We start from the raw sequence: 51,763 nt of genomic DNA, 5'->3' as shown, positions 1-51,763 counted from the left end.
GGGGCGTTGGGGCCGTTTCCGTTCTCGTCGACGAAGCTCTCGTCGGGCTGGCCGAAATAGGCCTCGTCGTCCGGCTCCAGCTGCCACTCGGGCAGCGTCACTTCGGTATCGAACGTCTCAGTCGGCCGCTGGGCCACCGCCACCTTCATGAACGCGGCGAACGCCTGCGCCGGGGCGCGCCCGCCTTGCAGGCCGGGGATCGGCTTGGCATCGTCACGGCCCATCCACACGCCGGTGGTGAGGCCGCTGGCGAAGCCGACGAACCAGCCGTCCTTGTTCGAGGAGGTGGTGCCGGTCTTGCCCGCCACCGGGCGGCCGATCTGCGCGGCGCGGCCGGTGCCGGTGTTGACCGCCGTCTGCAACAGGTCGGTCATCTGCGCGGCGACATAGGGCGCCACCAGCACGCGCGAGGTATCGACCTGATGCTCGTACAGCAGGTCTCCCTTCGCATTCGTCACCTTGGTGATGCCGTAGGGCGTCACGGCGATGCCCTTCTGCGCCACGGCGGCGAAGGCGCGGGTCATGTCGATCAGCCGTACGTCGCTGGTGCCCAGCACCATCGAGGGATGGGTATCCACCGGCGTGGTGATGCCGAACCGGCGGGCCATGTCGGCCACCGTATCGAAGCCCACCTCGGCGCCCAGCTTGGCCGCGACCGTATTGATCGAAAAGGCGAAGGCGGAGCGGATGTCCATCTGGCCGTTGAACCGGCCGCTGCTGTTGCGCGGGCGCCAGCCGGCGATGTCGATCGGCTCGTCCACCACACGGTCCTCGGGCTTGTGCCCGGCCTCCAGCGCGGCGAGATAAACGAACAGCTTGAAGGCGGACCCCGGCTGCCGCACCGCCTGCGTGGCGCGGTTGTAGATCGAATTGACGTAATCCTTGCCGCCCACCATCGCGCGCACCTCGCCGCCGCGATCCAGCGCCACCAGCGCGCCCTGCGTGCCGGGCGGGGTGTTCTGGCGGATGGCGTTGTCGGCGGCGCGCTGCATCGTCAGATCCAGCGTGGTCCACACCTCGATCGGCTCGCTCGTCTCGTCCACCAGCGTGTCGAGCTGCGCCAGCGCCCAGTCGGTGAAGTAGCGCACGCTGTTCTGCTTCGGCTCGGGCGCCAGCTTCACGTCAGAGGGGTCGGCGGTGGACTCCTCGTCGGCGGAAACCTTGCCCTGCGCGCGCATCAGCGCGATCACCACCTTGGCCCGGCCCACGGCGGCGGCGGCATCGGCGGTGGGGGAATAGTTGCTCGGCGCCTTCACCAGCCCGGCGATGATCGCGGCCTCGCCCAGCGTGAAGCGATCGGCGGAATGGCCGAAGAACTTGCGCGAGGCGGCATCGATGCCATAGGCGCCGCCGCCGAAATAGACGCGGTTGAGGTACAGCTCCAGAATCTGCTGCTTGGAGAATTTGCGCTCCATCGCCAGCGCCAGGATGATCTCGCGGAACTTGCGGGCGAACGTGCGCGTGTTCGAGAGGAAGATGTTGCGGGTCAGTTGCTGGGTGATCGTCGATCCGCCCTGCGCCCACCGCCCGCGCTCCACCCGCACCATGCCCGATCGCGCGATGCCGATCGGATCGACGCCGGGGTGCATGTAGAACCGGCGATCCTCGGTGGCGATCATCGCATCGACCATCACGTCGGGGATGCGGGCGAACGGAATCCAGTCGCCGTAACTCGGCCCCATCGAAACGATGACGGTGCCGTCTGCCGCGTGCACGCGCACCATCTGCCCGTTGGGCGACGACTTCAACTCGTCATAGCCGGGCAGCGAGGCCATCGCGATGACGACGGCGATCACCAGCGCCACGATCGCCGCCAGCGTGCCGAACACGCCGATCTTGAACAGCCGCACGAGGGTGCGTCGGACGGGGCCGGTTGCGGGACGGGAGCGCTTGGATGCCATGGAAGAAGCGCCCGATTATAGCGAATGGGGAGGCGCGACAAGCGGCCTCCCACTCACCCCGTCGCGGGCATCGCCCGGCCGGTGCGGCCTTCGCTCAGTCCCCGTCGCGCGGACGGAAATCGAGCGAGGCGCTGTTCATGCAGTAGCGCAGGCCCTCCGGCCCCGGTCCATCGGGAAAGACGTGGCCGAGATGGCCGTCGCACCTGGCGCAGCGCACCTCGGTGCGACGCATGCCGTGGCTCACGTCGCTGTGCTCGTCCACCGCACCGTCGGCCAGCGGAGCGGTGAAGCTGGGCCAGCCGCTGCCCGATTCGAACTTGCGGTCGCTGTCGAACAGCGGTTCGCCGCAGCCGGCGCAGCGATAGATGCCGTCCTCGTGGTTGTCGACATAGCGGCCGGTGAAGGCACGCTCGGTGCCGGCCTCGCGCAGCACATGATATTGCTCGGGGGAAAGGCGCTTCCGCCATTCCTGCTCGGTGAGGGTGAGTCTGTCCATGCCACGATAGTTGGGTATCGCAGCGGCGCCGGTCAACCGCCCGCGCCCCGCTCGATCCGGGTGAGGCTGGCGGTAAGCGCGGCGAGACCGGGCAAGCGGGCGAGCAGCGGGAGGAGCGTGCCGAACGGCCCCTCGCCGACCGCGCGGATCGTGCCGGCCACGCGCAGCGGCGAGGCGGACTGGCGGGCGAACGCGCGCTGGTAGGCGGGCGCGCCGGCCGGCCCCTCGGCGGTGAAACGGGCGGCGGCCGCCATACCGCTGGCCAGCGCGATGGCCACGCCGTCCCCGGCCAGCGAGGCGATCACCGCCGCCTGATCGCCGAGGCGGAACAGGCCGGCCACGGTTTCCCGCGCGCGCCAGCCATAAGGCACGCCGGCGATCGCCTGCCATTCGGGTTTGTCGCGCGCGGCGGCGATGCGGTCGACCAGCCGGGGGGCATCGCGGGCGAGGTCGTCCAGCAGCGCCGCCGGCCCCGCGCCCAGCCGCGACCGCTTGACCGACAGGCACAGGTTGATCGAGCCGTCTTCCTGCACCAGCAGCCCGGCATAGCCGCGATCGTAGAGGTGCAGCTCGATCATGCCGGCCAGATCGGTGGCGAGCCGGGGGCTAGGCACCAGCCGGGCGCGCAGGCCGACCGCCGGGTCGTCACCCGCCGCCTCGCGCGGGCGGCTGAGGCCGCGCAGCTCGTGCTTGCCGGTGGCGAGGAACAGCGCCTCGGCCGTGAGGGTGGCCCCGTCGCCGGTGCGGAGGGTGCCGGGCGATGCCTCGCGCACCGTCACCCCGCGCTCCACGGCGGTGCCGGCAGCCTGCGCCTGCGCGAGCAGCGCGGCGTCGAGCGTGATGCGGGAAAGCCCGGCGGCGACGCGGGGCAGGGCGGCCTCCGTCACCCGCGATCCCGCCACCACCCGCAGCCGCGTGATCGGCCGTGCGCCGAGGGCGGCGGGATCGAGGCCGAGTCGCTTCAACGCGGCCAGCGCATCCCAGCCGAGGAAGCCGCCGCACACCACGTCATGCGGGTCGCGGCTGCGCTCGATCAGCAGGGCGGGGGTGCCGGCGCGGGCCAGCCCGATCGCGGCGGCCGACCCGGCCGGCCCGCCGCCGATTATCAGGGGCCGGCTCACCGGAGGCGTTCAACGCACAGGCGGAACGGGAAGCGCCGGACCACGGCCGCCCCCTCGATCCCCGCCGCCGCCAGCATCACCCGCCAGTCCGCCGGGCGGAACGCGCGCTCGATCGACAGGCGGCCATCGGCGCGCACGATCGGATGCCAGCGCATCAGCCCGGCCAGCAGCGGATAACCCGCATAAGCGAAGCGATGGCGATGCAGATCGTTGACCATCCAGCCGACCGCCGCCTCGCGCTCCATGAAGCGAAGGAAGGCGTCGATCTCGGCCTCGTCCATATGATGCGTCACGAGGCTGCTGACGATGCAGTCCCACCCCTCGCTCGCGAGGTCGGCATAGTCGCCGGTGCGATAGTCGATCGGCATGGCGGCGGGCGTTGCGGCACGCGCGGCCGGGGCACTGTTGGGGTTGAGGTCGATCCCGACGAGATCCGCCGCGATACCATGCTGCGCGGCGAGACGGGCGATGCTGCGCAGCATATCGCCCTGACCGTAGCCGACGTCGAGCAAACGCAGCCGCCTGCGTCCCGCCAGCGCGCGCCGGACGAAACCGAGCGTGGGGCGGGCGGCCAGGGTCAGCCGGTTCACCTTCGCCAGGTCGGCGAGGACGGCGGCATAGTCGGCGGCGGGCAGGTCCGCCTCGTCCATCTGCTCGCTTTGCCGCGAGCGGTCGGCGAGCGGCATCATCCGATGTGCCGGAAGCGGAAACCCTCGGCGGCCAGCCCCGGCCCGAACGCCACGGCGACCCCGTTGTCCACGCGTGCCCCGGCCAGCATGTCCGCCAGCACGAACATCAGCGTGGCGGACGACATGTTGCCGAACCGCGCCAGCACCGACCGCGATGCCGACAGCGCCGTCTCGTCCAGCCCGAGCGCGGCCTGCACCGCATCGAGGATCGAGCGCCCCCCGGCGTGGACCGCCCAGCCGTCCACCGCCGCCGGATCGCCGAACAGCCGCGTCACCAGGGCCGAATCGCGCAACGCCTCGCCGATCCGGCCCGGCACCTCGCCGGACAGGTGCATGGCAAAACCCTGATCGCCGATTCGCCAGCGGATCAGCTCGTCCGAGGCGGGCAGCGTGGCGGCGAACGGGGCGGACAGCGCCAGCCCCGGGGCATCGGCGCTGACGATCGCCGCCGCCGCCCCGTCGCCGAACTGCAGCATCGCCAGCAGCGGTTCCAGCGCGGCATCGGGCTGGAGGTGGAGGGTGGACAGCTCCACCGTGACCACCAGCACCCGCGCGGCCGGTTCGGAGCGGACGATGTGGTGCGCGGTGCGCAGCGCGGTCACGGCCGCATAGCAGCCCATGAAGCCGATCAGCGTGCGCTCCACCCCGCCGTCCAGCCCCAGCCGGGCGGCGATGATCTGGTCGATCCCCGGCGCGACGAAGCCGGTGCAGCTGGCCACCACAAGATGCGTGATGGCTCCGAGCGGCCCCAGCCTGCCGATCGCGGCGAGCGCGAGCGCAGGCGCATGATCGGCATAGAGCGCCATCCGCGCCGCCGTGGAGGGGAGGGGGGCAACCTGATAGAAGCCGCCTTCCGCCACCGGCGATCCCCCCGCCGGCGTGGGCGGCAGCACGGACCAGCGCCCGCCGATGCCCGATCGCGCCGCCATGCGCGCAAACAGCGCCCGTTCGCGCCGGTCGGCCAGGCGATCCGTCGCCCAGCCGACGAAGGCGGCATGGATGTCATGATCGGGGACGGCGGTGCCGATGGCGTTGATGGTAGCGGTCGGTCTGTCCACGCGTTCCTGTCCGTCCGCCGCCGAAAGGGGGACGGTGTGCATGATGACGTCAATCGCTCGCGAGGCAAATGTTTCCCTTCGGTGGCGTCAGATACGGCGGGGCGGGCGACGTCGGGCGGTGTAGGCGCGGGCGCCGGGCGGCACCGTCGGCGGATCGCCGTCGCGCCGGCCGAACAGGCCGCAGCCGGGCGCGGGGCGCGGGCCGGCATGGACCGGGCCGGCATCCGGATCGCCGAAGATGCGCCCGGGCCGACCCGGGACGGGCGGGGCCGAGGTGGAGCAGGCGGCGGAGGCGGTCATGCTCATGGCGATCCTCAGCACGGAAGAAGGGTGCCGGCGGGCGATGGCGTCGCGTGACATCGCCCTGCCGACGCAACCGGGATAGGCCCCGGCCCGTGATCGCAGGCGTGGGTCTATCGTGAAAAGATCGTGAATCCGCTATCCCGAGGCCATGTCCGTCGCCGAACCCGATTCACGGTCGCGTGATCCGGCCTTCCTGATTCGCCTCTACGGCGATTGTCGGGTCGTCGATTGCGCCACGGGGGCGGATGCCACGCCGAAAAGCCGCAAGGCGCGCGCGCTGCTCGCCTATCTCGCGCTCGTACCGGATCATTGCGCCGGGCGGGAGCGGCTGACCGGCCTGCTGTGGAGCGATCGCGGCGAGGAGCAGGCGCGCGCCAGCCTGCGCCAGACGCTGGCCGAACTGCGTGGGGGAGCGATAGGCCTGGCGCTGGCGATCACCCGGCGCGACGTGTCGCTGGTGGCGTCGGTGGTGGACAACGACATCGCCCGCGTCGTCTCCGCCGCGCAAGGCGGCGATCTGGCGCGGCTGTACGATCCGCTCAATCGCCTCGGCGCCACCCTGCTCGGCGATCTGGAGGGCACCGATCGCTGTTTCGACGACTGGCTGCTGGTGGAGCGGCCGCGCCAGCAGGGGCGGATCGTGCAGGCGGTGCTGGCCGCCGCCGCCGGCGTCACCACGCCGGGCACGCTGCCGCTGCGCCGCGCGATCCTCACCACCGCGCAGGCGCTGGATACGGGCGACGAGGAGATCGCCCGCTGCGGCATGGCGATGGACCATGAGGCGGGCGACCTTGCCGCGCTGCACCGCCGCTACCGCCAGCTCGATGCCGGGCTGAAGCGCGATTACGACGCGCCGCCCTCGCCCGAGACGCAGCGGCTGTTCCGCCAGCTCACCGCCGTCGGCCCGGTCAACCCGGTCGCGCCGCCGCCTGTGACAGAAACCCCGTCGCTGCCCGGCACCCCGATCGCGGTCGGCCCCGGCACGCGGCGGATCGAGCCGCCGATCCTCGTCATCTCGCCGTTCGCGGTGATGGGCGACGGCAGTGACGAGACGCTGCTCGCGCGGATCTGCCACGACGACCTGCAGACAGCGCTCGGCGGGTTTCGCGACCTCCGCGTGCTCTCGATCGCCGAATCGGGGGCGGGCCGGCTCGATGCCGCCTGCGCCGCCTCGATCGCCAGCTATGCACTGTCCGGATCGGTGCGCGGGCAGGGGCGGGATTGCCGGATCAACCTGCGGCTCACCGCGATCGAAAGCGGGCTGCTGGTGTGGACGCGCCAGTTGCCGGTCGGGCAGACCAGCCTGGGGGCCGCGATCGACGATCTGGTCGCGCGGATCGCCGGCGCCATCCTGCCGGTGGTGGAACGCGACGTCTCGCGCGTGCTGGGCGAGGCGCACGATACCGATCCCGCCGCCTATGCGCTCTATTTCGGCGGCCGGGCCAGACTTCTCACCGCCGCCTCGCTGGACGAGGTGCGCGCCGCCGCCGACCTGTTCGAGCGCGCGATCGAGGCCGACCCGTCGCTGACCAACGCCTATATCGAGCTGGCGCGGCTGTATAATACGGACTTCGTGCAGCGCATGGCCGGGCACGATCCCGCGCCGATGCGCGCCCGCGCGTTCGAGCTGAGCCTGAAGGCCGCGTCGCTCGATCCGGACAGCGGCCATGTCCATTCCCGCCTCGCCTGGTGCTACCTCAGGCGCGGCGACGTGGCACTGGCCGAGCAACGCTTCGCCGCCGCGCTGGAGGCCGGGCCGTATCACGCCGACGGGCTGGACGAGGCGGGCTTCGGACTCGTCCACCTCGGCGCGTTCGATCGGGCGGGGGCGCTGCTGGCACGCGCGTTCGAGCTGAACCCGTTTCCGCCGGACGAGTATTTCTCCGACATGGCCGTGCTGCTGGCGTTGCGCCACGAGCATCTGCGCGCCGAGGAGCAGTTCGAGATCTCGCGCAATCCCTCGATCCATTATCTCGCCATCCGCGTCGCCAATCTGGCGCTGCTGGGGCGGGGCGATCAGGCGCACGCGTTGGGGCATACGCTGCGCGCGCGGTTCGCACCGCTGTGGCGGGCGGCCGGCAACCCGGGGGATGCCGATCTGGTCGAGGGCATGTTCCGCTTCCTGCCGTTCCATCGCGCCGAGGATCGCGACACGCTGGTGCATGGTCTGCGCGCGGCCGGGTTCGCCTGCTGAGCCGGGGGCCTCGCGGGCGCGGAACGGCGCGGCGGCGGCATCCGTTCAGCGCGGCGACAGTGCGACAGGACCAGCATCCGCCCATGACAACCCGCCCCCTCCCGCTGCCGGCCGCCGCCCTGTGGTGCGCCGTGCTGACCGCCTCGACGATCGTCGCGGGCTGCGCGTCGCGATCGTCGCGGGTGGAGACGGCGCTGATCGAGGCCGGGGTCTCGGCGCGGATGGCGGCCTGCCTCGCCCCCCGCCTGACCGACCGGCTTTCCGACGATCAGCTTCGCACGCTGGCGAAAGCCGCCAGGCGCGCGCCGGGCGGAACCGGCAAGGCCGGACCGGCGGAGATCGTGGCGCGGGTGACACGCACCGGCGACGCGCAGATCATCGATGTGGTTTCCGCCGCCGGCCTGCACTGCGCCCTGCGCGGCTAGCGTCGGCGCGACGATGACGCGGCGGCCCTGCGCGCAGGGTAGCCTTCGCAGGCGCGATATGCTTTAGCGCGAGGCCGAAGCTCCCGCATCAGGAAGACAGGCACCCATGAACATCCATGAGTATCAGGCCAAGGAATTGCTGGCCAAGTTCGGCGTCGCGATCCCCGCCGGCTATGCTGCCCTCTCGGTCGACGAGGCGGTGGAAGCCGCCGGCAAGCTGCCCGGGCCGCTCTATGTGGTGAAGTCGCAGATCCACGCCGGCGGGCGCGGCAAGGGCAAGTTCAAGGAACTGGCCGCCGATGCCAAGGGCGGCGTGCGCCTGTCCAAGACGATCGACGAGGTGCGCGCCAACGCCACCGACATGCTCGGCAACACGCTGGTGACGATCCAGACGGGCGATGCCGGCAAGCAGGTGAACCGCCTGTACATCACCGACGGCGCGGACATCGCGAAGGAATATTATTTCTCGATGGTGGTGGACCGCAAGGCCGGCCGCGTCGCGATGATCGTGTCCACCGAAGGCGGCATGGACATCGAGACGGTCGCCCACGACACGCCCGAGAGCATCCAGACGATCACGATCGATCCGGCCGAGGGTTTCCAGCCGCATCACGGCCGCGCCGTGGCCTTCGCGCTGAAGCTGAAGGGCGATCTGAACAAGCAGGCCGCCAAGGTGGCCGAGCAGCTCTACACCGCCTTCATGGCGACCGACATGGAGATGCTGGAGATCAACCCGCTGGTGGAAACCACCGACGGCAAGATCCTGGTGCTCGACGCCAAGGTGAGCTTCGATTCGAACGCGCTCTACCGTCACCCGGATATCTTCGCGCTGCGCGACGAAACCGAGGAGGATCCGAGCGAGATCGAGGCGAGCAAGCACGACCTCGCCTACATCAAGCTGGACGGCAACATCGGCTGCATGGTCAACGGCGCCGGTCTCGCCATGGCGACGATGGACATCATCAAGCTGAACGGTGAGTTCCCGGCCAACTTCCTCGACGTGGGCGGTGGCGCCAACAAGGAGAAGGTGACCTCGGCGTTCAAGCTGATCCTCAGCGATCCGGCGGTGAAGGGCATCCTCGTCAACATCTTCGGCGGCATCATGCAGTGCGACATCATCGCCGATGGCATCGTCGCCGCCGCCAAGGAAGTGAACCTCGGCGTGCCGCTGGTCGTCCGCCTGGAAGGCACCAACGTGGAGAAGGGCAAGGAAATCCTCGCCAACTCCGGCCTGCCGATCGTGCCGGCCGACGATCTGGGCGATGCCGCCCGCAAGATCGTGGCGCAGGTGCAGAAGGCCGCCTGAGCCGATGCGCGGGCGGCGGAGACCCCGCCGCCCGCCATTCTTCCCCGCGAACCGCAACATGCGTTGCTTTGTTGTTCTTTTGCAAAGCCGCTGTTCGCAATTTCACAACTTCGCAGTTGATTTAAGGCGGCCCGGGCATGAAGGCCTGCTGCTATCCGGGATCCCGAGAGGATCGCCACGAGGAGAGACGCCATGAAGGTGCTGGTGCCCGTCAAGCGGGTGATCGATTACAACGTGAAGCCGCGGGTCAAGATGGACGGCACCGGCGTCGATCTCGCCAACGTCAAGATGTCGATGAACCCGTTCGACGAGATCGCCGTCGAGGAAGCCATCCGCCTGAAGGAAAAGGGCGTGGCCACCGAGATCATCGCCGTCTCCATCGGCGTGCAGAAGGCCCAGGAAACGCTGCGCACCGCGCTGGCGATGGGTGCCGACCGCGCGATCCTGGTGCTGACCGAGGACGATGCCGAGCCGCTCGCCGTCGCCAAGATCCTGAAGGGGATCGTCGACGAGGAGCAGCCGGGCCTGGTGATCCTCGGCAAGCAGGCGATCGACGACGACTCGAACCAGACGGGGCAGATGCTCGCCGCGCTGCTGGGCCGTCCGCAGGGCACCTTCGCCTCCAAGGTGGAAGTCGCCGGCGATACCGTGACGGTGACGCGCGAAGTGGACGGCGGCCTCGAGACCGTGGCGCTCAAGACGCCCGCGATCGTGACGACCGACCTTCGCCTGAACGAGCCGCGCTATGCCTCGCTGCCGAACATCATGAAGGCCAAGTCGAAGCCGCTCGCGAACAAGACCCCGGCTGATTATGGTGTCGATACCGCGCCGCGGCTGAAGACGCTGAAGGTCGAGGAACCGGCCAAGCGCCAGGCGGGCGTGAAGGTGGCCGATGTCGATGAACTGATCGGCAAGCTCAAGGTGCTGGGAGTCGTGGCATGAAGACGCTCGTCTGGGTCGAACATGACAATACGAGCGTGAAGGACGCGACGCTCGCCGTCGTCACCGCCGCCTCGCAGCTTGGCGAAGTGCACCTCGTCGTCGCCGGGTCCGGCTGCGCCGCCGTGGCGGACGAGGCCGCGAAGATCGCGGGCGTGGGCAAGGTCCACCTCGCCGATTCGCCGGCCTACGAGAACGCGCTGGCCGAGAATGTCGCGCCGCTGATCGTGGAACTGATGGGGCATCACGACGCGTTCGTCGCGCCCGCCACCTCCAACGGCAAGAATATCGCGCCGCGCGTGGCGGCGTTGCTCGATGTGGTGCAGGTCTCTGAAATCCTGTCGGTCGAAAGCGCCAACACGTTCACCCGGCCGATCTACGCCGGCAACGCGATCGCCACGGTGCAGGCACCCGCCGGCAAGCTGGTGCTGACGGTGCGCGGCACGGCCTTCGTCAAGGCGGAGCGCACGGGCGGCAACGGCACGGTGGAAGCCGTGGGCGGTGCGGGCGATGCGGGGCTGTCCTCGTTCGTCGGCGCCGAGATCTCCAAGTCGGAGCGGCCGGAGCTGACCTCGGCGAAGATCATCGTCTCGGGGGGCCGTGCGCTCCAGAACAGCGAGAACTTCCACACGCTGATCGAGCCGCTGGCGGACAAGCTGGGTGCCGGCGTCGGCGCCTCGCGCGCCGCCGTCGATGCCGGCTATGTGCCGAACGATTATCAGGTCGGCCAGACCGGCAAGATCGTCGCCCCGGAAATCTACATCGCGGTCGGTATCTCGGGTGCGATCCAGCATCTGGCGGGCATGAAGGACTCCAAGGTCATCATCGCGATCAACAAGGACGAGGATGCGCCGATCTTCCAGGTGGCGGACGTCGGCCTCGTCGGCGACCTGTTCAAGATCGTGCCGGAACTGACCGGCAAGCTGTAAGGCGATCCCGATCGGCAACACGGCCCCGGCGCTCATCCGAGCACCGGGGCCGTTTTGATGGGGGCGACCACCACGACCACGGCACGGGATATCGCGCTGCGCTGCTCGCCACCCGATCCCCGGGTGCGACGGCCTGCCCCAGTGAAGTGGCGAGGGCGCTGGCCGCCGGGATGCCCGAGGGGGAATGGCGCGGCATGATGCCCGTCGTCCACGACGCGATCGACGCGCTGCTGGCCGAAGGGCGGGTGCGGCTGACCTGGAAGGGAAAGGCGCTTTCCACCCGCAGCGGCTCATACCGCATAAGCCTGGCGACCAGCGCGCCGCCCGAGTGATTGCATGCCGGCCTGCCGACCGTTCGGCGCCCGGATCGGTCCGCTCAGATCAGCGCGAGCGCGCTCAGTTCCTCGCGCATCGCATTCGGCATCTCGGCCAGGGCGTCGGCGTCGTCACCGCCGTCGACGTCGCCCGGGGCATCGTCCGCCGCCAGATAGCGCCAGCCCTGATGCGCGCGTTTGAAGCGGGCGCGGACCGGCACGACCCGCGCATCCAGCCGCACCAGCCAGCGTCGCCCGTCCTCGATCTCCTCGAAACCGAGAATCGCCTGCCGCGCGACGATGCGGTGCTTGATGATCCAGAACAGCGAACCGCCGATCAGTTCGGCATGGCGGGTGGGGCGGTAGCGGGTCCAGATCGGCGCGGTGCCGTTGTCCGCCCGCTCGCGCATGCGGTCGTGCAGGACATCGACGTCGCCGCACCCGACCGCGACCTTGGTGAGATGAAGCGCCATGCCGCCGATGTGGTCCCTTGTCCGCGTCGATCAAGTTACAGGTTGGCCTGTTCCTCTTCGGGCAGCCTGGCATCCGGGCCGTAGTAAAGTTCGGCGCACTCCGCCCGCAGGCAACCGCCCTCGATCACGATGTCGTCGCGATAGGCGTTCGAGATGAAATCGAGCGTGTCGATATGCTTCGCCTCGAAATACATCGGATGCACGTCGTCGCGCCCGGCGCCGTACACCACCCGGCCCACCTTGGACCAGATCGTGGCCATGGTGCACATGCCGCACGGCTGGAGCGTGGAGTAGAGCGTGGCGCCGCGCAGTTCGAGGTCGCCGCTGTCCTCGCAGCCGCGGCGGATCGCCATCATCTCGGCATGGGCGGTGGCGTCGGGCAGTTCCTCGGTCTGGTTGCGTTCGGCCGCGATCACCTTGCCGTCGCGCACGATCACCGAGCCGAGTGGCGACTGCGACGGATCCGATCCCTTCGACCGGGCGACCTCGATCGCCATCCGCATCCACTTTTCATCATCGTCGGTCATGCTGAAATCCCGTTGTTTCACAGGCTTAACGCACCATCGGCCGGATCGGCTCAGCTATGCAGCCCCCACAGTGCGGCAAGGCCGAGAAAGGAGAAGAACCCCATCACGTCGGTCGCCGTGGTCACGAATACCGCCGAGGAGACGGCGGGATCGGCGCCCGCCTTGTCGAGACTCACCGGCACCAGCACGCCGGCCAGACCCGCGATCAGATTGTTGATGATCATCGACAGGCAGATCACCACGCCGAGGCTGGCCATGCCGTAAATCAGATACACCGTCACCCCAAGCAGCAGCCCCAGGCACAGGCCGTTCATCACCGCGATGCGGAACTCGCGAAAGATGATGCGGCGGGTGTTCGAGGGGGGGAGCTGGTTCAGCGCGAGCGCGCGCACCGACACCGCCATCGTCTGCGTGCCGGCATTGCCGCCCATCGCCGACACGATCGGCATCAGCACCGCCAGCACCACCAGTTGCGAGATCGTACCCTGGAACAGCCCCACCACCGAGGCGGAGATGGCGGCGGTGCCGAGGTTGATGATGAGCCACGTCAGCCGCGTCCGCACCGTGGTGAGGATCGGCTCGTTGATGTCGCCGTCGCCGGCGCCCGACAGGCGCAGGATATCCTCGCCCGCCTCTTCCTGAATGATGTGGACGATATCGTCGACGGTGATCATGCCGACCAGCCGCCCGGCCTGATCGACCACGGCGGCCGAGATCAGCGCGTATTTCTGGAAGCGGAGCGCCACCTCCTCCTGATCCATGTCGACCGGGATCAGCGTCTGCTCGCGTGCCATCACATCGGCCACCGCCACCTCGCGCGGGGTGCGCAGGATCCACGAGAGCTTGCACGTGCCGACCGGATGATGCCCGGCATCGACGACGAAGATCTCCCAGAAATCGGTGGTCAGGTCCTCGTGGTAGCGCAGATAGTCGAGCACGCCGCCGACCGTCATGTGCTCGGGCACCGCGATCAGGTCGCGCTGCATCAGGCGGCCGGCGGATTCCTCGGGGAAGGACAGCGCCTCCTCGATGGCGGCACGGTCGTCCGGCTCCATCGCGCGCAGCACGGCGCGCTGGTCGTCCTCCTCCATGTCCTCGATGATGGCGACGGCATCGTCGGTATCGAGGTGGGTGGCCAGTTCGGCGACCTCGTGCGGCTGAAGCGCGTCGATCAGCTCCTCACGCACCCAGTCGTTCATCTCGGCCAGCACGTCGCCGTCGAGCATCTCGGCCAGCGCGGTGGCGAGCGGGCGGCGCTGGTCGGACGGGGCCAGCTCGAACAGGTCGGCAAGGTCGGCGGGGTGCAGCGGCGCCACCAGCGCGCGGGCGCCCTCGGTATCGCCCGCCTCCACGCGATCGATCACCGCGGCGACGAATTCCGGCTTCATCCGGTCGTCCTCGTCGAGGCTGGTGCCGGTTTCGCCGCGGCGGTCTTCGGCGTCGAGGTCGGTCGCGGTTTCGCTCATCGCCGTCTGGCCTCCTTCGCACGTGCGAAGGCCCGCTTGGACCATCCGGCGCGAGGAAGGAAGCCGAAAGAGCCGGATGCCGCCTGCGAACTAGGTAGCGCGGGGCAGGGGGAGCAGGCTCACTCGCTCATCATGATGGGCGCATCGCCCTTCTTGGCGGGTTTCATCAGCAGCACCAGCGGCGCGATCAGCAGCGCGCCCCAGCTCATCAGCCAGTAATCGTCGATATAGGCGATCATCAGCGCCTGCCGGTTGATCTCCCCGTCGATCATCGCCGCCAGCGTCTCGCCGCGCATGCCGAACTGCTCGATCATCCCGGTGTTGAGGAACGGCAGCGTCATGGCGGTCACGTGCGCCGACATGTCCGAATGGCTGACCTGCACGTTGCGGGCGATCAGCGCCGTCAGGATCGAGATCGAGATCGAGCCGCCGATGCTGCGCGACAGGCCGTAGAGCGAGGCGGCGTCGGTGCGCAGCCGGGGGGCCAGCGTGCTGAACGCGATCAGGTTCATCGGTAGGAAGATCATGCCGACGCCGAACCCCTGGACGACGCCGCTGGTGACGATCAGGTGCGAATCCATGTCGAGGCTGAACCCCGTCATCATCCACAGCGACAGGCCGGTCAGCAGGAAGCCGCCGCCTACCAGGAGCCGCACGTCCACCAGCGCGATCAGCCGGGCGGTGACGATCATCGACACGCCCATCGCCAGCCCGCGCGGGGCGATGAGCATGCCGGCATCCATCGTGCCGTAACCCATGATGCGTTGCAGCATCGGCGTGACGAGCGCGGCCCCGCCCATCACCACCGCCGCGATGGTGATCATGAAGACGTTGGCGAACACGAAGTTGCGATCGCGGAACAGCGCCAGCGGCACGATCGGCGCCTCGGCGGTCAGCGCGTGGATGCCGAACACCCACAGCGCCGAGATCGCCACGATCGCCTCGAGGATGATCTCCGGCGAGGTGAACCAGTCGAGCTGGCTGCCGCGATCGAGCATGAGCTGGAACGCGGCCAGCGCCAGTGCCAGCATCGAGAAGCCGAAGATGTCGAACCGCTGCATCCGCCGCACGGTGGGGCGGACGAGGCCGAGGACGGCGAAGGTGACGACGATGCCGATCGGCACGTTGATGAAGAACACCCAGCGCCAGTCCCACCGTTCGGTCAGCCAGCCGCCCAGCACCGGCCCCATGATCGGCCCGATCATGATGCCCAGCCCGAAGATCATCTGCGCCTTGGCGTGTTTTTCCACCGGATACACATCCAGCAGCGTGGCCTGCGCGATCGGGCCGATGAACGCGCCGAAGATGCCCTGGAACAGGCGCGCGGCCACCATCGCCTCCAGCGAGGGCGCCAGCCCGCACGCGGCCGAGCTGACGGTGAAGCCGATGATCGCGGTGGTGAACAGCGCCCGCCGGCCGAACCGGCCCTCCAGCCACCCCGTCACCGGCGTGGCGATGGCGGAGGCGACGATATAGGAGGTCAGCACCCAGGCGATCGATTCCTGCGTCGCCCCCAGCGTCGCCTGCATGTGCGGCAGGGCCACGTTGGCGATCGTGGTATCCAGCACCTGCATCAGCGTCGCCGCCATCACCGTCACGGTGATCCACAGCCGTTTGGCCGGGGACGGCAGCGATGCGGGCGGGGGCGGTGGAACCGGTTGCATGGAACAACCGCTCAAGCACGCGGCTACCGGGGCTGCAAGCCGATATGGGCTGGCGAAGCCCGTTGGGCCTCCCTAGAAACCCGATCCGAAGACTTCGCTTCGCAGGAGAGACGCATGGCCGACGATACCGAGAACACCCTGACGCTGACGCTCGACAGCGGCGGCGACGTGGTCATCAAGCTGCGCCCCGATCTGGCCCCGGGCCATGTCGAGCGGATCAAGGAGCTGGCGCGCGAGGGCTTCTACGACGGCGTCGTATTCCACCGCGTGATCCCCGGCTTCATGGCGCAGGGCGGCGACCCCACCGGCACCGGCATGGGCGGATCGAAGAAGCCGGACCTGAAGGCCGAGTTCAACAAGGAGCCGCATGTGCGCGGCGTGTGCTCGATGGCGCGCAGCTCCAGCCCGAACAGCGCCAACAGCCAGTTCTTCATCTGTTTCGACGACGCCCGCTTCCTCGACAACCAGTATACCGCCTGGGGCCAGGTGACGTCGGGCATGGACCATGTCGATGCGCTGCCCAAGGGCGAGCCGCCGCGTACCCCCGGCAAGATCGTCAAGGCGACCGTCGGCGCCTGACCAGGCGAAACCGGCCGCTCCATAACGGGGCGGCCGGTTCACCTTGTGGACTAGTCGCGCATCACGCTGGCCATCAGCCAGTCGTAGAAGATCCTGACCGGCCGGCGCGACAGCGACGAGCGACGGCAGGCGAACCAGTAGCTGTACGGGCTGTCCACGTCATAGTCGAACAGCCGCACCAGCCGGCTGTCGTGCGCGTCGTCGAAATGGCTTTCGTGCATGAAGGCCACGCCCAGCCCCTGCGCGGCGGCATCCAGCATCAGCTGGCCGGAATCGAAGAAATCCACCGTCCCCGGCTCGATCGGCCCCAGCCCGGCGGCATCGCGCCATGTCTCGAACGTGTCGGGCATGTCGCGGTGGATCAGCACGGTGGCGCGATGCAGGTCGTCCGGCGTGCGCACCGCATCCGGCCCTTCGGCCAGCCGCTTCGCGCAGATCGCCAGCACCTTGTTGCGGTCGAGTCGCCGCGCGTGGAGGCTTGGCTCCACCTCGCGCGCCAGCACGATCGCCGCGTCGATCCCCTCGTTCAGCCGGGCCAGGCTGTGCGCGCCGGTGTCGATGTCGATGTGCAGTTCCGGGTGCGCCCCGCGCAGCTCGGGCAGGCGGTGCATCAGCCGTTGGGAGGCGAACAGCGGCGTCACCGCCAGCTTCAGCCGCAGCAGCTCGGCGTCGCCGGTGGTCACGTCGATCGCCTCGGCCAGCGCATCGATCGCGGGGGCGAGTCGGCCGAGCAGCACTTCGCCATCGGTGTTGAGGATCATCGCCTGATGCCGCCGCTCGAACAACGACCGGCCGACGAACCGCTCCAGCGCCTGCACCCGGCGGCTGAGCGCGGGCGAGGACAGGGCCAGTTCCTCGGCGGCGGCCTTGACGGAGCCGAGCCTCGCCACCTGGACGAACGCCTCGACGGCAGTCAGGGGAGGCAGACGACGCAAAGCCTACTCCGATCCGGGCGCGTCGATCGCGCCACAAAGGCCGCCACCGTGTACATCGATGACAGCCGACAATGAACACACGGGTTCCGGCGCTCGTTCCCCGCAATGCAACATGAAATGGCGCGGCGCACAATGGCGCGCGGGGTATTTTTTGGACTGTGTGGTTCGCTTTGGCCGGCCCAGCCCTTACCTTGATCGACTGAAGGAGACGAGAATTGGCCGATGTCGAGGATCAGGACCAGAGCGGGCGGCGCATCCAGGTGGCCAACGCCCGACCGGACGATTCCGGGCGCGGCCTCGCCCGACTCTCCCGCGCCACGCTGAACGCGCTGGGGCTGAATGAGGGCGACGTGGTCGAAATCGTCGGCAAGCGGGCCACCCCGGCGCGCGCCGTGCTGCCCTATGCCGAGGATGAGGGGCTGGACCTGCTGCGCCTCGACGGCCTTCAGCGCGCCAACGCCGGCGTGGGTTCGGGCGATTTCGTCCATGTCCGCAAGGCCGAGTCGAAGCCCGCCACGCGCGTGGTGTTCGCCCCCGCGCAGGAAAACCTGCGGTTGCAGGGGTCGGGCGACGCGTTGAAGCGCAGCTTCGGCATGCGCCCGCTCACCACCGGCGATATCGTCGCCACCGCCGGCCAGCAGCGCATCAGCCACGGCAACATGCCGCCGCAGCTGCGCCAGATGCTCAACGCCCCGGCCTATTCGTTGCAGGAGGTGCGGCTCGCGGTCGTCTCCACCAGCCCCAAGGGCATCGTCCACATCGACGCCGATACCGAGGTGGAACTGCGCCCGGAATATCAGGAGGCCAAGGACGCCCGCCGCGCCGACGTGAACTACGACGACATCGGCGGCCTCGGCACCACGATCGACCAGCTGCGCGAGATGGTGGAACTGCCGCTGCGTTACCCCGAGCTGTTCCAGCGGCTCGGCGTCGATCCGCCCAAGGGGGTGCTGCTGCACGGCCCGCCCGGCACCGGCAAGACGCGCCTCGCGCGCGCCGTGGCGAACGAGAGCGACGCCAGCTTCTTCCTCATCAACGGGCCGGAGATCATGGGATCGGCCTATGGCGAGTCCGAGAAGAAGCTGCGCGAGGTGTTCGAGCAGGCGGCCAAGGCGGCGCCCTCGATCGTGTTCATCGACGAGATCGATTCGATCGCGCCCAAACGCGGCCAGGTGACGGGCGAGGCGGAGAAGCGCCTCGTGGCGCAGTTGCTGACGCTGATGGATGGGCTGGAATCGCGCCAGAACACCGTCGTGATCGCGGCCACCAACCGCCCCGAGGCGATCGACGAGGCATTGCGCCGGCCGGGCCGGTTCGACCGCGAGATCGTGATCGGCGTACCGGACGAGCGCGGCCGTCGCGAGATCCTCGGCATCCATACGCGCGGCATGCCGCTGGGTGACAAGGTCGATCTCGATTCGCTCGCCCGCCAGACCTACGGCTTCGTCGGCGCCGACCTGTCCGCGCTTACCCGCGAGGCGGCGATCGAGGCGGTGCGGCGGATCATGCCGCGCCTCAACCTGGAAGACCGCACCGTGCCGCCCGAGGTGCTCGATACGCTTTCGGTGACGCGCGAGGATTTCCAGTTGGCGATCAAGCGCGTGCAGCCTTCGGCCATGCGCGAGGTGATGGTGCAGGCGCCCACCGTGCGCTGGGAGGATGTCGGCGGGCTGGATGCCGCGCGCGAACTGCTGCGCGAGGGCGTCGAGCTTCCGCTCAAGAACCCCGATGCGTTCCGCCGGCTGGGCATCCGCCCGGCCAAGGGCTTCCTGCTGTACGGCCCGCCCGGCACCGGCAAGACGCTGCTCGCCAAGGCGGTGGCGCGCGAAGCGGAGGCGAACTTCATCGCCACCAAATCCAGCGACCTGCTGAGCAAGTGGTATGGCGAGAGCGAGCAGCAGATCGCCCGGCTGTTCGCCCGTGCGCGGCAGGTGGCACCGACGGTGATCTTCATCGACGAACTCGACTCGCTGGTGCCGGCACGCGGCGGCGGCATGGGCGAGCCGCAGGTGACGGAACGCGTGGTCAACACCATCCTCGCCGAGATGGACGGGCTGGAGGAGTTGCAGTCGGTCGTGGTGATCGGGGCGACCAACCGGCCGAACCTGATCGATCCGGCGCTGCTGCGGCCGGGCCGGTTCGACGAACTGATCTACGTGAGCGTGCCCGATGCGTCGGGGCGCCGCCGCATCCTCGGCATCCATACCGCCAGCATGCCGCTGGCCGCGGACGTGGATCTCGACTTGATGGCGGAGAAGACCGACCGCTTCACCGGTGCGGATCTGGAGGATCTGGTGCGCCGCGCCGGCCTGTTCGCGCTGCGTGGATCGCTGAGCGCAGGCGAGGTGACGGCGGCCAACTTCGCCAGCGCGCTGGAAGAGACGCGGGCGAGCGTGACGCCGGAGATCGAGCGCGAATATGAGCAGATGGCCGCACGCCTGAAGCAGGATTCGCTGTCGCTGGATCCGATCGGCTTCATCTCGCCGGGAATGCTGAAGCCGCGCGACGGCTGAGTCGTCAGTTGCACGGGGCGGTGGTGCAGGCCGCCTCGGCAACGCGCAGGCGGCAGGCGCGAATGCGCTCGGTCGCGTAGCCGAGCGCCGCCGCCAGGATGTGGTTGCCGTCGTCCGCCGCGTCGCCGGTGGACTGGCGATAGATTTCCCATTCGGTATCGAGCGCGTCGAGGATGATGGCGGCCTCGTCCGCGTCGACGACGATCGTGATTTGGCGGTTCACTGCTTTATCCACCCCCAGGATGCCGGCATTGGGATGCCGGGACGGGGGCAGTATAGATATGTTTCGGCAAAAGAGCCGACTCATGTTTCCCGAAATGAAACGTAATGCCCGACAGCCGCTGTCGTTCGGTAGACTTTCGTGGGAGCGCGATCCCATCATAGGTTGATCCCGATCCGTCGGGTCGATATCCTTGCCGGTACCTTGTGGGGCGACGGGAGATGGCGATGACGGTCGATGAGCAACATGGGCATGACGACGATCAGCCACTCCACATCATCCGCCTGACCGCGCCGGACGATCCGAAGAAGGTGATCGGCTACGCCATGACGCAGCAGATCGACTTCGTCGCCAAACGCGATGATCTGCTCGGGGCCGCCAAGGAGGCGCTGGAGGCGGCGGAACAGGCATTTGCCCGCGCCAGGACGCTGAACCACGCGGTAGCGCTGCCGCCGCACAAGTCGACCGGGATCAAGATGTTCGCCATGATCGGAAGCGGCAACAACAACGCCGCCTGATCCCGTTTCTCCCGGCACCGGCCGCCCCCGCCGCGCGCGCAAGGCGGCACAAACGCTGCGCCTGATCGCGCCGTTGGCCAAGGCGATCGGCGTCACCCGGCTGGCGGACGTGACCGGGCTGGACCGTATCGGCCTGCCTGTGTTCCAGGCGATCCGCCCGCGCGCGCTGTCCCTCAGCGTGTCGCAGGGCAAGGGCCTGTCCCGCGATGCCGCCCGCGTGTCGGCGCTGGTCGAGGCGATCGAGCTGCATCATGCCGAGCGGGTGACGGTGGATGGATATGGCGCGGCCTTCCCTGACGAGGGCGTGCTGTGGGCGCGGATGTCGCCGGCGTCCGGGCAGGCGGCACCGTTCGATCCGGCACGCCCGCGCGGCTGGATCACCGCCACCGATCTGCTCGGCGGCGGCGCGGTGCGCGTGCCGCACGGCCTCGTCTCGATGGACTGCACCGTGCCGCGCGAGGCCGATCTGTGGCCGAACACCAACGGCCTCGCCGCCGGCAACGATATCGTCGAGGCCGAGGTGGCGGCGCTGTGCGAGGTGATCGAGCGTGATTCGCAGGAGCGCTGGCTGGCCGGCAGCACCGCCGCCCGCCGCGCCACCGCGCTCGACCCCACCGCGATCGACATGCGCGCCGGCTGCTGGATGTTCGCGCGGATCGCCCGCGCCGGGCTGCGCTGTACATTGTGGGACATGAGCGACGCGCATGGCGTGGCCACGATCGGCTGCGCGATCATCGAGCCGGGGCCGGCCGCCACGCTGGCGCTGCCGCCCGCCTTCGGGGCCGGCTGCCATCCGCGCCGGGCGGTGGCGCTGGTGCGCGCGGTGGCCGAGGCGGCGCAGACCCGCGTGGCGCTGATCGCCGGATCGCGCGACGACCTGACCGATGGAGACTATGCCGATCCGGGCGGGCAACGCCGCCGGCTGGCGCTGGCGACGCACGATTTCGGCGGGCCGCCCGCCCGCCGCTGGCAGGACGTGCCCGACCATCCCCTGCCCACCGACGAGGCGGAGCGCGCGTGCCTGCTGGCGGCGTGTGCTCGTGCCGGCGGCGGCGTGGTGGCGCGGATCGACCTGACGCCGCCCGCCTGCCCGATCGCGATCGTCCGCCTCGTCGTGCCCGGCTTCGGCGATCACGACCGGCCGCCGGCATGACCGGCCCGCCGATCCTGTTCGCCGGCCCCAGCCTGTGGGGCACGCCCCTGCCGCCTGCCATCGATCTGCGCCCGCCCGCGCGCTGCGGCGACATCCTGCGCGCCGCCGCCGCCCGCCCGTCGGCGATCGGGCTGGTGGACGGCGTGTTCGAGCAAGGCCCGAGCGTGTGGCACAAGGAGATCCTCGCGGTGCTGGCGGCGGGCATCCCGGTATGGGGCGCCGCAAGCCTCGGCGCGTTGCGCGCGGCCGAAGTGGCGGGGATGACCGGCATCGGCGAGATATACGCCGGCTATCGCGACGGTCGCCTTACCCGCGACGATGCGGTGATGGTCAGCCACGCCCCCGCCGCGCTGGGCCACCGCCCGCTCACCCTGGCGCTGGTGGACGCCGAGGCCGCGCTGGACGCCTGCGCCATGGCGGCGGCGGATCGCACGCTGCTGCGGCGGATCGCGACGGCCATGAACTTCCGCGACCGCACATGGCCCGCCATCGCCGCCGCCTTCCACGCCCGCACTGGCCGTCCGTCGCCCGCGTGGGACGAAACCGCCAGCCTCAAGCGCCGCGACGCGATGGCGCTGGTCGCGCGACTGACCAGGCCGCCGGCCGCGCTGTTGCCGCCCCCCGTCGTGCCGCCGCCGCCGGAGACGGTGTTCCTGCGTGCGTTGCGGGCGCGCGTGGCGGGCGACGCCATACCGTCTGCCAACGCTGCCCCGGACATCTGAGCCATGCGGTAATGGGCGGGCGAACACGATGGCCCCGCTCGACCGACGACCTGTCCCAGCCCCGACGCCTGCCGGTGATTCGGGGCATCCTCTGCCGGATGAAGCCCGCCGCCCGCGCGGGGGGTTAGGCCAGGCAAACCGTTGAAGACAGTAGCGTAAATCCGCACGTCGCCCGCGCCGGGGTCTGGATCGCGGTCGAGCGTCGCGCTAACGATGCGGCCGGAGGGCATGATGACGATCGATGCGAACGGGTTCGACCGCGACTATTATCTGAGGGAAAACCCCGATATCGCCGCCGCCGGCGTCGATCCGTACCGGCACTACCTCGATTTCGGCTGGCGCGAGGGGCGAGACCCCAATGCCATCTTCGACGTGGGCTATTATCTCGCTGCCAGTCCCGATGTGGCGGCGGCGCGGATCGATCCGCTCGCCCATTACCTCGCCAGCGGCTGGCGCGAGGGGCGCGACCCCTCGGTCGCGTTCGATACGTCGGATTATCGTCAGGCGAACCCCGATGTCGCCCAAGCCGGGTTGAACCCTCTGCTCCATTACCTGACATACGGTCAGGCGGAGCATCGGGTGCTCACGCTCTACCCCCAACTCCGGGTGCTCGAAGGGTTCGACAACGCCTATTATCTCGCCGCCAATCCGGATGTGGCGCGGGCCGGGGTCGACCCGTATCTGCACTATCAACAGAATGGCATGGCCGAGGGACGCGCGCCCAATGCGCTGTTCGATGCCGCCTTCTATCTTGCCCGCAATCCGGATGTCGCCGCTGCGGGGATGGATGCGTTCCAGCATTACCTCGCCTACGGCTGGCGTGAAGGGCGTGATCCGTCCGCGCGGTTCAGCCTTGCCGAATATCAGGCCACCGTCGGCAGGGAACCGGGGAGCACGGGCGGCGGCACGAGCGACTCCGATCCGCTCGTCCGCTATCTGGCGGGCGATCGTTATGTCTCGTTGCCGAGCGACCTGATCGGGTCAGATCAGCAGGTCGTCCAGTCGCGTGGGCAGCCGCTTCGGACGATCCTCGCCGGTGATGTGAATTTCGCGGTGGCTGGCGCGCTCATCCACGTCACCGCCGATGCCTCCCCGCTCGACGGGCACGACCTGAGCGGTTTCACCGAATTTGCGCTGGGCCGGTCGATCGCCGATATCACGATCGACGGCACCGGCCGTCTGCCGACCGGGATCACGCTCGGCGCGGGGGACGACCGGATCGGCGGCGCGTTCGATCTCGGCGGGCAGATCCTCAACCTGTTCGCCAACGGCGGTTCGCTGATCGTCGATGCCCGGTTCGACAACGGCTATGCGTCGATCAATGGCGGCACGGCGGGCAGCATCGTCACCACGTCCGGCAGCGCGACGGTGAACTTCGCGGGCGGCGCGGGGGCGGACGTGGTGACGTTGGGCGCGGGCAATGACGCGTTGGCGGGCGGGGCGGGGATCAACCGGCTGGACGGCGGCGCTGGCACCGACACCGCATCGTGGACCACCGCCGTTCGCGCGGACCTGTCGACCGGCCGGGCCGTGTCGATCGGCACGGCCGTGTTCAGCGATACGCTGACCGGGATCGAGAACCTCGGCGGCAGCGGCTTCGACGACATCCTGATCGGCGACGACCGCGCCAACACGTTCTACGGCGTCAACGTTTCGCCCGGCCCGGGCGGCAACGATATCCTCGCCGGGCGCGGTGGCGACGACGTGTTGTGGGGGATGGACGGCGACGACATCCTGCTCGGCGGTCGTGGGGCCGACATCCTGATCGGTGGCGAGGGCGACGATCTGCTGGTCGACGCCGCCGACGGCTGGGGCGCGAACGATCTCAATCCCACTGCCGTCGGCAACGAGGGGGACGACCGGCTGGTCTATCTGCTCGGCGCCGTCGGCGAGGAAGCGCGCGGCAACTTCATGGACGGCGGCACCGGCGCGGATACCTATATCATCGATCCGGCGGCGGGCCGGTGGGGCAGCCTCGGCCTCCAGTTCAGCCCGATCGACGGCGACCGGCTCGACCTGTCGGCGCTGCGGACCCTGTCGGGCGGCACGGTAACGCTGGACGACGTGCGGGCGGCGTCCTCCACGCCCTTCTCCGGCAGCACGACGATCGATCTTGCCGCCTTCCACGATGCCGCCGGCCATGCACTGTCGGGGCGCATCGTCCTCAACGGCGTGTTCGCCCCGGCCGACCTGCGCGCCGACGACCTGATCCTGACCTCCGGCAGCGACTGGCGTTCCGCGCTGTCGGCGGACCTGTTGCCGCTGATCTGAGCCCGCCGGGCCGGCGGCGGCGGGCGGGACTTCTACCCCGCCCGCACCACCGTCTCGCCACGCGGCACGGTCATGCGGATGCGGCGGCTGAGGGTGCCACCGGGGGCGGAGACGCGATCGAGCACCATGTAATCGGTGTTCCACCCCTCGCGCCCGATATCGCAGACGACGTAGCCGCGCTGGTCGTTGATGAACTTCAGGTGCGGGTTGTTCGCCAGCATCACGTCGCTGCCTGCGCGTCTGTCCTGCCCGTCGCCGCCGGAGGTGATCGAGGTGGCGACGAACTCGATCGCCACGGGCCGCCCCGCCTTGTCGCGCACCTCGCCCGCGAAGTTCTGATGCTCGTCGCCCGTCAGCACGATCACGTCCGGGCGCCGGCCGAGGCTGGCGAGGAACTGCTCGCGCGGGCGGGCATAGGCGGCCCAGGTGTCCAGGTTCATGATCGGCGTCGGCTCGGCGGCCGTGCGGCGGCGATCCATCGTCATCATCATCACCTGCTGGGCGAAGACGGTCCACAGGCCGGCGGCGGGCAACCCCGCCGCCTTCTGCTGCGCGGGGTCGAGCACGCGGGCGGCATCGGACTCCACCCCGGGGCAGGCGGGGCCGAAGCCGTCGCCGCACGGCTGGCGGGTGCGGAACTGGCGCGTGTCGAGGAAGCGGAAGTCCGCCAGATCGCCCCACGCCAACCGGCGCGCCATCGCGATCGCGGGGCCGTGCGGCAGGCTGGCGCGGCGCACCGGCATATGTTCGTACCATGCCTGCAACGCGGCCTGACGGCGCAGCAGGAAAATCTCGGGCGGCGTGCCGTCCTGATCGCCGTCGCCGGTCCAGTTGTTGTCGATCTCATGGTCGTCGAAGGTGGCGACGAAGGCGTGCATCGCGTGCGCCGCCTGCAGATCGGGGTCGAGCTTGGTCTGGGCGTAGCGGCGGCGGTAGTCGGCCAGATCGTAGATCTCGTCGCCCACGTAGCGGCGAACGGTCGCCACCGGCAGGCCTAGCGCATCGGTCCGCCGGTCGCGTCCGCGGCCCTCGTAGATGTAGTCGCCGTAATGGAACACGAAGCCGACATCCTCGCCGGCGAGGTGGCGGTAGGCGGTGTAGAGGCCGTCCTCATAATGCTGGCACCCGACCGAGGCGATGCGCAGCCGGTCGATGCGGCTGCCGGCGGGCGGCGCGGTGCGCGCGCGGCCCGTCAGGCTGCGTTCGCGCCCGATCGTGAAGCGGTAGTAATAGGGCCGGTCGGCGGCCAGCCCCGTCACCTCGATATGCACCGCGTGGGCGAGTTCGGGCCGGGCGATCGCCTCGCCGCGCATCGCCACCTGCGTGAAGCGCGGGTCGGTCGAGACTTCCCATTGCACGGGCACCGGGATCATCGGCATGCCGCCATGCTCGGCCAGTGGATCGGGCGCGAGGCGGGTCCAGATGACGAACCCGTCGGGCGCCGGATCGCCCGCCGCCACGCCGAGCGGGAAGGGATCGCCGGGGCCGGTGATCTGCGCGCGCAGGATGGCCGGCGCGCCCGCCAGCAGCGCACCGGCGCCGGTCAGGAGAGTGCGGCGGGTGAGGGCGGGGTGGATCATGCCGGCGCGCTACCCTGATTCCGTGACAACCGTGGGTCAGCGGGAAGTTGCTTATTTGCAACGCCTTTTTAGGATTAGACGATTGTCATGGAACTGACATTGTCGGCCGTCACATCCCGTGCTCGGTAAGGATCAGCCGCCTGGGGACAAGGCGGCGGTCGCGCAACGTCGGGGACAAACAGATGCGTCATTCATTGCTTGCGAGCGCGTGCGTCGCGCTCGTCATCGCCGCGCCCGCGTTCGCGCAGGAAACCACCTCGTCGATCCGGGGCACCGTGCAGGCGGGCGGCCAGCCGATCAACGGCGCGCAGGGGACGATCGTCCACCAGCCATCGGGCACGCGCACGACGACGACGACGGACGCCTCGGGCAGCTTCAGCGCCGCCGGCCTGCGCGTGGGCGGGCCGTTCTCCGTCGCGGTCGCGGCGGCCGGTTATCAGGGCACCACCATCACCGACGTCAATACCGTGGTGGCGCAGGCGTTCGAACTACCGGTGGAACTGAACGCGGAAGCGGCCGGCGGGGAGGAGATCGTCGTCACCGCCAGCCGCATCGCCGGCGCGCGCACGGTGAGCCAGGGGCCGGCCAACGTGCTGACCGCCGAGCAGATCGCCGGCGTCGCCTCGGTCAACCGCGACGTGCGCGATCTGATGCGGCGCGATCCGTTCGCCCGCCTCGATTATTCGGAGGGCAGCGGCCGGGCGGTTTCGTTCGCCGGGCAGAACGCGCGCTTCAATCGCTTCTCGGTGGACGGCGTGCCCGTGACCGACAATTTCGGCCTGAACCCGGATGGCCTGCCGACCCGCCGCTCGCCGGTGCCGTTCGATGCGATCGGCCAGTTCCAGACCAAGGTGGCCCCCTATGACGTGCGCGAGGGCAATTTTCAGGGCGGTGCGATCAACGCGATCCTCAAATCGGGCACCAACGAATTCCACGGCACCGGCTTCTACGCCTATTCCGCCGACGAGCTGACCGGCAAGAAGACGAAGCCCGGCCCCGGCGTGCCGACCGGCCGCGTGACGCTGCCGAACTTCAAATACGAGAATTACGGGGCGGAACTGAGCGGCCCGATCATCAAGGACAGGCTGTTCTTCATGATCGCGGGCGAGCGCATCCGCGCCGGCACCCCGATCGTGGAGGGCACGCCCGGCAACAATGCCGGCACGGTCATCCCCAACATCACCGATGCCGCCGTCTCGCAGATCACCTCGATCGCGCAGAGCCGCTACAACTACAACGCGGGCGGCGTGCTCAACAACTCGAACGACAGCGACGATCGCCTCGTCGCCAAGATCGACGCCAACCTATCTGAAACGCAGCGTGCTTCGGTCACCTACATCTACACCAAGGACTCGATCCAGTTCGGCAACAACACCAACGTCGGCCCGGCGAGCGGCACCGCCAACGCGCCGGGCCTCGGCCTCGAATCGAACGGCTATGTCGCGTCCAACCGGCTTCATACCGGCGTGGCGCAGCTGAACAGCGACTGGTCGGATGAATTTTCGACCGAGGTGCGCGGCTTCTACAAGGATTACAAGCGCGGGCAGGATCCGGTGCTGGGGCGCGGTTTCGCCCAGTTCCAGGTCTGCACCGCGGCGCAATCCGATGCCGATCCGCTCAACTGCGCGGCAGGCAACGGCACCGTCTCGATCGGCCCCGATATATCGCGCCAGTCCAACGAACTGACCAGCAAGAGCTATGGCGGGCTGGTGCAAGCGCGGCTGACGCGGGACGACCATGACCTGCGGATCTTCGCCGAATATCAGGACACCAAGATCTTCAACCTGTTCGTCTCGCGCACCGCCGGCGACTATTATTTCGACTCGATCGACGCCCTCCAGAACGGCGTCGCCAATCGCCTGCGCTACCAGAACGCGGTGCCCTCCCTCGATCCGGCGAACGGCGCGGCCGCGTTCCGCTACCAGTCCTATACGTTCGGTATTCAGGATACGTGGCGGGTCGGCGACTTCCTGACGCTGGCTTACGGCGCCCGCTACGACCTGTACGGCGGGGACAGCCGCCCGGCGGTCAATCAGGCGTTCGCGCTGCGGAGCGGGTTCAGCAACACCGCCTACATTTCCGGTCGGGGCGTGTTCCAGCCGCGTATCGGGGTGGAGATCAAGCCGGTGCGCGATATCTCGCTGCGCGGCGGCGTGGGCATCTTCTCGGGTGGTTCGCCGGATGTGTACGTGTCGAACAGCTTCTCGAACACGGGCTTCCTCACGAACTCGATCGACGTGCGGCGCAACGCGGACGGCAGCTTCACCGGCGCCAATGCCGCGCAGGGGGCGGCGATCCTGAACGCGGTCAACGGCGCCACCATCCCGTCGGCGGCCAACGCGTTGCTGCAATCGTCTGCCACCGTGCCGACCGATCGCAACGCGACCGCGCCGACCAACGAGCTGGACCCGAAGTTCAAGCTGCCCTCGCAGTGGCGCGCCACCGCCTCGGTGGACTGGACGCCCGAGTTCGACAATTTCCTCGGCGGCGGGTGGACGTTCGGCGGCGACCTGTTGTGGTCCAAGGTCCGCAATCAGGTGTATTTCACCGATATCCGCTCGATCCCCAGCCCATCGACCAATCCGCTGGTGGCGACCACGCCCGATGGCCGCACCCGGCTGATCCCGGCGACGAACCTTGCCAGCGGCCTGCCCAACTTCAGCGATACCTTTCAGGACATCCTGCTCACCAACACCAAGAAGGGCCGCACCTACATCGCCGTGGCACGCATGGAGAAGACGGTGCGCGGGTTCGGCAGCGTCTTTGCCAGCTACACCTATCAGGACGTGAAGGACCAGGCGCCGGCCACATCCTCCACCGCCGGATCAAATTACGGCAACGGCGCTTTCGACGCGCCCACCGGCGCCGCCTATGGCGTGTCGAACGACGAGGTGCGGCACTTCTTCAAATATGGCGCCACCTTCGATCACGCCTTCTTCGGCGACTACAAGACCAACATCGGCCTGTTCGGCGAAACCCGGATCGGCAAGCCGTACAGCTACACCATGCATGACACCTCGGCCGGTCGCGGTGCGGTGTTCGGCAACACCGGCACCGGTCAGCGTTACCTGCTCTACGTGCCGACCGGCCTCAACGATCCGCGCGTCTCCTACGACAGCGCCGCGACCGCCGAGACGCTCGACACGCTCATCAACACCACCGGGCTGGACAAATATCGCGGCGGCATCGCCAAGCGCAACGCGTTCAACTCGAAGTGGTTCACCAAGCTCGATCTGCATCTGTCGCAGGAGATCCCGACCGGAGTGGGCCGCAGCCGCATCACCCTGTTCGCCGATATCGAGAACTTCACCAACCTGATCGACAAGGACTGGGGGCAGATCCGCGAGTACAGCTTCCCCTATACCGTCCCGGCGGTCCGCGTATCGTGCCTGACCACGCCGGTCGCCACCGGTACCGCACCGGGGACGGGGCAGACCGCCACCAACACCGGACAGGCTTGCGCGCAGTATCGCTATATCTCGCCGAGCGCGGTGCCGGCGACGCAGCAGGTGATCTCGTCGCGCCAGTCGCTCTACTCGATCCGCGTCGGCGCGCGGTTCACCTTCTGAGCCTACGCGGCGCGGTGGCCTCCGGGGCTACCGCGCCGCGCCGTCGCCCGGTTCGGTGCCGTCGATCCGCCGGGCCAGCGCCACGACGGCGTAGATGAACGGCGGCACCAGCACGGCGGACAGCGTCACCTTGGCGATCACCTGCCCGACCAGCAGCGGCAGCAGCGGCTGCACGCCGTAGAAGGCGACGGCGATGAAGATCATCGTATCGGCCACCTGCGACACCATGCCGGCCACCGCCGCGCGCAGCCACAGCAGCCGCCGCCCCTCGCGCCGCTTCAGCCGCGAGAAGATGGCGACGTTGAGCAGTTGCGAGACGCCATAGGCGATCATCCCCGCGATCATCATCCGCGCCGACTGGCCGAGCAGCGCGGCGAACGCCGGTTGCTGCGCCGCCCAGAACGGCGCCGGGGGCAAGGCGATGACGAGCCGGATCAGCAACGCGGCGACGACCAGCGGCACGAACCCGATCAGCACCAGCCGGCTGGCGAAACGTCGCCCGTACAACTCGGCCGCCGCACTGGAGAGGCCGACGAGGAACAGGAAGGCCAGGATCCCGCCCTCCACCGCCAGCGGCCCCACCGCGAGAATCTTGGTGCCGAGGATGCCCGCCATGCACACCAGCCCGCCGTACAGCGTGACGAGCAGCATCTGGGCAGGCGATACGATGATGGTCCGGCTCATCAGGGCTCCCTTGGCTGGCCGCCCGCTGGGGCGAAAGGCATTGCGTCCGCGTGTCTTAGCCGCCATGCCGGGCAAGGTCGATCAATCGCAGCGGGGGCGGCGGCCGGTCCGCGTTTCCCGGCCCTTCGGAAGAAAGCCACAGGTCGCCGATGGGCAATATCGTCGCCGGATTGCCCGGCATTTTCCTTATCCTGCTGATCGCGGTCGCGCTGTCGTCCAACCGGCGGCACATCCGCTGGCGCATCGTCGCGCCCGCCTTCGCGCTGCAGGTCGCCATCGCGATTCTCGTGCTCTACGTGCCGATCGGCAGGGCGGCGCTGACCGGCATGTCGCGCGGCGTGACGAACCTGCTCGGCTACGCCAACGCCGGCACCCGCTTCGTGTTCGGCGGGCTGGCGTCGCCGCCGGTGGGTGCCAGCTTCGCGATCCAGGCGCTGCCGGTGATCGTGTTCTTCGCGGCGCTCGTCTCGATCCTCTACCATCTGGGCATCATGCAGCGGGTGATCCGCTGGATCGGCGGCGCGCTGGAATGGGCGCTGGGCATCAGCCGCATCGAGGCGCTGTGCGCGGCGGCCAACATCTTCGTCGGGCAGAGCGAATCGCCGCTCGTCATCCGCCCCTATCTGGCGCGGCTCACCCCCGCGCAGCTGTTCACCGTGATGAGCTCGGGGATGGCGGGCGTCGCCGGCACGCTGCTGGCGGCCTATGCGCAGATGGGGATCAGCATCGATTACCTGATCGCCGCCAGCTTCATGGCCGCGCCGGGTGGCATCCTGATGGCGAAGATCATGATGCCGGACGATCCCGCCGATCCGCTCGTCCCGGCGAGCGAGGAACCGGCCGAGGCGGACGACATCGGTGGGGAGCGTGCCGCCAACGTCATCATGGCCGCCTCGATGGGGGCGCAGCTCGGCGTGCGGCTGGCGGTGGCGGTGGGGGCGATGGTGCTCGCCTTCGTGGCGCTGGTGGCGCTGGCCAACGGGCTGCTCGACGGCGTGGGCGTGTACGTCGGCCTGCCCGATCTCAGTTTCCAGATGCTGCTCGGCTATGTGTTCGCGCCGGTGATGTACGCGCTGTCGGTGCCGTGGAACGAGGCGCTGGCCGCCGGCGGGCTGTTCGGCGAGAAGATCGTGCTCAACGAGTTCGTCGCCTTCATCCACCTCGGGCAGGTCGCCCCCACGCTGTCGGCGCGCACGGTGGCGATCGTCACCTTCGCGCTGTGCGGCTTCGCCAACCTGTGCTCGATCGCGATCCAGATGGCGGTGACGGGCAGCCTCGCGCCCAACCAGCGCCCGGTGCTGGCCCGGCTGGGGCTGAAGGCGGTCGCGGCGGGCGCGCTCTCCAACCTGCTCAGTGCCTGCCTCGCCGGCATGGTGATCGGCGGCTGAGGCCGGGCGGCTCCGCGTACCGGTGCGATGCGTGCAGGATGGCGAGGGCGGACCGGACGGGATCGCGCCGCGGGCGTGCCGGCAGCGAGAGTGGGCGCAACGATCCCCTACGCGCACGTGCCGAGGCGGTGGCTGGCCGCCAACGGCGCGAGGACCACGCCCTCTTCGTCGATCCACGGTCGGTCGACGCTGCTACCTATGGCGCGGGTGAGTGTGCCGGGGCCGCGCCTTGTACATGGCCGGGCGGCATCTCCCCACCAGGGTCGGCGCAACCGGATCAGCGCATCCCGGCCGCCAGCGTGCGGGCGAGGGGATCGATCATGTCTTCCGGAATGCGGCGCGCGATCGCCGGCATCGCATCCTGCGGCAGGCGCGCATCGGGTGTGCCCTCCTCCGCCTGCCAGCCGCGCAGGCGCGCGGCGATGTAGCCGGCGCGCTGCCCGGCGAGCTTGGGATACAGCGGGGAGCGGCCGGGGGCATGGCAGCTCGCACAGGCAGGCAACTGCCTATCCGGCAGCCCGTCGGCGATGATGCGCACCGCCGCCGCATCGGGGGTGGCGGGCCGCGACGGCCCAGACGCGGGCATCGCCGCGAACCGGTCGGCGAGTCGGCGCATCGTCGCGTCGTCCAGCGGGGCGGCGGCCTGCGCCATCACGCCGCTCGCCCGCCTGCCGGTGGCATAGGCGCGCAGCGTGGCGTGCAGGTAGGCGGCGTTCTGCCCGGCGATCACGGGGATGTCGCGCTGGCCGCGCCCCCGCCCGTCGGCACCGTGGCAGCCCACGCAGGCGGCGATCGGATCGGCCCGCGCCGCCGTCATCGTCGCGCGGCCCACCAGCGTCTCGTAGCGGGCCTGCGTCATGGTGGGCAGCGCGCGGACGAAGGCGGTCATCCGGCCGATCTCGTCGGTGCGGTCCAGCGCGGGCCACGCGGGCATGCCGGTGTATTTCACGCCGTGGCGCAGGATCCAGAAGATCTGGCGGTCGCTCCATTCACGCGCGTTCACCGCCAGATCGGGGGCGGGCGGCGTGGCGGCCTGCATCACCGGCGAGGGGCGGCGGCCCGGCGCGCCGTGGCAGATCGCGCAGGAGGCGTCGAAATGCCCGGCCGCGCTCACCATGCCGGTGGGGTCGGCGGCGTCCTTGGGCACCGAGAAGGCGGCGTGGGTGCGCACCGAGTTCCGCATCGCCCAGTGCAGGAACCAGTCCGTCACCGGCCAGTGGCCCGAGGAGGCGGCGATGTTGAAGATGCCGCTCCAGGCGAACAGCAGCCCCGCCAGCGCCAGCGTGACGAACGCGGCCACGGCGCGGCCCCAGGTGATCCGGATCGTCACGCCGCCTCCCGCCGCATCGAGAGCAGCCCGGCGAGGATCGCCAGGCCACCGATGAAATAGTTCGCCGCGCCCACCATCAGCATCACCACCCCGCCGAGTTGCTGATCCTCCAGCGGGCCGAGTGCGTGCGCGCCGTGCATCGCGTACAGCGGCCGGGGGGCAAGGCCGATCAGCGCGCCGAGCAGCGTCATGTGCATGGAGGTGAGCAGCAGCGCGCCGACGCCCGCCATGCGCTGCCCCGCCGCCAGCACCGCCGACCACAGCAGCAGGCCGGCGGTGGCGAACATCACCTGTTCCAGCGCCAGCAGCGCCGGGGCGGCATCGGCGAGGCGGCGCAGCGCGGGCAGGTGCCACCCCCATACGACCACGAGTTCCACCACCGACATCGCCAGCGGCGTGACGATCGCGGGCCAGCGCCGTGCCGGATCACCGGCGGTGCCGCGCAACCCGATCGCCAGCAGCGGCGCGGCGACGGCCACGGCGATCATGTGCCCGGCCATGTGCCCCACCATGCCGAAGCCGCCGGCCGCCGCGATCCACCCCACGGGCAGCAGCGCGATGCCGCCGGCCAGGCCTAGGCGCCTCACCGGCAATCGCCGATCAGCATCACCGGAATGGCAGTGAACACGACCGCGACGAAGCTCAGCCCCGCCAGCAGCATCGTGCTGTAGGCGATGAAGCGCAGGCGATCGATATCGGTGCCGCCATCGTGCGGAGCGGGCGTGCCGGGGGTGCGCGTCTGCGCCCAGGCGATCAGGCCGGAGGCGACGATCAGCACCAGTGCCAGCCCTGTGCCGACCGCGAAGGTGATGGGAAAGCGCGCGAAATACCCCACCTTCTCGCACGAGATCGCGGCCCACAGGTAGGAGAACAGGAAATGCGCGGCCCACAGCGTGGGCGGCACGATCAGCGTCCACAGCGTGACCTTCAGTTCGCGGACGCGGTGGCCGATCCCGCGCTTCATGCCGCCGCCGGAAACAGGCCGATCGTGGCGTAGGCGACGATGGCGGTGAGCGCGAGGAAGTGCTGGTACACGGTGATGTTGTGCAGATCGGCATCATAGGCGGGCGGCATCCTGCCCGCCAGGCTGCGGGCCAGCGCATAGGCCTGCATGATCGCGCCGATGCCGCTGTGCGCGGTGGTCCAGATGGCGAGCGTCCACACGATGGCGGGGTAAACGTGGAGCGTGGGGCGAAGGTCCGTCAGCCACGGCCCGGCGAGGCCGGCGGCAAGGCTGGCGAGGCTGGCGAGGATGCCGAACGCCAGCAGCCCGCGCGCCGCGCTCACCTGCCCGCGCGCATGGATGATCCGCGCAACAAGCGTGGCGGCCCAGCCGGCCAGCACCAGCGCCAGTGCCGCCATCGGCCAGAATGCGCCCGGCCCGTCCATCCCCGGCCCGGCGGGCGGGAACTCGGGGTGGATCGTCCAGAAAAAATAGTAACCGAAGACGAGGCCGGAGAAGGCCGTCGCATCCGCCATCATCGTGATGAACATCGCCCACCAGCCCGAGGAGGACGGCCCGGAGATATACAGCGGGATGGTCAGGCCGTGGCCGATCGACTTGCCTGCTTTTTCCGGTATTTCAGCGGTGCCCGTCCACAGCCACCACAGGATCATGGCCAGCGTGGTGACGCCGCAGCCCAGCGCCGCCCAGTAGAGGTGGTAGGTGGTCAGGATGAACACCCCGCCCAGCGCGATGGCGGTGAACATCGGCTTGAAGCTGGGCGTGCCGAGGCGGACCACCTGCAACGGCCGCGCATCGAGCACGGTGGTCACGATCGTCTCGCGCCGCCCCTCTTCCGCATCGGGCAGGAAGAAACGGCCCTCGTCCACCTTCTCCACGAAGCCCGGCTGGTCCCAGATCGGATAGCGGCTTTCGATCAGCGGAACGGAGCGGATGCCCCAGTCCTCGTCCTCCGGGTGCGCCAGCCATTCCAGCGTGCCGGCGTTCCACGGGTTGCGCTTGCCCTTCTTGCGGGTGGGCGACAGGCACAGGTCCACGCACACCAGCGCCACGCCGGCGGCGAACAGGAAGGCGCCGATCGTGGAAGCCATGTTCAGCCCGCCCAGCCCCAGTTCGGCCGGATAGGTGAACACGCGGCGCGGCATGCCCATCAGCCCGGAAAAGTGCATCGGGAAGAAGGCGAGGTTGGCGCCGGCGAACATCACCCAGAAGGCGATGCGGCCGAGGCGGTCGGACAGCTTTTTCCCCGTCACCAGCGGCCAGTAGTAATACAACCCGCCGAACAGCGGCAGCAGCGTGCCGCCCAGCAGCACGTAATGCAGGTGCGCCACGATGAAATAGGTATCGTGCGCCTGCCAGTCGAACGGGGCCACCGCCACCATCACGCCCGTCAGCCCGCCGATCACGAAGATGGCGAGGCTGCCGGTGGCGTAGAGCAGCGGCGTGGACCAGATCACCCGGCCTGCCCACAGGGTCGCGATGAAGCAGAAGATCTGCACGCCGGTGGGAATCGCCACCGCCTCCGACGCGGCGGAGAAGAAGGCGAGGCTGATCTTGGGCAGCCCGGTGGCGAACATGTGGTGCACCCACAGCCCGAACGACAGGAAGGCGGTGCCCACCGCCGCCAGCACGATCCACGGATAGCCGAGCAGGTGGCGCTGCGAGAAGGTGGGGATCAGCATCGCGAACAGCGCGATCGAGGGCAGGAAGATGATGTACACTTCGGGGTGGCCGAAGATCCAGAACAGGTGCTGCCACAGCAGCGGATCGCCGCCGCGTGCCGCATCGAAGAACGGCCAGTCCAGCAGCCGTTCCATCTCGAACAGCACGTCGCCCGCGATCAGCGGCGGGAAGGCGAACAGGATCATCACCGCCACGACGAGGATGTACCACGCATAGAGCGGCATCAGGTTCAGCCGCATCCCCGGCGGGCGGCATTTCAGCACGCCGACGATCAGCTCCACCGCCGCCGCCACCGACGACACCTCGATGAAGCTGAGGCCGAGCATCCAGATGTCCGCGCCCAGCCCCGAAAGGTCGGTGCGGGTGGTGAGCGGCGGATACATGAACCAGCCGCCATCGGGCGCCACGTTGAAAAAGATCGATCCGCCGACGAACACGCCGCCGATCAGGAAGCTCCAGTAGCCGAAGGCGGAGAGGCGGGGGAACGGCAGATCACGCGCGCCCAGCAGCTGCGGCAGCAGGATGATCGAGACCGCCTCGAACATCGGCACCGCGAACAGGAACATCATCATCGAACCGTGCAGCGTGAACAACTGGTTGAACGTGTTCGCGCTGACGAGATCGTTGTCCGGCACCGCCAGCTGCGCGCGCATCACCAGCGCGAGCACGCCGGCGAACAGCATGAAGACGAAGGCGGTGAGCGTATACCAGATGCCCACCCGGTTGTTGTTCACGTCGCTCCACCGCAGGAACAGGCCGGCGGGCGGCTTCCACACGGCGCGCAGCCGGTCCTCCTGCGCGGTGCGCACCGCCGGGTCGTTCTGCGCCGTGTGGTCCAGCGCCACGTCATCAAGGGGAGGCGCGGTCATTTCAGGCTTTCGAGATAGCGCGCGATCGCCTGCGTATCGCCGGGGGAGAGGTGACGGAACGCCGGCATCCGCGCACCGGGCTTCACCGATCCGGCATCGCGGACGAAGCGGGCGACATTGGCCGTCGTCATCGGCAGGATGCCGGCGGCCAGCGTGGCGCGCGCGCCGAAGTGGGTGAGGTCGGGGCCGATCGACCCTGTGCCGGCGGTGCCGCGCACGGCATGGCACCCGCCGCAGCCGTTGGCAGTGAACAGCGCCGCGCCGGGGGCGCTGGCAACGGGCGCGGCGGGGCGGGCCTCGGCGGCGAGCCATGCATCGAAGGCGGCGGGCGGCATCGCGACCACGTCGAACGCCATCAGCGCGTGGGACAGCCCGCAGAACTCCGCGCACACGCCGCGATAGCGCCCGGCCTTGTCCGCGCGCACGACGAGGCGGTTGGTGCGGCCGGGGATCATGTCCATCTTGCCGGCCAGCCCCGGCACCCAGAAGCTATGGATCACGTCGCCCGCGCCCAGCTCCAGCACCACGGTACGCCCGACCGGCAGGCGCAGCTCGTTGGCGGAAACGACCGGCGGACGGTTCGGCGGGCGATAGGCGACGCGCCACCAGAACTGCTCGCCGACCAGCGCCACGCGCAGGTCGGCCGGGGTGGCGGGCGCGGGGCGCATCGCGGGCAGCGTCCACACCAGCAGCGCGCCCAGCACCACGGTGGGCACGATGCCGCCCGCCCACAGCACCAGCCGCATCCCGCCGTCATGCGTCAGCCTGCCGGCAGGCGCACGCATCGCCGCGACGACGAGGGCAGCCACGCCGAGGAAGATCACCACCGCGCCGCCGACCAGCAACAGCGTCATCCCCCGGATATCGGCCGCATCGCGCCCGAACGGGGCAAGCGTGGACTGATGCATGTTGCACCCGGCCAGACAGGCGAACAGCGCCGGAGCGGCGCTCCGGAAAAGGGGGCGGGACATTGGTGCCGTATCTAGCAATGCGCGGCCCGATCGGTCCAGCCGCGCGCAACAGTTTGTAACAGGCAGGCCGTCCGGATTCCCGCCGCCATCCCGAGGCTTCGAAGTCGGATAAGACTTTCCCGATCATCCTGAGGAGGGGCCGAGCGACGCCGCAGGCGGCGCCGAGCGGGGGCCCCACGCCATTTCGACAGGCTCGATGGCTCCCCGGGACGAGCGGTCGAGTGGTGACCTCATATCATCCAGCTCCGGCGGTGCCCGTCGAGCCAATGCCCCGGTCCCGGCAGGCCGCGTGCGCCCGTGTCGCATACCCGATCCGCCCGGCTCACCATGCGACGAACCTCGAGGCGCCTGTCTGCGTTCGGCATGGCATGAACATCGCGCCTGCCGCCGACACCACCGACGAGGCTTCCTGGGCGCTGGTGGCGATCATGGCGGGCCTCTGCCTCGTCGCCGGGCATGGCATGGGCTTTACCGTCAGCCTGCCGCACGCCATCGCCCCCGCGCTAGGCCTGCTGATCCTCGCCGCCGGCCTCGTGACGGGAAAGCGGCGGAACCGGCCCCGGCTGGCGGCGGGGGCGGCCGCCTTCCTCCAGATGACGCTGTTCACGATCATCGGCGTCGTCCTCGCCTATGTGCTGGCGGCGCGGACGGGGCCGCTGTGGGATGGGGCGCTGGCGGCGGCCGACGCCCGGCTGGGGCTGGACTGGGCCGCGATCCACCGCGCGCTCGACGATGCGCCCGCGCTCGTATGGCTGGGCGGCATCGCCTATAACAGCCTCGTCGCGCAGATGGTGGGGTGCATCGTGCTGCTCGCCGCGACGGGCCGGCTGGGCCGGCTGCGTCTTGCGGTGGCGGCGGCGATCGCCAGCGGCATCGTGACGATCCTGATCTCCGGGGCGATGCCGGCGATGGGCAACCTGTTCGATCCGGCCGGCTACCACCGCCTCTGGCCGTCGATCGCGTGGCTGGAGCGGGATCTGATCGCCGGCCTGCGCGACGGATCGGCGCGCGTGCTGGACCTCGGCCGGCTGATGGGGATCGTCAGCTTCCCCAGCTATCACGCGACGCTGCCGGTGATCCTCGCCTGGGGGGTGCGCGACGTTCCGTGGCTGCGGGTCGCCGCGCCGGTGTGGGCGGGGCTGACGATCCTGGCGACGCCGGTGTTCGGCGGGCATTATGCCGTCGACGTGATCGCCGGCCTCGTGCTGGCCGCGATCGCGATCCGCATGGCGCCCGCGCTGGTCGCGCTGCCGCACCATCTCCGCTCGCTTTGCCGGCGGGCTGCCCCATATGGGGAATCATGCTAGGGGCGCGATGCGCGATCGAACACGGATTCGGGGTTGGTGAATGGCCTGGTTTGAGAAGGTGGCCCTGGTGGGAGGCATGGTCCTCTTCATGGAATGCTTCGCCTGGGCGACACACAAATATGTGATGCACGGCTGGGGCTGGGGCTGGCACCGCTCGCATCACGAGCCGCACGACGGCGCGTTCGAGAAGAACGACCTCTACGCCGTCACCTTCGCGCTGATCGTGGTCGCGCTGTTCGTCGCCGGCACGCGGTGGGAATTTCTGTGGTGGATGGCGCTGGGCATCACGCTCTACGGCGCGATCTACGCCTTCGTCCACGACATGATGGTGCATCAGCGGTTCGGCATGCGCTGGGTGCCGCGCCGGGGCTATTCAAAGCGGTTGCTGCAGGCGCACCGGCTGCACCATGCGGTGAAGGGCAAGGAGGGCGGCGTCAGCTTCGGCTTCCTCCTCGCGCCCGACCCCGCGCGGCTGAAACGCCGGCTGGCCGATCGCGCGATGCGATGACGGACGCCCGCCGCGATACGCGCTACGGCCTCGCCCTCGCGGCGGCGATCATCGTCGCATGGCTGGCGGTGCATATCGGCGGCATCTTCCTGTGGCGGTGGAGCGTGGCGACGACCCCGATCGCCATCGCGCTGATCCTGATCCAGTCGTGGCTCAGCACCGGCCTGTTCATCATCGCGCACGATTGCATGCACGGCTCGCTCGCCCCCGGCCGGCCCCGGCTGAACGCAACGGTGGGTACGCTGTGCCTGGCCGCCTATGCGGCGCTGTCCTATGCGGCGCTGTTCCCGAAGCATCACGCGCACCATGCCGCGCCGGGCACGCCGGACGACCCCGATTTCCATGCCGCAGCACCGCGCCGGGTGCTGCCGTGGTTCGTCAGCTTCTTCCGCAACTATTACACGCACGGGCAGATCCTGCGGATCACGGCGGCGGCGATCGTCTACGGGCTGGCGGGGGCCTCGATGGTGAACATCGTCGCCTTCTGGGCGGTGCCGGCGCTGCTGGCCCTGGCGCAACTCTTCCTGTTCGGCACCTATCTGCCGCATCGCCACGGTGCCATGCCGTTCGCCGATAGCCACAACGCGCGCAGCACCCCGCTGTCACCGCTGGCGTCGCTGGTGACGTGCTTCCATTTCGGCGCCTATCATCACGAGCATCACCTCAGCCCCGCCACGCCGTGGTGGCGGTTGCCGGGCGTCAGGGGGCATTCGCCAGCGCGGCGTTGATCGTGATCGCGGCGCGGCGGGCACCGCCCCCGGCGGCGATCTCCCGGGCGATTCCCTGCGCGGCGGCACGGCAGGCGGGGATCTCGACGACATCGCCCAGCGCCTCGGCCAGCGCGCGGACGGTCAGGCCGTGAGGGGAAAGCACGCGCGCTGCCCCGATCCGGGCAAGCCGCGCGGCGGTCGCCGGCTGCTCGAAGGCGATCGGCAGCGCCACGATCGGCAGCCCGGCCGCCAGTGCATCCAGCACCGAGTTGAACCCGCAATGCAGCACGGCGGCGGCGCAGCGACGCATCACCGCCTCCTGCGGCCAGAACGCGCGCACCAGCGGGTCGCCGGGCAGCATGGCTTCCCCGGCGGGGTCCAGGCCGCCGCCATGCGCGATCACCGCCCGCGCGCCGATCGCCGCGCACGCCGCCGCCATCGTCGCGAACAGGGCGGGGCGCGAACCCTGCAACGTGCCGAGCGAGCAGAAGACCAGCGGCCGGCCATCGTCAGGCAGGTCCACGTCCGGGCCCGGCGCATGCCGCCACGGCGATCCGTAGAGGAAGCCCGGCGGCAATGCGGCGCGCGGGTAATCCAGCCCGCGCGGGCATTGTGCGACGTGCAGGCGCGCGCTGCCCCCGTTCCGGTCCAGCCCCCAGTCGGCCCGAGCGGCATCCAGCACGCGCGTGATCGGGCGCATCAGTGCATCCGATACCGCATAGCCGCCGCGATTGCGGAACCGCCCCCATGCACCCGGGCGATAGCGCCAGCCGAGGAACGGCGGGGGAATGGACGCCTCCCGCATCAGCGGCAGGCCCGTCACCGCCGCGACATGCGGAATGCCCAGATGGCGGGCGATCAGCGGGCCGGCCGGTTCCACCGCGTCGGCGATCATCGCATCGGCGCCGATCCGCCGCAGCACGTCGGGCGCGCCGTGCAGCAGCGCCTGCGTCATGGCGGCCGTCGCGCGGATCATGCGCGGCAGGCCGATCGGCCCGGTCGCATGCGCCAGCTTGGCCAGATAGTCGTCGAGCAATCCGGCAGACCCGGCCCGCTCGGGCAGCGGCGCATGGCCGATCGCCGGGTCGCTCACGAAACGGGCGGCATCGGCCAGGTGCACGACCGTGACCCGCCACCCCAGCGCCACCAGTTCGGCCCCCAGCACCTGCAACGGATTGAGGTGGCCGGGCAGCGGCGCGGTGATGATGGCGATATGGCGGGCGGCAGTGGTCACGCGGTCCGGGAGTGCGGGCACGCGCCGATCCTTGCCGGCCGCGCACCGCCCGACAGGACGGGCGAGATGCCGGGGGCGGGAGCTAGGGGAGCAGCGTCGTGCAGGCGGGTTCCTCCGGGAATGACAGGTGTGGCAGCACGAACGTGCGATCGTGGCGGAAGTAGCATGGCCGGTGTCATCACGTTCATATTGCTCGCAACCTTGGCGGCAGGCGAGGGGAGTACAGGCTGTCCCGGCCGACGTGTCGCCTCGCAATGCGCGCCGCCGCAACCTTCCAGGCAGGGATCGAATCCGGACGGCGGCTCCGGGGCGGAAATGGCGCGATGGAGTTGCCGCCGCCATGCCTTATGAAACCCGCCTTGCCCCGCGAGCGCCGCCACCGGCGCGGGCGGTGGAAACGGGGGACGGGATGAAGCGGTCCGATGCGGAGCAGGTGCAGGCGGTGTCGCCGGGCACCATGCCGTTTCCATCTCCGGACGCCCTGCTGCCGGGGCGGCGGGGCGTGGGCGGGCCGGGGTTGCGCGTTGCGGACAGCCGTCTCTCCAGCCCCGGGTGGGATGCCTTCCGCAGGGCCGCGCCGATGACGCGTGCGTTCAACCACCTCGTCGCCGGCGTGCGTTTCCGCGAGAAGTTCGGGCGCTGGCCGCTGCCGCCGGCCGATCCGGCGGCGACTGTCAACGATCTCGTCTTCGCCCGCATGATCGACCCGTGCTGGTCGCCGCTCCAGCGCGCCTTCGTGGACAAGGAAACCGCCAAGGCGCAGGCATTGCGGCGGGCGCCGTGGCTGCGCGTGCCGGAAACGCTGGCGGTCGTGGCGATGGACGATGTCCGCTCGGTCGAGGATCTGTATGCCCGGCTCCTGCCGTTTGCCGGGACGAACGCGATCGCCAAGCCGGCGAACGCCAGCGGCGCGGCCACCTTCATGCGCGATGTCGCCTCGCCGGCGGACCTGCGCGACCTCCACGATCTGGCATCCGTCGACTATGCCGTCGTGATGCGCGAGATGCAGTATCGCGGGTTGCCGGGGAAAGTGATCGTCGAGGCGCTGATCCCCGCCCCGGCGGGCCGCCCGCCCGACGACTGCAAGTTCCACTGCGTGCGCGGCGAACCGCTGGTCTGCCAGATCGACCATGACCGTTTCGGCGCGGCATGGAGCCGGCTGTTCCGCGTGCCGGATTTCGTGCCGATGCACGCGGGCGATGGCCTCGACCGGCCGGAGGGGCATCGCCTGCCCGCCCCCGCGCGGCTCGCCGCCATGATCGCGGCGGCACGGGCGCTGGCCGAATCGTTCGATTACGTCCGCGTCGACCTGTATGACGGCGCGGACGGGGTGTATTTCGGCGAGCTGACCTTCACGCCGGCCGCCTCGCTCGGCATCGCCCCCTCATCCGAAGGCTGCCATCGGGTGAGCGAAACCCACCGCGTGTTCAGCCGGATCGTGATGGACGCGATCAGGCGGGCATAGGCCGCACGCCTACCAGCCGTCGTCGAGCCGCAACTGGCGCCCGCGCGGCAGGGCGGGCGGGCGGTGGACCGACCACCGGCGCGCATTCCACGCCCGCCGCTGGACGATCTCGCCGAACCGCCAGAACCGCGTCGTGCGTTCGTGCGCACCGGCCCGCACCACCGTCCAGCATTCCTCGATCGGCAGTGCCACGATCCGGTGGATGTGGGTGGCCGCGATCCGGTGGACGGTGCCGGGCGCGCGCTCCACCAGCGCACTGTGCCAGCCGCCGTCCGGCCGGATCGAGAAGACCTCCTCGACATAGCCGCCGGCGATGATCTCCGTCTCGAACGGCCACGGGTGATCGTGGGGGTGGGCGAACGGCTCGGGCCGGGTGAAGCGGTGCAGCGCGCGGCCGTCGTCGAGATGATATTTGACGAACGCCGGCGACATCCGCTCGACGCGGACGATGGTGGTGCCCGGCGGCGCATGATCGCGGGCGATCCGGGGAATGCGCTGGGTCACGCGGCTGCCATGCCACCGCGCGGGCTGGGCGGGAAGCGGGCGCCGTCATGCCGATCGCCACGTTTGCGTTGCAAGCGCACGGCGGTGCGACCACATGCGCGGACCGGATGCAACGGCACCGGGCCGAAGAGGATGCCCCGCCAACCGGGGATACGACCGAATGCCGACCATCACCGATGCCACCACGGGCGATGCGCCCGCCCCGTCCCGCAGCGATGCCCCGCCGCACGGTGCGGGCCTGGCCGAGCTGGGGCTGGCGCTCGGCGGCTTCGCGCTGGGCACCGGGGAGTTCGCCTCGATGGGGCTGCTGCCCAACGTTGCGCGCGACGTGCATGTCTCCGTACCCGTCGCCGGGCACATGATAAGCGCCTACGCACTGGGCGTGGTGATCGGCGCGCCGCTGCTGGCGGCGGTGTTCGCGCGGACGGGGCGGCGGGCGATGCTGATGGGGCTGATGGCCTTCTTCGCGATGGCCAACCTGCTGTGCGCGGTCGCCGCCAGCTACGGCCTGATCGTGGCCGCGCGCTTCCTCGCCGGGCTGCCGCACGGCGCCTATTTCGGCATCGCCTCGCTGGTGGCCGCCTCGCTGGTGCCGCCAGACAGGCGCGCGCAGGCGGTGGCGCGGATGATGCTGGGGCTGAGTTCGGCCAACATTGTCGGCGTGCCGTTCGCGACATGGGTGGGGCAGGTGGCCGGCTGGCGCGCGGCGTTCGTCGTCGTCGCCGCGATCGGGCTGGCGACCGCACTGCTCTGCCGCCTCGCGCTCAACCCGATGCCCGCGCCCGACAACGCCAGCCCGCTGACCGAACTCGGCGCGTTGAAGCGGGGGCAGGTATGGCTCACGCTCGGCATCGCCGCGATCGGTTTCGGCGGCGTGTTCGCGGTGTACAGCTACATCACGCCGATGCTGACGGTGGTGACGGGCATGGGCGAGGCGCATGTCCCGCTCGTGCTGTCGGTGATCGGCATGGGCATGGTCGCGGGCAGCCTGTTTGGCGGCTGGCTCGCCGATCGCGGGGTGATGCGCGCGATCTGGATCACGCTGCTGCTCAACGTCGTCACGCTCGGCCTTGTCGCGGTGACGGCGCACAACGTGGTGGCGGTGACGATCAACATGTTCTTCGTCGGGTTCGCCGCGCTGTCGATGGGGCCGGCGTTGCAGACCCGGCTGATGGACATCGCCGCCGACGCGCAGGCGCTGGCCGCCTCGCTGAACCATAGCGCGTTCAACATGGCCAACGCGCTGGGGGCGTGGCTGGGCGGGGTGGCGATCGCCGCCGGCCTCGGCTGGACCTCGACCGGGCCGATCGGCGCGATGCTGGCGCTGGGCGGACTGGCGATCTGGGCGGTGGCGTGGCGCACCGCGCGGGGCACCCCGGCCGCTGCATGATCGAGGCGGCGGCGGGATATCGCTATGTCTGTTGGGTCGTCGCCGGCGCCTTTCCGGAAAAGCCATGCGCCTGCTGCCCCGTCCGTGCCGCGCGCCGCCGCAGATAGCCGTCGAAGCCGATCTCGCAACCGACCATCATCAGGATGAACGTCTGGAAGGCGATGCCGACGAACAGCGAGCCGACCATGTAGATCAGGTGCGCGTGCTGGAGCGCGGTCGCCAGCGGCGCGATCCATTCGTCGCCGTCCGTCGCCCTGCGCCAGCGCCGCCGCACCGCCTCCATGCGGATCAGCCCGAGCAGGTGCAGCGATATCCACATGATGAAGCCCGGAAAGCCCTGCTCGCCCAGCATCTCGAAATAGCTGCTGTGGTAGGCGCGGCCGGCGTCGTAGTCCTTGAAATTGGTCGTCGTCTGGCTGTTGGCGTCGCCCGTCGTCGATTTCAGGTCGATCGTCAGCCGGTTCTGCATGTAGGCGTTGAAGCCGCCGCCGGCCGGATGATCCTTGACGTACCCCCACGTCCATTTCCACACCGCCAGCCGGGTGGAGGCGGAACTGTCGCCCTGATAGCCCTGGATCGTCTCCATCCGCTTGCCGTAGCTGTCGGGCAGCAGCTGCACCGCCGCCACCCCGGCGACGGCCATCAGCGTGACGTAGAGGAAGCGCCGCTTCGTCGCGCGCAGCATCAGCACCGCCAGCACGGCGATGCAGACGAGGCCGGTGCGGGCCTCGGTGCCGACCGGGATCAGCAGGCAGGCGAAGATCAGCGCGGCGGCATAGCCGCGCACCCGCCAGTCCGCCGGGAAGACGGTGCCGTATTTGGCGAGGAACAGGATCAGCGGGATCACCGCCACCGCGAAGGTGGAGATGATGCTCCCCTCGTACAGGCCGCTGTTGTTGGCCACCATCAGGTTCAGCGCGCCGTAGCCGCCGCCCGATGCCAGCGTCTTGACCCCGCCGACCACCACGATCGAGGAGACCGACAGCACCATGAACAGCAACAGCCCCTCGATCCGGGCGCGGGTGCGCAGCGTGAAGGGGAGGAAGATGGCGAAGGCCAGCGCCTTCCACACCCACCCCCATTTATCGAGCGCCTCGATCGGAAAGTCGGCGTTGAGCGTGGTGTAGAAGGCCCAGCCGAGCAGCAGGATCATCAGGCACTGGCGCAGCGCCAGGCGGGTGCCGCGCTTGTCGTCGGCCAGCAACCAGCCGCCCACCGCCAGCCCCACGCAGATCAGCGAGATGGGCACCGCGTTGAGCAGGTAATAGGACAGCCGCTGCGGCGAGACGATGTCGACATAGACATAGGCCAGCACGAACAGGAACGGCCGTTTGAAGCCGAACGCCAGCAGCGTGGCGAGGAACGCGACGAAGGCGAGGTCACGCACCCGGCGCGTCCTCCGCCGCCTGATGCTCCCCGATGCCCGTCTCGACGTCCAGATCACGCCGGCGCAGCAGCCGCCACGCCGCTAGCATCATCAGGCCGTGCGACAGCGCCAGGGAAAACAGGTCGATCACACGGTCTTGCGTCCCTCGGCGCGCTACATCTCGCCGCGGGCGCGGCAAAAGGCTATGGTAGCCAGACAAGAGGCCTAGCCACATCGGATTGACGCGGCGTTAAGCCTCCCGTGCGAGAAAAGCGATCATGCGCATCCTTCACGTGCTCGACCACAGCCTGCCGGTCCATAGCGGCTACACCTTCCGCACGCGTGCGATCCTGAAGGCGCAGATCGGCATGGGGTGGGAGGTGGCCGGCCTCACCGGGCCGCGCCAGTCGCTGTTCGGCGACTCGCCGGCGGAGGCGGACGGCCTGCGCTTCTTCCGCACCGCCGCCGTGGCGCCGGTCCGCTCGCCGTTGCGCGAATGGCGGGAGATCGCCGCGCTCGGCCGCCGGCTGGACGAGGTGATCGCCGAATGGCGGCCGGACCAGCTCCACGTCCATTCGCCGGTGCTGAACGCGCTGGCCGCGCTGCGCGTGGCCCGCCGCCACAAACTGCCGCTGGTGTACGAGATTCGCGCCTTCTGGGAGGATGCCGCCGTCGGCAACGGCACCGACCGCGAGGGATCGGCGCGCTACCGCGTGACCCGCGCGCTGGAAACCCACGCCGCCCGCTCGGCGGATGCGGTGGCGGTGATCTGCGAGGGGCTGCGCGGCGATCTGGTGAAGCGCGGCATCGCGGCGGACAAGATCATGGTGTCGCCCAACGGCGTCGATCTCCACATGTTCGGTGATCCGCCCCCGCCCGATACCGCGCTGGCGGCCGAACTGGGGCTGCCCACCGGCGCCGACGCGCGCGAGGTGGTCGGCTTCATCGGCTCCTATTACGACTACGAGGGGCTGGACGATCTGATCGCGGCGATGCCCGCGCTGCTCGCCGCCCGCCCGGCCGCCCACCTGCTGCTGGTGGGCGGCGGGCCGATGGAGGCGGCGCTGAAGGCGCAGGCCGCCGCCTCGCCGGCCGCCGACCGCATCACCTTTGCCGGGCGCGTGCCGCACGATCAGGTGGAACGCTATTACAGCCTCGTCGATATCCTCGCCTATCCGCGCAAGGCGATGCGGCTGACCGAACTGGTCACACCGCTGAAACCGCTTGAGGCGATGGCGCAGCGCCGCCTCGTCGCCGCCTCCGACGTGGGCGGGCATCGCGAGCTGATCGAGGACGGCGTGACGGGCACGCTGTTCCCGCCCGACGATCCGCCCGCGCTGGCAGCGGCCCTCGCCGCGATGTTCGCCGATCGCGCCGGCTGGCCGCATCGGCGCGACGTGGCGCGGTCGTTCGTGGAGCGCGATCGTAACTGGTCGTCAAATGTTTCGCGTTATGCGCCATTATACCTAAAGCTGGCAGGCCGGGGGTGAGAGGCATGGATTCGACCGCAAGAAGGACATGGCCCGGCCCGGCCACGCTGCGCCGGCTCGATCCGTGGCTCGGCCCGGTTTCGGCGGTTTTGCTGGGGTTCGCCACCGCTTTCTTCCTGATCGCGATGCCGCTGGACGTGCTCGCCGCGGTCGTCGTCTCGGTCGGCCTGCCGCCGGCCGTCGCCGAGTCGCCCGTCGTCCTCGCACTGGTGATCGCGCTGATGCTGGCCGCGGCGACGTGGGCCGGGTTCCATCGGCTCGGCCGCGCGGGCAGGGTACGGCCCGCCCCGGTCGCCCTGGCCCCGGCTGCTGCGCCGCCCGTCGCCGCCGCGCCCGTGCTGCGCCGGACCGATGCGCATCCCGACGCACCGGCACGCCGGCCGATCTTCGCCGCAAGCGATCTCGGCCCCCCGCTGGACCTGATCGATCCGTTGCCGGCGGACGATCCGCGCGGCCTGCCTGCACAGCCATCCGTATCCGAAAACCCCGCGTCGTCTCCGGCCGCCTCGCCATCGATCTCGCCGCCCCCCGCGATCGATCCGGGGCATGCCGAAAAGACGTCCGTCCCCGATCCGCCCGCCGCCGCCTTCGCCTATCCCACCGTCTCGGTCGCGCCCGCCGCGGCGACGCTGGTCGAGCCGCCGCCGTCGCTTACCCGGGTGATGGCCCGGCTTGAGGCCGGTCTTGCCCGCAAGGCGGTGGCGCAGGGGGAGAGGGAGACCAACGTCACCCCGCTCAAACGCGAGATCCCGCCGTTCCGCGGTGACCTGCGTGACGCGCTCGACGAGATTCGCGGGAAGAGCGCCGGCGGACCCTGACGCGCGTCAGCCGTCCTCGACGGTGAGCGCCTCGATCGTCAGCGCGATGCCCTGCGTCGTCTCCGTTCGTGCCGCCACCACGATGTCGGCGACGAGGTGGCCCGGCAGTCGATAGTCGGCCCGCGTCAACCGCACGGCGAACGCATCGGCGTGTCCGGGCGATGCCGGCTCCAGTTCGAAGCGGTGACGCGCCCCGGCGAAGGTGGCGCTCGCCCAGGCTTCGCTGTGCGCGGCGCGCAGCCCCGGCATCGGATCGCCCGTCGTGCGCATCGCGCGCAGCAGCAGCGTCTGTGCGTCCTGCATCATGCCCCCCGCGTCTGGCGGTCGATGTAGCCCAGCACGCGCGCCTCGGTGCGCCGGCGCGGCTCGCGGCCGTTGCGCAGGTCGAGCACGAAGCGGGGATCGCGCACCGCGTCTCGTCCGAAACGGGTCGGGGCCGTGTTGCTGGCGCGCAGATACTTCTCGATGACAGGAAGGAGTTGCATCTTTGTTCCTTTTTTAGGAGGGAATGTTCCGTTATTGTTCGTCCTATCATCTATGCGAAGTCCTACTTGTCTAGGAACTCTCCTATCCGGAATGGGCTAGAATTATGCCGAACGACGATCCGAGGGCTGTTCTCGACGCGGCGATCCACCAGCGCGGTGAGGATTATTCCTCTCTGTCGCGACTGATCGGACGCAATGCCGCGTATATTCAGCAGTTCATCAAGCGCGGCGTACCGCGTCGGCTGGCGGAGGAGGATCGCCAGCGGCTGTCGCGATACTTGTCCATCCCGGAGGAAAAACTCGGCGGCCCGCGTCGGCCGGTAACCGAGACGGTCGATGCCGGGGCGGCGCGCGGCCGCGCCGCCGATCTGGTGCTGGTGCCCCGTCTCGATATTCGCGCCTCTGCCGGTCATGGTGCCGCCGATGGCGACGAACGGCCGGTGGCACGGCTCGGCTTCCACCCCGGCTGGCTGCGCGAGATCACCGGCGGCAGCCCGGCCGGTCTGTCGATGATCCGGGTCTCGGGGGATTCGATGGTGCCGACGCTGGCCGACGGCGACGAGATCCTCGTCGATCGCGACGATGCGGCGGACCGGCTGCGGGACGGCATCTACGTGCTGCGGGTGGACGACACGCTGATGGTGAAACGGTTGGCGATCGATCCGTCGGCCCGCTCGATCACCATCGTCAGCGACAATCCCGCCTATCCGGCTTGGGCGGATCGCCACCCGGGTGAGATCGAGGTCATCGGCCGCGCGGTCTGGGCGGGGCGACGGATCGCCTGACTGTAAATAACATTACAAGTTTACGAACGCTCACCTGTTCTACCGCACCTCAAGACGCTGAAAATTGACAATGCGGCGCCGGGTTACTGCCGGATGACGCTACCTGTGGCGCGACAGCAGGGAGCCATCCGATGAGCTATCAGGATCACATCAACACCACCGAGCAACTCGTCCGCAACTACAACGGCACATGGGACGGGATCAGCCCCGAGGCGGTCGCGCGGATGCGGTTGCAGAACCGCTTCAGGACCGGCCTCGACATCGCCCGCTATACCGCGAGGATCATGCGGCAGGACATGGACGCCTACGATACCGATCCGGCGAACTACACCCAGTCGCTGGGATGCTGGCACGGCTTCATCGGCCAGCAGAAGATGATCGCGATCAAGAAGCATTTCGGCTCCACCAAGCGCCGTTACCTCTACCTCTCGGGCTGGATGATCGCCGCGCTGCGCTCCGGCTTCGGTCCGCTGCCCGACCAGTCGATGCATGAGAAGACGAGCGTGCCGGCGCTGATCGAGGAACTCTACACCTTCCTGCGTCAGGCCGACTCGCGCGAGCTGGGCATGATGTTCCGCGATCTCGACCATGCCCGCGACGGCGGCAACGAGATCGAGGCGCAGCGGCTGACCCACGCGATCGACAACTACGAGACGCACGTCGTGCCGATCATCGCCGATATCGATGCCGGCTTCGGCAATGCGGAAGCGACCTACCTGCTCGCCAAGAAGATGATCGAGGCGGGCGCCTGCGCGCTCCAGATCGAGAATCAGGTGTCGGACGAGAAGCAGTGCGGCCATCAGGACGGCAAGGTCACCGTGCCGCACGAGGACTTTCTCGCCAAGGTCCGCGCCTGCCGCTACGCCTTTCTCGAACTGGGCGTGGAGGACGGCATCATCGTCACCCGCACCGATTCGCTGGGCGCCGGCCTCACCAAGCAGATCGCCGTCAGCAAGGAACCGGGCGATCTCGGTGACCAGTACAACAGCTTCCTCGACTGCGAGGAGATCGATCCCGCGACCGCCCGCAACGGCGACGTCATCCTGAACCGCGACGGCAAGCTGCTGCGGCCCAGGCGCCTGCCGAGCAACCTGTTCGAGTTCCGCAAGGGCACCGGCGAGGATCGCTGCGTGATGGACTGCATCGCCTCGCTGCAGAACGGTGCCGACCTGCTGTGGATCGAGACCGAGAAACCGCATATCGAGCAGATCGCCGGCATGGTCGATCGTATCCGCGCGGTCGTGCCCAACGCCAAGCTGGTCTACAACAACTCGCCCAGCTTCAACTGGACGCTGAACTTCCGCCAGCAGGTGTTCGATGCGTGGGAGGCCGCCGGCAAGGATATGTCCGGCTACGATCGCGCCCGGCTGATGAGCGTCGATTACGACGCCACCGAGCTTGGCGACGAGGCCGACGAGCGGATCCGTACTTTCCAGCGCGATGCGGCGAAGCGGGCAGGGATCTTCCACCACCTCATCACGCTGCCGACCTACCACACGGCCGCGCTCAGCACCGACAATCTGGCGAAGGACTATTTCGGCGACGCGGGGATGCTCGGCTACGTCAAGGGCGTGCAGCGCAAGGAGATTCGCGAGGGGATCGCCTGCGTGAAGCACCAGAACATGTCCGGCTCGGATATCGGCGACGACCACAAGGAATATTTTGCCGGGGAGGCGGCGCTGAAGGCCGGCGGGGCGCACAACACGATGAACCAGTTCGCCGCATAAGGCGCATCACCGGGAGGGGTGCCGGCCCGGGGGAGCGATCCCCCGGGTTTACCGTATACCTGCTGGTGATCGATCGTTCGTCGAGGCGGTGGCGGTCCGGTCGACACCCGGCACATGGCCGGGGCTATCGCGCGTCGGCGCTCAGGGCCTCGGCGAGTGAGTCGCGGATCATGCGCAGTTCCGCCAGCAGGGCGGGGGCGGGCGGTTCTGCATCCTGCGG

48 protein-coding genes are annotated in these 51,763 nt (G+C 69.5%); 23 read left to right on the top strand and 25 right to left on the bottom strand.

The annotated features are described in order from the left end of the window. From FOY91_RS07385 to FOY91_RS07360, 6 genes are all read right to left on the bottom strand, one after another. Positions 1-1,901, bottom strand: a 1,901-nt coding sequence (locus tag FOY91_RS07385; protein ID WP_145149642.1) for a transglycosylase domain-containing protein, incomplete at its 3' end; no start/stop codon positions are given. Positions 1,902-1,995: 94 nt separating this feature from the next. After that, on the bottom strand, positions 1,996-2,397 hold the full coding sequence (msrB, locus tag FOY91_RS07380; RefSeq protein WP_145149640.1) for a peptide-methionine (R)-S-oxide reductase MsrB: 402 nt from the start codon (positions 2,395-2,397) through the stop codon (positions 1,996-1,998). Positions 2,398-2,429: 32 nt separating this feature from the next. Beyond that, positions 2,430-3,518, bottom strand: coding sequence for an NAD(P)/FAD-dependent oxidoreductase (locus tag FOY91_RS07375; protein ID WP_145149638.1), 1,089 nt, complete (start codon positions 3,516-3,518; stop codon positions 2,430-2,432). Continuing rightward, positions 3,515-4,204 carry a methyltransferase domain-containing protein gene (locus tag FOY91_RS07370; RefSeq protein WP_145149648.1) on the bottom strand — a complete coding sequence of 230 codons (690 nt, stop codon included), beginning with the start codon at positions 4,202-4,204 and terminating at the stop codon, positions 3,515-3,517. The genes FOY91_RS07375 and FOY91_RS07370 overlap by 4 nt, the downstream gene beginning before the upstream one ends. Further along, positions 4,204-5,307, bottom strand: coding sequence for a type III polyketide synthase (locus FOY91_RS07365; protein WP_145149636.1), 1,104 nt, complete (start codon positions 5,305-5,307; stop codon positions 4,204-4,206). Before FOY91_RS07365 ends, FOY91_RS07370 begins: the two co-directional genes overlap by 1 nt. Positions 5,308-5,352: 45 nt before the next feature. Then, positions 5,353-5,571 carry a hypothetical protein gene (locus tag FOY91_RS07360; protein WP_145149634.1) on the bottom strand — a complete coding sequence of 73 codons (219 nt, stop codon included), beginning with the start codon at positions 5,569-5,571 and terminating at the stop codon, positions 5,353-5,355. A 145-nt stretch (positions 5,572-5,716) separates the two neighbouring features. Between FOY91_RS07360 and FOY91_RS07355 the strand changes: the two genes are divergently transcribed. From FOY91_RS07355 to FOY91_RS07330, 6 genes are all read left to right on the top strand, one after another. After that, on the top strand, positions 5,717-7,762 hold the full coding sequence (locus tag FOY91_RS07355; protein WP_145149632.1) for an AfsR/SARP family transcriptional regulator: 2,046 nt from the start codon (positions 5,717-5,719) through the stop codon (positions 7,760-7,762). A gap of 83 nt (positions 7,763-7,845) precedes the next feature. Next, positions 7,846-8,187 (top strand): hypothetical protein, encoded by a 342-nt coding sequence (locus FOY91_RS07350; protein WP_145149630.1) that lies wholly within the window; start codon positions 7,846-7,848, stop codon positions 8,185-8,187. A 106-nt stretch (positions 8,188-8,293) separates the two neighbouring features. After that, positions 8,294-9,493 carry an ADP-forming succinate--CoA ligase subunit beta gene (gene sucC, locus FOY91_RS07345; RefSeq protein ID WP_145149628.1) on the top strand — a complete coding sequence of 400 codons (1,200 nt, stop codon included), beginning with the start codon at positions 8,294-8,296 and terminating at the stop codon, positions 9,491-9,493. A 192-nt stretch (positions 9,494-9,685) separates the two neighbouring features. Further along, positions 9,686-10,435, top strand: coding sequence for an electron transfer flavoprotein subunit beta/FixA family protein (locus tag FOY91_RS07340; protein WP_145149626.1), 750 nt, complete (start codon positions 9,686-9,688; stop codon positions 10,433-10,435). Then, the gene (locus FOY91_RS07335) at positions 10,432-11,361 is read left to right on the top strand and encodes an electron transfer flavoprotein subunit alpha/FixB family protein (protein ID WP_145149624.1); all 930 of its coding nucleotides are present in this window, start codon (positions 10,432-10,434) and stop codon (positions 11,359-11,361) included. The genes FOY91_RS07340 and FOY91_RS07335 overlap by 4 nt, the downstream gene beginning before the upstream one ends. 101 nt (positions 11,362-11,462) lie before the next feature. Continuing rightward, the gene (locus FOY91_RS07330; protein ID WP_145149622.1) at positions 11,463-11,693 is read left to right on the top strand and encodes a DUF3253 domain-containing protein; all 231 of its coding nucleotides are present in this window, start codon (positions 11,463-11,465) and stop codon (positions 11,691-11,693) included. 44 nt (positions 11,694-11,737) lie between these two features. On the opposite strand, the gene FOY91_RS07325 is transcribed toward FOY91_RS07330, so the two are convergent. The 4 genes from FOY91_RS07325 to FOY91_RS07310 all read right to left on the bottom strand — a co-directional run bounded on the left by FOY91_RS07325 (position 11,738) and on the right by FOY91_RS07310 (position 15,805). Continuing rightward, complete coding sequence (locus tag FOY91_RS07325; RefSeq protein WP_145149620.1) at positions 11,738-12,148, bottom strand: DUF1489 family protein; 411 nt, start codon at positions 12,146-12,148, stop codon at positions 11,738-11,740. A gap of 35 nt (positions 12,149-12,183) precedes the next feature. Further along, entirely contained in the window at positions 12,184-12,675 is a 492-nt protein-coding gene (locus FOY91_RS07320) for a nucleoside deaminase (RefSeq protein ID WP_145149618.1), read from the bottom strand. A gap of 50 nt (positions 12,676-12,725) precedes the next feature. Continuing rightward, entirely contained in the window at positions 12,726-14,141 is a 1,416-nt protein-coding gene (mgtE, locus tag FOY91_RS07315) for a magnesium transporter (RefSeq protein WP_145149616.1), read from the bottom strand. Between the two features lie 119 nt (positions 14,142-14,260). Then, positions 14,261-15,805: a DHA2 family efflux MFS transporter permease subunit gene (locus FOY91_RS07310; protein ID WP_145149614.1), complete on the bottom strand. Its 1,545-nt coding sequence runs from the start codon at positions 15,803-15,805 to the stop codon at positions 14,261-14,263. A gap of 114 nt (positions 15,806-15,919) precedes the next feature. Between FOY91_RS07310 and FOY91_RS07305 the strand changes: the two genes are divergently transcribed. Beyond that, complete coding sequence (locus tag FOY91_RS07305; protein ID WP_145149612.1) at positions 15,920-16,384, top strand: peptidylprolyl isomerase; 465 nt, start codon at positions 15,920-15,922, stop codon at positions 16,382-16,384. A 50-nt stretch (positions 16,385-16,434) separates the two neighbouring features. Here FOY91_RS07305 and FOY91_RS07300 read toward each other — a convergent pair whose 3' ends face one another. Further along, positions 16,435-17,319: a LysR substrate-binding domain-containing protein gene (locus FOY91_RS07300; RefSeq protein ID WP_203234517.1), complete on the bottom strand. Its 885-nt coding sequence runs from the start codon at positions 17,317-17,319 to the stop codon at positions 16,435-16,437. A 215-nt stretch (positions 17,320-17,534) separates the two neighbouring features. On the opposite strand from FOY91_RS07300, the gene FOY91_RS07295 reads away from it, so the two are divergent. Continuing rightward, positions 17,535-19,832 carry a CDC48 family AAA ATPase gene (locus tag FOY91_RS07295; RefSeq protein ID WP_145149610.1) on the top strand — a complete coding sequence of 766 codons (2,298 nt, stop codon included), beginning with the start codon at positions 17,535-17,537 and terminating at the stop codon, positions 19,830-19,832. Between the two features lie 4 nt (positions 19,833-19,836). On the opposite strand, the gene FOY91_RS07290 is transcribed toward FOY91_RS07295, so the two are convergent. Continuing rightward, entirely contained in the window at positions 19,837-20,055 is a 219-nt protein-coding gene (locus FOY91_RS07290; protein ID WP_145149608.1) for a hypothetical protein, read from the bottom strand. A gap of 224 nt (positions 20,056-20,279) precedes the next feature. Between FOY91_RS07290 and FOY91_RS07285 the strand changes: the two genes are divergently transcribed. From FOY91_RS07285 to FOY91_RS07270, 4 genes are all read left to right on the top strand, one after another. Further along, a complete protein-coding gene (locus tag FOY91_RS07285; protein ID WP_145149606.1) occupies positions 20,280-20,570 on the top strand; it encodes a hypothetical protein in 291 nt (96 codons plus the stop codon). Between the two features lie 55 nt (positions 20,571-20,625). Continuing rightward, on the top strand, positions 20,626-21,723 hold the full coding sequence (locus tag FOY91_RS07280; protein ID WP_145149604.1) for a YcaO-like family protein: 1,098 nt from the start codon (positions 20,626-20,628) through the stop codon (positions 21,721-21,723). Beyond that, positions 21,720-22,445: a TfuA-like protein gene (locus FOY91_RS07275; protein WP_145149602.1), complete on the top strand. Its 726-nt coding sequence runs from the start codon at positions 21,720-21,722 to the stop codon at positions 22,443-22,445. Before FOY91_RS07280 ends, FOY91_RS07275 begins: the two co-directional genes overlap by 4 nt. Before the next feature lie 231 nt (positions 22,446-22,676). Beyond that, complete coding sequence (locus tag FOY91_RS07270; RefSeq protein WP_145149600.1) at positions 22,677-24,716, top strand: calcium-binding protein; 2,040 nt, start codon at positions 22,677-22,679, stop codon at positions 24,714-24,716. 32 nt (positions 24,717-24,748) lie between these two features. On the opposite strand, the gene FOY91_RS07265 is transcribed toward FOY91_RS07270, so the two are convergent. Then, on the bottom strand, positions 24,749-26,296 hold the full coding sequence (locus FOY91_RS07265; protein ID WP_145149598.1) for an alkaline phosphatase D family protein: 1,548 nt from the start codon (positions 26,294-26,296) through the stop codon (positions 24,749-24,751). 182 nt (positions 26,297-26,478) lie between these two features. Between FOY91_RS07265 and FOY91_RS07260 the strand changes: the two genes are divergently transcribed. After that, positions 26,479-29,865, top strand: coding sequence for a TonB-dependent receptor (locus tag FOY91_RS07260; RefSeq protein WP_145149596.1), 3,387 nt, complete (start codon positions 26,479-26,481; stop codon positions 29,863-29,865). A 27-nt stretch (positions 29,866-29,892) separates the two neighbouring features. On the opposite strand, the gene FOY91_RS07255 is transcribed toward FOY91_RS07260, so the two are convergent. Continuing rightward, positions 29,893-30,549 (bottom strand): queuosine precursor transporter, encoded by a 657-nt coding sequence (locus FOY91_RS07255; RefSeq protein WP_145149595.1) that lies wholly within the window; start codon positions 30,547-30,549, stop codon positions 29,893-29,895. Between the two features lie 149 nt (positions 30,550-30,698). Here FOY91_RS07255 and FOY91_RS07250 point away from each other — a divergent pair, with 149 nt between their 5' ends. Further along, positions 30,699-31,937, top strand: coding sequence for a NupC/NupG family nucleoside CNT transporter (locus FOY91_RS07250; protein ID WP_145149593.1), 1,239 nt, complete (start codon positions 30,699-30,701; stop codon positions 31,935-31,937). 277 nt (positions 31,938-32,214) lie between these two features. Here FOY91_RS07250 and FOY91_RS07245 read toward each other — a convergent pair whose 3' ends face one another. From FOY91_RS07245 to FOY91_RS07225, 5 genes are read right to left on the bottom strand one after another with little or no spacing between them, the layout of a single operon-like run. Continuing rightward, positions 32,215-33,267, bottom strand: coding sequence for a c-type cytochrome (locus FOY91_RS07245; protein ID WP_145149591.1), 1,053 nt, complete (start codon positions 33,265-33,267; stop codon positions 32,215-32,217). Continuing rightward, positions 33,264-33,854: a cytochrome c oxidase assembly protein gene (locus FOY91_RS07240; protein WP_145149589.1), complete on the bottom strand. Its 591-nt coding sequence runs from the start codon at positions 33,852-33,854 to the stop codon at positions 33,264-33,266. Before FOY91_RS07240 ends, FOY91_RS07245 begins: the two co-directional genes overlap by 4 nt. Further along, entirely contained in the window at positions 33,851-34,231 is a 381-nt protein-coding gene (locus FOY91_RS07235; protein ID WP_145149587.1) for a hypothetical protein, read from the bottom strand. Before FOY91_RS07235 ends, FOY91_RS07240 begins: the two co-directional genes overlap by 4 nt. Then, the gene (ctaD, locus tag FOY91_RS07230) at positions 34,228-36,783 is read right to left on the bottom strand and encodes a cytochrome c oxidase subunit I (protein ID WP_145149585.1); all 2,556 of its coding nucleotides are present in this window, start codon (positions 36,781-36,783) and stop codon (positions 34,228-34,230) included. Before ctaD ends, FOY91_RS07235 begins: the two co-directional genes overlap by 4 nt. Beyond that, positions 36,780-37,754, bottom strand: a complete 975-nt coding sequence (locus tag FOY91_RS07225) for a cytochrome c oxidase subunit II (RefSeq protein ID WP_145149583.1) — start codon at positions 37,752-37,754, stop codon at positions 36,780-36,782. Before FOY91_RS07225 ends, ctaD begins: the two co-directional genes overlap by 4 nt. Positions 37,755-38,122: 368 nt before the next feature. Here FOY91_RS07225 and FOY91_RS07220 point away from each other — a divergent pair, with 368 nt between their 5' ends. From FOY91_RS07220 to FOY91_RS07210, 3 genes are read left to right on the top strand one after another with little or no spacing between them, the layout of a single operon-like run. Continuing rightward, positions 38,123-39,061: a phosphatase PAP2 family protein gene (locus FOY91_RS07220; RefSeq protein WP_162527169.1), complete on the top strand. Its 939-nt coding sequence runs from the start codon at positions 38,123-38,125 to the stop codon at positions 39,059-39,061. A gap of 40 nt (positions 39,062-39,101) precedes the next feature. Beyond that, a complete protein-coding gene (locus FOY91_RS07215; protein ID WP_145149579.1) occupies positions 39,102-39,569 on the top strand; it encodes a sterol desaturase family protein in 468 nt (155 codons plus the stop codon). Next, positions 39,566-40,297, top strand: a complete 732-nt coding sequence (locus FOY91_RS07210; RefSeq protein ID WP_145149577.1) for a fatty acid desaturase — start codon at positions 39,566-39,568, stop codon at positions 40,295-40,297. The genes FOY91_RS07215 and FOY91_RS07210 overlap by 4 nt, the downstream gene beginning before the upstream one ends. Here FOY91_RS07210 and FOY91_RS07205 read toward each other — a convergent pair. Beyond that, positions 40,269-41,534 (bottom strand): glycosyltransferase, encoded by a 1,266-nt coding sequence (locus FOY91_RS07205; protein ID WP_238995292.1) that lies wholly within the window; start codon positions 41,532-41,534, stop codon positions 40,269-40,271. The genes FOY91_RS07210 and FOY91_RS07205 overlap by 29 nt on opposite strands. 319 nt (positions 41,535-41,853) lie before the next feature. Between FOY91_RS07205 and FOY91_RS07200 the strand changes: the two genes are divergently transcribed. Further along, complete coding sequence (locus tag FOY91_RS07200) at positions 41,854-42,978, top strand: ATP-grasp fold amidoligase family protein (protein WP_145149575.1); 1,125 nt, start codon at positions 41,854-41,856, stop codon at positions 42,976-42,978. A 9-nt stretch (positions 42,979-42,987) separates the two neighbouring features. On the opposite strand, the gene FOY91_RS07195 is transcribed toward FOY91_RS07200, so the two are convergent. Continuing rightward, positions 42,988-43,482, bottom strand: coding sequence for a hypothetical protein (locus FOY91_RS07195; RefSeq protein WP_145149573.1), 495 nt, complete (start codon positions 43,480-43,482; stop codon positions 42,988-42,990). Positions 43,483-43,642: 160 nt separating this feature from the next. On the opposite strand from FOY91_RS07195, the gene FOY91_RS07190 reads away from it, so the two are divergent. Then, entirely contained in the window at positions 43,643-44,872 is a 1,230-nt protein-coding gene (locus FOY91_RS07190; protein WP_145149571.1) for an MFS transporter, read from the top strand. A 22-nt stretch (positions 44,873-44,894) separates the two neighbouring features. Here FOY91_RS07190 and FOY91_RS07185 read toward each other — a convergent pair whose 3' ends face one another. Then, positions 44,895-46,259, bottom strand: coding sequence for a putative O-glycosylation ligase, exosortase A system-associated (locus FOY91_RS07185; protein ID WP_145149569.1), 1,365 nt, complete (start codon positions 46,257-46,259; stop codon positions 44,895-44,897). Further along, on the bottom strand, positions 46,252-46,389 hold the full coding sequence (locus tag FOY91_RS21970) for a hypothetical protein (RefSeq protein ID WP_203234516.1): 138 nt from the start codon (positions 46,387-46,389) through the stop codon (positions 46,252-46,254). The genes FOY91_RS07185 and FOY91_RS21970 overlap by 8 nt, the downstream gene beginning before the upstream one ends. A 127-nt stretch (positions 46,390-46,516) precedes the next feature. On the opposite strand from FOY91_RS21970, the gene FOY91_RS07180 reads away from it, so the two are divergent. After that, positions 46,517-47,728 carry a TIGR04063 family PEP-CTERM/XrtA system glycosyltransferase gene (locus tag FOY91_RS07180; RefSeq protein ID WP_145149567.1) on the top strand — a complete coding sequence of 404 codons (1,212 nt, stop codon included), beginning with the start codon at positions 46,517-46,519 and terminating at the stop codon, positions 47,726-47,728. A 5-nt stretch (positions 47,729-47,733) separates the two neighbouring features. Next, positions 47,734-48,546 (top strand): hypothetical protein, encoded by an 813-nt coding sequence (locus FOY91_RS07175; protein ID WP_145149565.1) that lies wholly within the window; start codon positions 47,734-47,736, stop codon positions 48,544-48,546. 6 nt (positions 48,547-48,552) lie between these two features. On the opposite strand, the gene FOY91_RS07170 is transcribed toward FOY91_RS07175, so the two are convergent. Next, a complete protein-coding gene (locus tag FOY91_RS07170) occupies positions 48,553-48,852 on the bottom strand; it encodes a hypothetical protein (RefSeq protein WP_145149563.1) in 300 nt (99 codons plus the stop codon). Continuing rightward, entirely contained in the window at positions 48,849-49,031 is a 183-nt protein-coding gene (locus FOY91_RS07165; RefSeq protein WP_145149561.1) for a hypothetical protein, read from the bottom strand. The genes FOY91_RS07170 and FOY91_RS07165 overlap by 4 nt, the downstream gene beginning before the upstream one ends. Positions 49,032-49,135: 104 nt before the next feature. Between FOY91_RS07165 and FOY91_RS07160 the strand changes: the two genes are divergently transcribed. Continuing rightward, positions 49,136-49,816 carry a S24 family peptidase gene (locus tag FOY91_RS07160; protein WP_145149559.1) on the top strand — a complete coding sequence of 227 codons (681 nt, stop codon included), beginning with the start codon at positions 49,136-49,138 and terminating at the stop codon, positions 49,814-49,816. Positions 49,817-49,947: 131 nt separating this feature from the next. Then, positions 49,948-51,543 (top strand): isocitrate lyase, encoded by a 1,596-nt coding sequence (locus FOY91_RS07155; protein WP_145149557.1) that lies wholly within the window; start codon positions 49,948-49,950, stop codon positions 51,541-51,543. Positions 51,544-51,763 lie beyond the last annotated feature (220 nt).

The organism is Alterirhizorhabdus solaris, from assembly GCF_007785815.1.
Lineage (GTDB): Bacteria > Pseudomonadota > Alphaproteobacteria > Sphingomonadales > Sphingomonadaceae > Alterirhizorhabdus > Alterirhizorhabdus solaris.
The sequence above is the reverse complement of the archived record's forward strand: the minus strand, read 5'-3'. Positions and strand labels throughout refer to the sequence as shown.

Bases quoted from the DNA above. Each gene is read 5' to 3' on its own strand.
- msrB (WP_145149640.1), bottom strand. From the start codon at position 2,397: ATGGACAGACTCACCCTCACCGAGCAGGAATGGCGGAAGCGCCTTTCC.
- FOY91_RS07370 (WP_145149648.1), bottom strand. From the start codon at position 4,204: ATGCCGCTCGCCGACCGCTCGCGGCAAAGCGAGCAGATGGACGAGGCG.
- FOY91_RS07365 (WP_145149636.1), bottom strand. From the start codon at position 5,307: ATGCACACCGTCCCCCTTTCGGCGGCGGACGGACAGGAACGCGTGGAC.
- FOY91_RS07360 (WP_145149634.1), bottom strand. From the start codon at position 5,571: ATGAGCATGACCGCCTCCGCCGCCTGCTCCACCTCGGCCCCGCCCGTC.
- FOY91_RS07355 (WP_145149632.1), top strand. From the start codon at position 5,717: ATGTCCGTCGCCGAACCCGATTCACGGTCGCGTGATCCGGCCTTCCTG.
- FOY91_RS07350 (WP_145149630.1), top strand. From the start codon at position 7,846: ATGACAACCCGCCCCCTCCCGCTGCCGGCCGCCGCCCTGTGGTGCGCC.
- sucC (WP_145149628.1), top strand. From the start codon at position 8,294: ATGAACATCCATGAGTATCAGGCCAAGGAATTGCTGGCCAAGTTCGGC.
- FOY91_RS07340 (WP_145149626.1), top strand. From the start codon at position 9,686: ATGAAGGTGCTGGTGCCCGTCAAGCGGGTGATCGATTACAACGTGAAG.
- FOY91_RS07335 (WP_145149624.1), top strand. From the start codon at position 10,432: ATGAAGACGCTCGTCTGGGTCGAACATGACAATACGAGCGTGAAGGAC.
- FOY91_RS07325 (WP_145149620.1), bottom strand. From the start codon at position 12,148: ATGGCGCTTCATCTCACCAAGGTCGCGGTCGGGTGCGGCGACGTCGAT.
- FOY91_RS07320 (WP_145149618.1), bottom strand. From the start codon at position 12,675: ATGACCGACGATGATGAAAAGTGGATGCGGATGGCGATCGAGGTCGCC.
- mgtE (WP_145149616.1), bottom strand. From the start codon at position 14,141: ATGAGCGAAACCGCGACCGACCTCGACGCCGAAGACCGCCGCGGCGAA.
- FOY91_RS07310 (WP_145149614.1), bottom strand. From the start codon at position 15,805: ATGCAACCGGTTCCACCGCCCCCGCCCGCATCGCTGCCGTCCCCGGCC.
- FOY91_RS07305 (WP_145149612.1), top strand. From the start codon at position 15,920: ATGGCCGACGATACCGAGAACACCCTGACGCTGACGCTCGACAGCGGC.
- FOY91_RS07285 (WP_145149606.1), top strand. From the start codon at position 20,280: ATGACGGTCGATGAGCAACATGGGCATGACGACGATCAGCCACTCCAC.
- FOY91_RS07275 (WP_145149602.1), top strand. From the start codon at position 21,720: ATGACCGGCCCGCCGATCCTGTTCGCCGGCCCCAGCCTGTGGGGCACG.
- FOY91_RS07270 (WP_145149600.1), top strand. From the start codon at position 22,677: ATGACGATCGATGCGAACGGGTTCGACCGCGACTATTATCTGAGGGAA.
- FOY91_RS07265 (WP_145149598.1), bottom strand. From the start codon at position 26,296: ATGATCCACCCCGCCCTCACCCGCCGCACTCTCCTGACCGGCGCCGGT.
- FOY91_RS07260 (WP_145149596.1), top strand. From the start codon at position 26,479: ATGCGTCATTCATTGCTTGCGAGCGCGTGCGTCGCGCTCGTCATCGCC.
- FOY91_RS07255 (WP_145149595.1), bottom strand. From the start codon at position 30,549: ATGAGCCGGACCATCATCGTATCGCCTGCCCAGATGCTGCTCGTCACG.
- FOY91_RS07250 (WP_145149593.1), top strand. From the start codon at position 30,699: ATGGGCAATATCGTCGCCGGATTGCCCGGCATTTTCCTTATCCTGCTG.
- FOY91_RS07235 (WP_145149587.1), bottom strand. From the start codon at position 34,231: ATGAAGCGCGGGATCGGCCACCGCGTCCGCGAACTGAAGGTCACGCTG.
- ctaD (WP_145149585.1), bottom strand. From the start codon at position 36,783: ATGACCGCGCCTCCCCTTGATGACGTGGCGCTGGACCACACGGCGCAG.
- FOY91_RS07225 (WP_145149583.1), bottom strand. From the start codon at position 37,754: ATGTCCCGCCCCCTTTTCCGGAGCGCCGCTCCGGCGCTGTTCGCCTGT.
- FOY91_RS07220 (WP_162527169.1), top strand. From the start codon at position 38,123: ATGAACATCGCGCCTGCCGCCGACACCACCGACGAGGCTTCCTGGGCG.
- FOY91_RS07215 (WP_145149579.1), top strand. From the start codon at position 39,102: ATGGCCTGGTTTGAGAAGGTGGCCCTGGTGGGAGGCATGGTCCTCTTC.
- FOY91_RS07210 (WP_145149577.1), top strand. From the start codon at position 39,566: ATGACGGACGCCCGCCGCGATACGCGCTACGGCCTCGCCCTCGCGGCG.
- FOY91_RS07200 (WP_145149575.1), top strand. From the start codon at position 41,854: ATGCCTTATGAAACCCGCCTTGCCCCGCGAGCGCCGCCACCGGCGCGG.
- FOY91_RS07190 (WP_145149571.1), top strand. From the start codon at position 43,643: ATGCCGACCATCACCGATGCCACCACGGGCGATGCGCCCGCCCCGTCC.
- FOY91_RS07180 (WP_145149567.1), top strand. From the start codon at position 46,517: ATGCGCATCCTTCACGTGCTCGACCACAGCCTGCCGGTCCATAGCGGC.
- FOY91_RS07175 (WP_145149565.1), top strand. From the start codon at position 47,734: ATGGATTCGACCGCAAGAAGGACATGGCCCGGCCCGGCCACGCTGCGC.
- FOY91_RS07170 (WP_145149563.1), bottom strand. From the start codon at position 48,852: ATGATGCAGGACGCACAGACGCTGCTGCTGCGCGCGATGCGCACGACG.
- FOY91_RS07165 (WP_145149561.1), bottom strand. From the start codon at position 49,031: ATGCAACTCCTTCCTGTCATCGAGAAGTATCTGCGCGCCAGCAACACG.
- FOY91_RS07160 (WP_145149559.1), top strand. From the start codon at position 49,136: ATGCCGAACGACGATCCGAGGGCTGTTCTCGACGCGGCGATCCACCAG.
- FOY91_RS07155 (WP_145149557.1), top strand. From the start codon at position 49,948: ATGAGCTATCAGGATCACATCAACACCACCGAGCAACTCGTCCGCAAC.